This window comes from Mesorhizobium sp. WSM4989 (genome assembly GCF_029625795.1).
Taxonomy (GTDB): Bacteria; Pseudomonadota; Alphaproteobacteria; order Rhizobiales; family Rhizobiaceae; genus Mesorhizobium.
This window is the reverse complement of the sequence record NZ_JARTVN010000005.1, coordinates 57,672-115,342: the sequence shown is the minus strand read 5'-3', so window position 1 is coordinate 115,342 and position 57,671 is coordinate 57,672. Positions and strand designations below refer to the sequence as shown.

The following is a 57,671-nucleotide window of genomic DNA, read 5'->3' as shown; positions in this document are numbered from 1 at the left end:
ACTGGGTGTGCTCCCGTGAGAAAGCCAGTTCGGCTTCGTTCACCGCGGCGGAGAATGCCTCATCCGAGTTGGCGTCCGTAATAAGGTCGGCAGTCAAGCCGATCTCGTGAGCTGTCAACGTGTAAGCCGATGCCAATTCGTTAAATTTCTTGATCTGGGTCCACCCAATAAGGGAGGCGGCGATGACAATTAGCGGCTCGGTCGGCCAGCCTGGCATCGCGGGGTCAGCGATGCGTACTACGATGAACGAGAATCCCAGAGCGTATGCAAAAATACCAAGGCCCATCCAGACTTTCGCGGACCTCTTGTTCGAGCGCGCCTTCTTCTCGTACCACTTCCGTTGGTCGCAGATTCGTCTCTGCAGATATAGGTCTTTTCTTTCTTTTAGCGGGGAGTCCCTTATCGACATCATCTGGTCGGTTGTTTGGGGGGATGCTGAATCGGTGCCGCTCAACGCGCTACCAAGGTGACGATTGCTATCAAGGATACCTTCCATGAGCTTTCGAAAATCAGCTCTGGCGTCAGCGGCGCGCGCGTCATCGAACGGCTGTGCTCGCATCGCGAAGCGCCAAGTCAATGTCTTCACCGACTCTGCCAGAGCTCGAGCCTGATACCAGACCTGCTCGGGCTTTGTGACCGACCGGAAAATGAGGACTCCCATTGAGCAAAGAAATACCGCAGCATAGACACCGAAATAGGCTTTTGATGGCGACAAGTCCAAAGAGAGCACCGACGCTAAAAAAAGAAGAACGTACTCTGCCCGGATCAGGCGCAGAAACGTCGCCTGCTGCTCGTTGGATGCCACGTCGGCGCTATTATAGAGTCCAGGATATTTCATTTTTGAAGCACACCAGTCTATTTTGTGGCGGTAAATTCTTTAAGCCAGGATTTGGCAAACGTGAGGTTAGCAGTCGAGCTTACAGAGCCTATTCTTGAGCGAGGCGCGGTCCCTCTGTTCATAAACAGGAATGCAGGTCCTGTCCCATCAATGTAAGGGTATAGGCCCAAAAATTCTTGCCCGGAGAATGTTTCCGAAGAATTTTTTGCCACGGGCAGAACCGCTACCGCGGTCCGAAACCCATCGAAAAAGCCAAGCTCCCAAGGCATCCATCTGGATCCTGGAGAATTGTTTGAATGCACATAGATTAGCGTCTTTGACTGCCTCATACGGGTCCGCAGCAACTCGGCGGTGGCCGAGGAGACTTTTGTGCGGTCCAGTTGTGAATCTTCGACCCAATCTACGTAAGCAGTGAACCCAAGCTCCTCGAAAATTCGCTTCACACCGAGAACGATCTCTGCGTCCTTGAAAGAATGTGACAGAAAAACGTCGAATGACGATCTGGCTGTAGCTGCGGCCGTCTCTTCCTTTAGAACGATCGATGCGGCTCTATGTCCTCGACTGGCATTCGCAACTCTTTTCAGCTCTGCCTCGGTCAGTAGCACTATTCAAATCCCCCCATGATCTGTTCGCAATCTATGAACTTGACGCCCATTCGATTAAGCGACCCTTGTCTTGTGAAAACTGGCACCATGCTCTCCAGCCGGTAGCGCAACCTCCACCTTCTCAAAGACCACGTCGGGTGGCAGGAGTGACCGGCCTTGTCACCCACCTACGCGATCCCGGCACAGCCATGCTCCTCGCTTAGAAGGCTGCGGAGACCAGCAATGTCAAACAGGACAGACGATCTCCTAATCTCGAACAGCAACGAACTTAGGACGTAAAAACGCGATCTCCGAATGTCCGCAGGCGTCGAGGGCCGGGTTGGTCGCCAAGGCCGAGCGGGCCAGCTTGCACTCCCGCTACCCGTCGGCTTGCCAAACCCTCGCTGTAGATTTCGCCCCCTACACGGATGCGCTGACCGCGACTAAGCTCAATCGCCACTGATCGCCAATCCAGGGCGAAAGTTCCCCCCTTGAAGTAGCGGTAGAGGCATTTTTCGGCACTTCGCATCTTAGATATGGACGCCTCCTCAACCAGGCACGATCCGGTTTGGCTTCTCGCCGTAACCGTGCTGGGCAAGTGCGTCCGATGGCTGCTTCGATCCTCTCCTGGAATAGATCGGTTCCAGATTGCTCAAGCGCATCGTCCTTGCTCGCGATCAACTGGCGGATAGCGCTCGGCCACCTTTTTCCAGCAATTAGTATACCGCAAATGTCCCTTGAGTTTCGTCGGAATGGGTGCCTTTTGCCGACGAATCTACGGGATCCGTGCCAAACGCCGTTGAAACTTAGCTTTTGGGTTACCGTTGCCTCAGGGCGGACAAAGGTATCGGTGAATTGGACTTCACTGGTTTCGTGACGACAAGGCTATAGTATTGATCAATCCCCAAGCCTGCCTGCAGCAGTCCCTCCATGAAATCCTGATAGGCGGCCATAGAACGAGATGCGACCCGCATCAGATAATCCACGCGCCCCCCAATTGCCCAGCAGTCCAGGATTTCCGGAATGTCTTGGATAGCAGTTTCGAAGTGTCGTTGGTCCTCAAGACGATGACGATCCAGCACGACCTCCACCATCACAAAGATCATGCCGCCGATGAGGGCAGGACTCAGCCGCGCATAAAATCCCTCAATAATCCCCGCGGCCTTGAGTGCTCGGAGCCGCTCCGAACAGGCGGACGCCGAAAGATGAACTCGTTTTGCAAGCTCACTTTTTGAAATCCGACCGTCTGCCTGAATTTCGGAGAGGATCCGCAGGTCCCAACTGTCGAGTTGCACGGGATCGGGTTTCGACTTCATAACCTATGCTCTCAGCGATGACATCGCGTTGTGTGCCGATCAATTCTATCATCAATTGAAACGAGCGAATGTAGCAGTGGAAGGCATCCGTTCCAGGCCCGAGATGTGCCAGAATGGGGTACGAAAATCAGCTGAGGGTGAGCGATCCGCTGAGAAAAGCTGCAGAAGTAATTTGGCTATCGCCCCAACGCCCAACGGGGCAATGGTGCAGCTGGAGAGAATAGTCGGCGGCGGCGGAGACCATGATAAATAGATAACCGATTTTCTTGAATCTCGCTGCCGTACTTGATAGACGCGCGACTGCATTCGACCCTCGATCGCATGGACGGCATACTCAATGCAGTATTCACTCGCACATTCAACTATTAGGGTGAATTGAAGGCCTTGCTTGGCCGGCTCGCCGAGGCGCAGGGCACCGCAAATGCCGCTCGTCTTATGGCTTGCCCGATAATTTGGCGCTCGGGTCTGGCCGAAATCGCCCAACCGGAAAGACTCAAACACCGATGTTGCGTGCGATGCTGTCGGCTGCCATACGCTTACGCCACTCAAGAGGCCCGGAATTGTGAATGGAGTTTCCCTCAACATCGACAGCCATGACGACGGGCATGTCCTGCACATCGAATTCATAGATGGCTTCCATGCCCAGGTCTTCAAAGGCGACAATCCGCGCCGCCTTAATCGACTTTGAAATCAGGTACGCAGCGCCACCCACTGCAGCAAGGTATGGCGTTCTGTGTCTTACAATCGACGCGATGGCCGCCGGTCCCCTCTCCGCTTTGCCCACCATCGCGAAAAGGCCGGTTTCGGCGAGCACCTTGTCCGTAAAATCGTCCAAGCGGCTGGAGGTTGTTGGACCGGCGGGTCCAACGACTTCATTCCTCACTGCCCGGACGGGACCGACGTAGTAGATCACGCGGCCCCTCAGATCGACTGGGAGCGGCTTGCCGGCATCAATCAGTTCGACCATTCGTTTGTGGGCAGCGTCACGGCCCGTCAGCATCTTTCCAGAAAGCAGGAGCGTTTCACCGCAGCGCCACGATGCCGTCTCTTCCTTCGTAAGCGTATCTAAATTGACCCGCCGGACGCCGGCTGGGTTCAATTCGTCGGCTCCGATGTCGGGCCATTCGCGCAAATCGGGCGGCTGGAGGCTGATGGGTCCAGAGCCGTCCAAAGTAAACTTCAGGTGCCGGTTGGCGGCGCATTGCGGGATGAGCGCCACAGGCTTGGACGCTGCATGAGTAGGATAGGTCGCAACCTTGACGTCAACGACTGTCGTCAGACCACCAAGGCCTTGGGCGCCGATACCAAGCGCGTTGATCCGCTCATAAAGCTCAATCCGCAGCCCCTCTTCTGCGCTTGACGCCCCCCTTGCGATCAGTTCCGCCATATCTATGGGCTCGTTCATGGCCTCCTTGGCCAGCAGCATCGCCTTTTCAGCGCTACCACCGATGCCGACAGAGATCAGTCCAGGTGGACACCACCCGCTGCCAAGGGTCGAAACGGTATTGACCACCCAGTCGGAAACGGAGGCGGTGGGATTGAGGGTGGTAAAACGTGCCTTGTTCTCCGACCCGCCGCCTTTCGCGGCGATGGTGATCTCAATCTGGTTACCTTGCACCAGGTCGACATGGACAACTGCCGGTGTGTTGTCGCGGGTGTTGACCCGTCTAGCGAGGGGATCCGCAACGATCGATGCCCGAAGGGGATTGTCCGGATCGAGATAGGCTTGACGTACGCCCTCATTCACAAGATCCGCGAAACTGGCTGTTGACTTAATGCGGGCATCCATGCCGACCTTTGCGAAGACAACCACAAGTCCGGTGTCCTGACAAATCGGGCGCCGCCCAAAGGCCGCCATGCGGGAGTTCAGCAGAATCTGACCTATGGCATTCTTCGCCGACGGGCTCTGTTCTCGCGTGTATGCGTGAGAAAGAGACCGGATATAATCTGGAGGATGATAGTACGAGATGTACTGAAGGGCGTCGGCGACGCTCCTTGTGATGTCGCTACCGGCCATGGTCCGTGTTCTGTTTCCCACCGGATTTTATCCAAATGAACCGAGGCCATTGACCATTTTCAGAATCTGGAAGCTTCGCACCCCCTGCTCGCCGCCTTCATATCCATAGCCGCTTTGTTTGACTCCTCCATAAGGGGCATCAGCGGAAACCCCTTTCAGGTAATTCACACTAACAGCGCCCGCAGAAAGACCGCCCACAAGCCTCTGTTGCGTATCGGCCGCGCCAGTAAACAAGTAGGCGGCCAGACCGTACTCCGTGGCGTTGGCTTCATCGATCGCCTCTTCGATCGTATCGAAAGGAGCCACGGTGAGAATTGGTCCGAACGGCTCTTCATGAAGCACTCTCGCTTCCTTCGGTACGCCAGTCAGGATGGTTGGCGGCCAGTAAAACCCCGGTCGGTCAAGGGGGATGCCACCGGTCTCGATTTGGGCGCCGCCCTCTACCGCATCTTTGGTCAGGCGTTGCATGGCCTCGATTCGCCGCGCGTTTGCCATGGGACCCATCTGCGTTGCAGGGTCATCCGGTGGACCGATCCTGATTTTTCGGACCGCCTCCGTCATCCGGAACAGGAATTCCTCATAGCGGGATCGGGCGACAAGAATCCTGCTGGGCGCATTACAACTCTGGCCCGCGCACTCGAATTTGTATTCCGAAATAGCCGGTATCGCCGTTGCCAGGTCGGCATCTTCGCACACAATAACCGGGGAATGTCCACCGAGCTCAAGGATGCAGCGCTGCAGATTATTCGCGGCCAGTGTGGCCAGCTGTTTCCCAACAGCGGTCGACCCCGTGAACGTCAAGACTTTGACAATTGGCGAACTGAGCAGATGCCGTGATATATGCACAGGAACACCGAACACCAGGTTGACCACGCCTTCCGGTATCCCTGCTTGACGCAAAGATTCCACGACATGGACAGCCACGCTTGGCGTCTCTTCGGCCCCTTTGAGGATCACCGGGCAGCCTGCCGCCAGCGCGGGGGCGAGCTTGCGGGCGATGAGAACGGCTGGATAGTTCCACGGCGTAAAGGCAGCGACGACACCGAGGGCCTCCGGGACGATCATCCTGTTCGGACCCAACGGAATCGGGGTCGACAACTCATCGGCATGCCGGCCATTCCATTCCAGCGTTTCGACTGCGCGCGCGTACTCTCCTGTTGCTTCGGCAATCGTCTTTCCCTGTTCGGACGACAGGTCCCTGGCTGCGGCGCCAGCTTTCTCAGCCAGATTGCTGGCGGCAGAGACGAGGATCTCGCCACGCTCTTTGGCGGGGCGTGAGGACCACGCCTTGCGGCTGCGTTCTGCCGAAGCAAGAGCTTCATCCAAGTCTGGAACCGTAGCCGAGGCCACTGAGGCAAATACCTTCTCCGTCGCCGGGTTGATCACCGGCAAAGTGGCTCGGCTACCACCGGCTCGCCATTTGCCATTAATGAAGAGCTCGTAGCTCCTGGCGTGGGACATCGCGGGCTCCACTTGTGATTCTGGCCATGCGAGCGCCGTTTCAATTTTCGAAGCCGCTGAGCTCGCTTGAGCCAGTTTCATCGCGATGGTCGCAGCGGGTCAAATATCGATTAGTGCCTAAATCCATCTGGAATCCAGATCGATCTGTTCCGACAGGAAGGAAGTCATGCCGTTGTTTACAGATCGATGGTTCTCAGGTCGCGTCAGGAGCCGATGCTACCCAGCCCCGGCTCTCAATCAATTCTCTGGCGACCTTCGGAATGAGCTTGCGGACCGCAGAAACGGCCGCAGAACGCTCATCTTTGGGATTTACAGCAAGCACCACGGAGCGGGTAATTACCGGATCGACTATCTTGACCGTCCGGACCAGCCCTTGAGAGGCTTCTTTCTGAACGGCAGACGGGGCGAGAATAGAATGCGCTTTTCCCTCTACGACCATGTTGATGATCGTTGAGAGCGAGTCCACTTCAAACTTGACGTCCATCGCGCAACCGTGTTGTGCGACGACATCAGCCACCGAACGCCTGACATTGTTGTTGCGCATGGGAACCGCCAGGGGGAATGCATGCAGGTCGGCCAGAGATATCGCATCTTCAAACGGTGGCTCGCCGGACGGAACCACCAGACAAAGGTCTTCGCGCGCTAGCACAGTCATTCGCCCCACACTGTCCGCAGTGCGGTACAGAACCGCCAGATTGAAGCGTCCAGCCGCCATCCATTCCTCTAGCGGTCCCGTCATACCCTCGACCATCTTGAGGGACACCTTGGGCAGTTCGTGTCTTACCGTCTCAAGCAGCGGACCGCTCAGGACGCGAGCAGCTCCAGACGGAATGCCAATAGTCACCTCCCCGGCGGGGGAAGCGGCTGTGTTGGTCAATTCCACCTCGGTAATTCGAATTTCTTTGAGAATCGCCCGCGCCCGCTCCAGGAGTTTGGCTCCTGACGCCGTCACGCTCACGCCGGTCCTGTCGCGTATCAGCAGCTGAGTGCCGAAGCCTTCCTCCAATTGGCGCACATGCAGACTCAGCGCACTCTGGGCGACATTCAGAAAGCCAGCGGCCTTCGTGAAACTGCCTGCTTCGACCACGCCAACAAAGTATCTTAACTGCCTGATTTCCACGGGTACTCTTCCGAGGGCGGACTGCAATGATGTAATCTATCTCGAAATGTGATGGCGCGACAGCAATAATTGCAGAGCGACATGACGCCTAACTGTCGTGTCATCTCAGTGTGGTTTGACCAAAACCGTAACCTATGTGTCCAGAATGGACCCAACCCGCCGAGGCTTCAACCGGCCAACTCGGCGCCCTGATCCATGGAGATGATTTCTCGGACCCTTCGAATAACCGGTAGATCGACCATCTTCCCGTCCAATGTGAACGCGCCTTTGCCTTGCGCCGTCGCATCTTTTTCGCCGCGAGGACACGACGGGTCCCTCGAGTTCTTGTGCGCTTGGTGAAAAGCCCCATCGATGTTTAAATGGATCGCCTGCGGCCCCACGAAGTTATCATTGTCTAAGAATCGCCGATGCTTCCTATCGAGCCGAGACTGCCGCATGGGGAACAGAACGGAAAGGTTCGGCGTCAAAAGCAGGTCGAGTTCTGGGGCACCGCCAACAGCTGCACTGAAGTCTTCAGTACCAAGCGCCATTGCAACCAGCGGCGCTAACAAGATGGGAAAGGAGGTCATTGCTATTGCCGCTGGCGGACTTCGGCCGGCCACCCCATTTCCTCTTCCGAGAGGTGAATTGTCCAACCAACCCTGCTGACTAATGACGAGCATGATCGTATCGTCAACGTGTCACAGAATTGCTTGCAAGCTCACGGCCTCAGCTGGGCCAACGAACATTGAACTCCGTGGACGAAGCCTGGACCCGTCGTCATCCAAGTCAATCCGCGCCTCGATGAGGGGACAGATCCTCAATTGGTTCAGCTGGCTTGCAGTATTGCACCTAGCAGTCACGGCGAGGACTGGGATTTGCGAAGAAGGCATTCTCGCAGTGCGGCCGTACGGTACCTCATTCCTGGCACACTGGATTAGATCGCTGGCGACATTAAGATCAGGTGTGACCGAGGTGAAATTTTATGTCGAAAACCTGAAGGCAGGGCGTCAGGCAGGGCGATTACAGAGATCCTATCGGACATGTCATCGCAGTTTCATCCACCATTGCTCGACCGAGGCGACACTCATCGTCCCATCAACCTAATCCATTGGTCGATCACGCCGTTCACGACCCTTGGCGAAGAAGGAATCAGCAGCCCCTAGGCTCAATTGGAAAGCGGGGCGGGGTCCATACGTATCTTCGTTTCCGGGCACCTCATGCTAATGAAGCCGCGACAACAGGTTGGTTATGCACCCAGGTGCTGGCCAATCCGGCTTGACTGGAAAGTTTCATACCCAGGCCTGGCACAGGCGAGCGTGATGCCGCTCTCGCTATGTTGGACCGCAGACGCCGCGACGGCGCATCGACTGGCGCTGGCGAAGCCTAGGACGCGCCAGTCAAGGACCTGCAAAGAGCAAGATCACGCCGCGCGTTGCCTTCAACGCCCATTTGAGCAGAAAGCAACAAGCCTCGCGTATAGCGATCGATGACCGCACGAAGCGCCATCCGGGCTATGATCTCAGTCAGCACTGCCCTAAGGGGTCAGAGGAGGGTTCGGTCAGTCAAGACCTCAGACGGCATGGCCAAGGTCAAGCTGCGAGGATGTGCCACCGCGGGCGCGGCATAACTTGGCGGGCTACAATTTGGTTCGCTTGCCCAGGCTGCTGGCAGCGCCGGTAGTCGGCCGCGCCGGACTGGCACCTACGTCTGGTCCATGAACGGTTGCTTTAGCAAAACCGAAGTCCTCGCCAAAACTCTTCGCCGACGTGCGACGACCGCGCCGGTGCTCGTTCCGGGGTCGGCAAGACGAAGACAGGCCTACTCTGGATTTATGCCCGCGATGACTGATTAGGGAGGGAGCGGACCGCCGGGCGTCTTATGTCTATGCGCCGGACCGAAAAGGCCCAGCGTGCGATCGCTCATCTCGCAGGCTCTCTACCGGAACTTGCAGGTCGACGGCTATAGCGGGCCATCGCTTGCTGGCCGACGAAAAGCGGCTTCACGCTCGCCTTCTGCCATGCCGCGCCCGATCGAGGCGCTAAGAAGGATCCGCGAACTCTAAAAGATCGAGGATGACATCCGTAGCCGAGGCCAACGAGGCCTTGCTGCACGCAGGCAAAAAGTGCTCAACCATCACGGCACTGGACCCAGGGCGGCTAGAGAAGCTCGGCCAAATCAGTCAGAAGACCAAGCTCACAGCGGCGATCCCCTACACGCTCTCGCGCTGGGAAGCGCCTCTCGCGCATCCTGGACGAGGCCATATCAAGATCGACAGCAACGTGGTCGAACGCTCAATCATACGCAACTCTTTTTGCAGCTCCGGCGGTGGCGCTGAGCACTGGTCAGTCATCGTGTCGCTGGGTGATCGCCGGGATTGGCCGGATAGCCTGAAGCTAAGGCCGTCGAGCCAGACCCTCTGACCTGCCACTGAACTTTCAACCAGTGGCGATTAGCCTCGGCCGTTTCTGTTATGGCGCGGTTTGAGCAACGGGCGGAGGCGCGAAGCCTTCATTGAGTGCAGCGTCGGAGCCGGTTGCGGCGAGGGTTCCGGCGAAGACCGCCGGGGTCAAATAGCGAGCGAGGAATGCGGCCTCACGGTGTTGAACAACACCAGGAAAGAACACCCACAGGACCGAGGAACGCAAGTTTCTTTATCCGTGGCATCCTTGGGCCGGGCGTTGTGTTCACGTTCATGAGGTGATCGAGAACGCCGACCGGGAGGTTTTCCGCTGCAGTCTCTCCCGCCACGCCTCCGATCGGTGGCTGGAAGTTCCGGCCTGGATGTTTGATCGCGGTCTGCACCGCGTGGCGCATTGCCCTGCCCCACATATCGATCCCAGAACGCTTGGCGTCTTGGTGACACTGCTGCAGGACCCGACGGCCAATTCCCACACCCCATCGCAATTGGAGGATTCGGGCGCAGCATCGGGTCCTCACGAAGCGAACCGGGGAGAGGTCCATACCGCGCCAGCCTACGACATATCAGTTCGATCTTCTCCAACCCGCACGACGCGCAGACCGCGCAGATGCCGCCATTCGCTCGCGCAGCCGCCGTAAGGCGCGAGATGCTGGCGCTGATTCCGGGTGCACACGAAGGCTACGTCGGCTGGGAAAGGCGGAAGCGATCCGCAAGATGGTGAGCGACCACGTGCCCACGAGCCGGCATCACGGGGCGCCCAAGCATGGCGACGCTCTGCTCGCCGACCTTGTCCGCTGCCGGCGCTGCGGCCGCGAGCTGACGGTCCGCTACACGGGAACCAAGCACAACATTCCGCGCTATTCCTGCTGGCGTGGTCTGCTTGACAATGGCGAGCCGCGTTGCATCGCCTTCGGTGGACTCGCGTCGATCGAAGGCGTTCATCCTCTGCCGGACGGTCCATGGGTCTTCAGCCGATCAACGCTTGACGAACCGGCGGCTCAGCGCATCGTTCATCGCGCGCGGCAAAACCCAAAATACCCCATGGGATCGCATCCAGATCAGCAAAACCTATTCACTCAAATGACATAGACAGATGAGTGTTATGAACAGGATTTAGGTCCTGCCTCCATTCGGCAGTGGCACTGCGGGCGTGGTCGAGGCCGAAGAACAGGCCATCGTTCAACAGCTCGTCTCGCATTCGGCCGTTGAGGGAATCGCGTAGCCATTTTGCATCGGCTTGCCCGGCGCGGTGTAGTGCCATTCGCTCCTGTTCAGCCGCTGATAACAGGCCAGTCAGTTGTTGCCCACAAGAATCAGGATCTCGTGGGCGCGCCGCACCACTGGCGGATCTATCATTTTGCCATTCAACGAGAATGCGGACAGTCCACGCGTGGCGGCATCATTTGCCGCCGCGACAACTTTATGGGCCCACTCGAGCTCCTGGGCGCTTGGCGAGAAAGCCTCATTGAATATGGCCACCTGTGTCGGATGGATCGCCAAAGCTCCGGCAAAGCCAAGCCGCCGCGCCCGCACCGCGGCCTCACGAAGTTTATGCGTGTCCGAGAACTCGCCGATGCTTCCTATGAAGCCCAGCGGGAGCAAGCCGGCCGCGCGGGCGGCAAACAGAACAGAAAGGTTCGGCGTCAAAAGAAGGTCGAATCCTGGGGCGCCGCCAACAGCGGCGCTGAAGTCTTCAGGGCCAAGCGCCATTGCGACCATCCTTGGATGCGCCGACGCAATGGCCGCAAGCCTTTGCAAGGCGCCCGGGGTCTCAATCTGGGCAAGGAACCGGATGCCTCCCTGCGGAAGATTTCTTTCACGTTCTAGTTCCGAAACCGCATTCGCGATCTCTATAACCCACTCTGCCGAATCCGTCTTCGGAAGAACCAGTGCGTCAACACCCGCCATCACGGCTGCATCGAGATCGGCCGCCAAGGCGCGCAGACCATGATTCACGCGGACCAAAACAGATGCGCCTTTCCGGCCCACCTCTGCCACGCATTCAGGAAGCTGCTGCCGTGACTCTCCTTTCCGATCCTGGGGCACGGAATCCTCCAGGTCGAGAATGACGCCATCTGCGCCCCGCTCATGGGCCGTCTCTACAAAGCGCGGAACGTGAACAGGAACGAAGAGCAGGGATCTCCAGCGCGGTACAGACATCGCGCCTTCAACGGCCGCAAAGGTGTCCTTGATCATGGAGACGCCTTTGCGGCCGATTTTAGCGCGGGCGCTGCCAGTGAGCTTTCTAGGCGGCCGGTGCGCTGAAATGATCCGAGGTACACAGGCATTTTGTAAACCGCGAGCAGTCTCACCTTACTGAAACGCGCGCTCACGCTGACGCGGCTCTTTCGCGCAAAAGCGCCCGCACCTCCTCGCGGACAGCCTCGGTATGAGAGCCAAGAGCCGGGACTGGGCGAAGCGAGGGGAGCTCCGAGTTGAAAATCGCCGCCGGCGCTATCGTCTCGACGGCTCCATCGGGTGTTCCAACCTGCACCCTGCGAATGTGTGGATGCTTTGAAACATCCACCACTTCGTTCAGTCGGCCATATGCCAGGCCGGCCGCCTCGAGCTCCTGCATCGCATCGTGGCAGGATAGTTCAAAAAACCGCTGTTCAATGATCTCATCAAGTTGCGCACGATGAGCGAGGCGCTCCATATTGTCAGCAAAACCAGGTGCGCGTGTGAGCCCGGACTGCTTCAGGAATTTCTCGCAGAAATTCACCCATTCGCGGTCATTCTGAACCGAAAAGATGACCTCTTTGCCGTCGGCACAGCGATAGGCACCATACGGCGCGAGCGACGGGTGTTTCACGCCTGCGCGTACCGTCTGGTAGCCGCTGTAATCATTTTGCAAAACCGGCACGTTCATCCAGTCGGCGACGGCATCAAACAGTGACACCTGGATGCTGGTCCCTTCGCCGGTGACCTCGCGGTGGTACAGTGCCTGAAGAATGGCGCTGTGCGCTGTCATGCCCGCCGAGATATCGCAAACCGAGACCCCTACACGCGCAGGCCCCTGTTGGTTGCCGGTGATAGCGCATAGACCTGTTTCGGCCTGGACGATCAGATCGTAGGCCTTCAAATGGGAATACGGCCCTGACTCCCCGAAACCAGAAATGTCGCAGGTGATCAGCCGCGGATATCGTCGACGCAGATCAGCGGACGCGAACCCCAGTTTTTCTATGCTGCCCGGCTTTAGATTCTGGATGAAGACATCAGCACTGGCAATGAGCGTGTCGAGGACGGCGCGATCCGCCTCCAACCTCAGGTCTAGACAGACCGACTCCTTACCCCGGTTGAGCCAGACGAAGTACGCGCTCTGCCCCCGCACCAGCTTGTCGTAGTTTCGGGCAAAGTCCCCTTCGGGCCTTTCGACCTTGATCACCCGGGCGCCTGCGTCAGCAAGGCGAGACGATGCGTAGGGAGCTGCAACGGCCTGTTCGACCGCCACAACCGTGATGTCCTTGAGACTGTTTAGCATCAGGGCGCTTCCTACGCGGCTTTCAGGTTTTGTGCCCGACGCCGATCAAGCATGGCGAGCAACCGATTTTGTTCGTTGCCTACAATGGAAAGACCTTCGTCGATGCCCATGCCAGGCTTCGCGAGCATCATGTCCGCCTGTGTTGCCACCGAAATGTGAACCGTCGCTCGCGCGGAGAGATCCGTCTCGCTGCAGCTGCCTCCCACATAGGCGTCCACGTTGTTCTCTTTGCACAGAAGCACCGCACGGGCGCTGTCGGCGATCGAGCCCACGTCCGGCGTCTTGATCTGCACGAGATGGGTCGCCTTAGCCTCCGCAAACAGACGCACATCCTCTAAGGTGTTGCAGCGTTCATCGACAACGATGCGCGCACGTGACGCGCGCGCATTCAGAATGCCGACGATCTGCCCGTAATTTTCGACCTGCGCCGGCGTAGACCCGAAGTCGGCTGGCGATTCGATATTCACCGTGAACTCCGGAACCGCGTCAGCAACCTTACTGATGAAGTCGGCGATGCGCTGGACGTCGAGCCCGATCTCCATACCGATCCAGCCGTACACATCGAAATGCAGCACCGGAGAATAGTCTGGTTGGCCGATTTGCTTGACGCGGTGCGCCACCCATTTGACGAAATCCAGAAAGGTTTCTCCCCCAACGCCGAATTTGCTACGCGAGTTGATGAGGCCATGCGGGATCACATCCACCCCCTTCAGGATCATTTTATCGACATTGATTTCGCGCGCATCACCGCTCTGGCAATAAATTGGGACACGACGATGCGGCATGGATAGGCAAAATTCCGAACAAACCACCTCCGCCATGGTACGACGCGCAGCATGGGCAGCAGCGCTTAAAAGGGCTTGGCTGACCCCATATTCGATGCATAGTGGGAGTCGTTTCCCAGTATGGAGATCGAAGACACTGGAGCAGGCTGTCAAAAAGCTGGACGCATCAATGTTTAAGAGCCGCGGGACAACAACACGTGACGTGAGATCCATGATGGCTCCGACGTCAAACAGGGGGTCACGCCCGCCAGCCCCTGAGTATTGCACTCCCATCATATCGCCCCAGGCGACCATATCGTCTTCCAGGACAAGCCCGACGCTTAAGCAAGCTGCCGGAACACGGATATCACGGAAGCCGGGCGTCAATGGCTCGCCGACGTAAACAAAACCGTCCTGGCCAACCCCTGCCCTAATGGCAGCTTGATCGTCATAAAAGAAGGCGCCGTTGCCGGGCGTGAGAATGACGTCTTTGATCTGCACTGAATTATACTCGAGTTTGGCCAAGCTATGAGCTGCGGCCGGATTTGCGCGCTCTGTCCTAAGTTATGCCCCGTTCGGAATCGGTTTTGCCAATATAAAGCCCCGAACGTGCCCATCTCGTTTTAAGATACGATAAAGTTGTTTTACGGGCGTCAGCGGGGACGGCACCGTCCGCCTCCCCTCTTGGTCGCGGTGCGCCGGATCGTCGCCCCTGCTTCCATAACAGAAGCTAGGCGATCAATCCGTCCGGCCAGCTCCCATCTCGGACCGCCACTTTCAACCATGGTTAGTATAAACCAAGCGATCAAGGATCAAGCAATCTTTTTGGCATGATTTTGGAAGACAGGATCAGCCGCTGATCGATCCGAGGAGCTGGCCTATAAGCTCCAGTCGAGGCCAGTGCCTTCATACCGGAGTTACTACAGCTGGCCAAGGCGCGGCTAATCTGTACCTCTAGTTATGCAGCGGCCGCGCAAGGATGGCTACCCCTTCATTGCGGTCGACATGCGCGCCCGATCCTATGGCTAGGACGATTGATGGCCCAGGCGCTCGGATGTCAATGGACGGAGCGGAAACAGAATCCATAGAGTGTAGGATACCTATAAGATCTCCCGACCTCACTTCATCCAACACAGAGCAGCGAGGTTCGAAGATACCCTGCGCGGGCGATTTCAACTCGTCTGATATCAGCGTCTCAAGGGTCTGACTGGACCTTTTGTTACGGAAAGACACGTCCTCGACTTTTCCTTCGACGAGTCCAAGCATAACGAGCGCGTTGCGAACTCCAGCTTCATAAATCGCTAGAGCTTCTGCGCTAACCGTACCACCGCCGAATTCCGCGCAAACGAATACCTTCCCTAGGCTATGTGCCCAACTGTCGAACATCCCAGCCGTGTCGTCATGTTGCCAGAGCAATGTTACGGGCAGCTTAAATGCCGCTGCCATTGCGAGCGTCTTAGCCATGAGATCCGCATCAGCAATTGGATGCGTGATGACCGCCGGGGGAAAATCCCACGTTGGGCCGAAGCTGTGCAGATCGAAAACGATGTCGGCATTTGGCAACAATACGCGTGAAACCGCATCCGCGATTCGTTCCGTAACAGACCCGTCGGCACGGCCCGGAAACACGCGGTTCAGATTCAAACCATCAAGCGGAGTATTGCGGCTCCATGCTTGAACTGCCAATGGATTAAGCACTGGCAGCACGATGATCCTACCACTGGTTTGCGCTTGTGGCAGCCACTCGATAAGCCGCCGCGCGACTAATGGCCCCTCCATTTCATTGCCATGATTCCCACCGGTGATAAGAAGGCGCGGTCCATCGCCCTTATTAAGACTAAAAACCGGAAGCGAGAACTCTTCATGGTCGGCGCCTCCCGGCACAACGAGGTGTCCTCTGCTCACGCCATGCGCATCGAGATCAAACGTAAGATGTGGTGCTTCGTTCATTGCTTAACCTATTGCGGGTGATCTGGCGACTTTGACCGGGCATATGGTCTTGTACACGGCTATTTTTTTCGCCTGGAACTATGCACACGCGGTCACCACTTCGCCAATATAATGTCCGAGACGGCACCATCGCGTTTTCAGATGACCAGGGCTCGCTCTGCTGACCTGTCCCTTGGTTCGTCACCTTGATCCCGGTGCACTAAGGGAGGAGGAAGGTCAAAGTCGCGGTGGGTAGCCGATTTCAGAAATCGCGCGATCAGCCGGTTGACGTTGGCTAGCTGTTCGTTGTTCAGACGGGCGAAGGATCTGTGCGATCCGGTCAGCGCCGTTGACCTCGAATTCCATCCTGGCGCGCAGCAAGAGGATCGGCAGGTCTGAGCTTGCTGGCGAGCAAGGCCGGCCGATCCCAGACATAGTCCGAATCCTTGATCCGCATGTGCCAGATGATAATTGCAAGAGCTTTACTGGTTTCCGTTTTGGACCAGGTGGCCATTTTATCCGCCCGTTGAAGCCCCGAACAGATGCTTGTCGCCAGTCCGTAGGAATAGGTCGGACGCATCATCAGGAAGTGGATCTGCCACGCCAGTTAGGCAGCGGCTTCCTGTAATGTTCGCTGCATGCTCGGTCGAGAACGCCACCAGACGGCATAGAGGACAAGCATCCAGATTAAAGGCAGAAGCATCAAAAGAGAAGCGACTGCAGCAATCGTCGGGTCGATTTGGTGGCGGATATTCTCCAGCATCTTCAAGGGCAACGTCCGCACCGACAGACCGCCGACCAAAGACGTTATGACCGCTTCATCGAATGACTGGAGGAATGCGAACATGGCGCCGCCGATCACTCCCGGCCTGATTAACGGCAGTGTTACGCGAAAAAACGTTTGCAGTGGTCCGGCACGCATACTCTTGGCCGCCTGCTCTAACGTCCGATCGAAGTTGGCCAACGTCGCAGAAACGATCACCACCACAATTCCAACAGCGCCGATACTGTGAGCGAGGGCGATACCACCCTTTGTGCCGATTAGACCAATCTGGATGAGACCCAGATAAGTCGCGATACCGACCACGATAACTGGAAAGGTGATAGGCGTGATTATGATCATTGTCAGCACGCCGCGAAGTCTTGCGCTTATTCGGCTCAATCCGAAAGCAGCAAGTGTTCCCAATAGAGTAGAAATAACAGCTACCTCGACACCAATCTCGACGCTGGTCCAAGCTGCTCCGCTCCAAGATGCATCGCCGAAAAACGAGCGATACCATTGAAGCGACAGGCCCGAAGGCGGAAATTGCAAAAATGCCCCGGAACTGAACGACATGATGACAACGATTATCCCTGGGAATAAAAGAAAGGCCATCACCAAAACGATAAAAACGATCGCGACGACTTTAGGCCATCGCCTTTCCGCCCCAGGCACGTAGCGCCGTCCCGTCCACCGTTTGACACGATAGGGACGCAGAATTTCGCTGAAGTTTCGTTTGATAACAAGAACAATGGGTAGTCGGGACATCGAGCCCTTCGGAGCTCGAGTTTGGCTTTGCTCTTGTTTGCCGGAGAGGTCAAGCCCGACCATGGAAAGCACCACAATGGCAAACCCGAGAAGGATGAAGGACGCAGCGGCAATGCGCGGAATATCGAACGAGCTATTCACCTCGGCCGCAATGAAGGTTGAAAGCATGGCATCGCGCAATCCCCCAAGTGCCGCCGGCGTGATATAGAATCCTAGGCAGAACACAAAAACTAGGAGCGAGCCACTCCGTGCGCCTGGAATGCTAAGGGGGAGAAATACACGCCTGAAAGCGGTGAAAGGTCCCGCTCCCATACTGCGTGCAGCAGCCATCAAGGACCGATCGATCCCCATCATCGCACTAACCAAGGGAAGTATCATCATCGGCAGCATGATGTGGACCATGCCAATATAGACCGCGGTTCGGTTATAGATGAGTTGCAGAGGTCGATCGATCAATCCGACGTCCAGCAAGATGTTGTTGATGACCCCGCGATCCCCAAGAATAACAATCCATGCGTAGGTACGCGCCAGCCCACTGGTCAAATAGGGGATGATCACGAGAGCGATGAGCGTCATGCGCAGAGTCTTGGATGCCGTGACGATCAGATACGCGGTTGGATAGCCTACGATTAAGCAGATGGCAGTTGCGACCAGACTTATTTCTATCGTTTGAAAGAGCACCCGCACATTAGCTGGCTGGGCGAAAAACGCTCCGTAGTATTGGAACGAGAAATCGGGGGCATTGACACTGCTTAGGAAAAGCAAGGTTATAGGGGCACCGAAAACCACAAGCAAAAGCGCGAACGCGGGCGCGGTTAACCCAAGTGGCACCTTGGCCATTCTGCGCAAAAGCTTCATGGATATCCCTTATCAATCGCTTATGGCGAAACGAAGCGAATGTCTGACCGCAGCCACGTGAGGCAAACCTCCTCGCCTGGCTGGAAAACAGGTTGGTCTGCCGCGACATGTTCCCGGACGATGAGAACATTGTTGCCAACGCGAACATGGTATTTTCGCAGAGGGCCGGCAAAAATCATATCGTCGACCGCACCGGCAACATATTGCCGCTGGTCCGTTTGAGCCCACTCCGCAGTCTTCGGAAGTACACTGATGCGCTCTGGCCTTATCATCGCAACGGTGCCGATTTGCGGCGCGTTGCCCCCTCTGGCCAGCAACAAGGCATCCTCGAGAATGTTCGCCTCACCCAGAAATTTAGCGACAAAGCACGATGATGGCCGATCATAGAGGGCCTCTGGTGTATCGATTTGCTCGACACGTCCTGCGCGCATTACAACAATCCGGTCTGACAGAGTAAGCGCCTCCTCCTGGTCATGCGTAACGCACACCGTCGTGATACCGAACTCCTTGTGCAAGCTCTTCATCTCGATCTGCATCTGCTCACGCAGGTTACGGTCGAGTGCGCCAAGCGGTTCATCAAGTAATAGGAAGGGTGGATCGGCAATCAGCGCGCGGGCTAGCGCCACGCGCTGCTGCTGACCGCCACTCAATTGGGATGGCATGCGACCGCCGAATTCCCCTAGATGCACGCGCTCAAGCATACGGGCTACCCGAACCTTCCTCTGATCGGGAGCCATGCCCCGCATTTCGAGAGGGAATTCCAGGTTTCGAGCCACTGTGAGATGCGGGAACAGCGCATAGCTCTGGAACACAATTCCTTGATCGCGCCGGTAGGACGGGACCGAAGCCACTGAATGGCCGGCGATCATAATATCACCCGAACTCGGGGCCTCAAAGCCGGCCAAGAGCATCAGGGTAGTGGTCTTACCCGAGCCGCTCGGGCCGAGAATCGTCAAGAACTCGCCGCGACGCACGGTCAGCGACAGATCCCTGACCGCCGGAACACTCCCGTACATCTTGGTAACACTGCTGAACTGAATTTGTGGCACCGATTGGTTCACATCTGCAGCGTCAACTTCCGAACGGGGGGCGGTATTCATTGCGTGCATGTTCACTGTGGCTCCTCCACCATCGCTGGCGTGCATTAGCAGGCATTTGCCGTACCTTCTGCCGTCGTACCCGATGCCGTGAGCGGAGAGGCTAGTGGGCTACCCCGCTCCCCGTCACATTTTCAGCATCAGTTTCGACTTTAGCCCGGTATGGAGTTACCCCGACCGGACTTTCGCACTTCAACCAACCCTACTGCAGGATCCACTCATTCCACCGCTGGATAAGCATCTCAGTGTTGGAAACACCGCTGGGGCCTACCTCATTGTACCATTTGCCGTTGATGGAAACGCTGCTCTTGATGTAATCTGGGTGGGTAGGGAGCTTGCGCGCAACTTTCTCGGGAAGAAGTTTGAACGCATTGCCGTTGCTTGGTCCCTCAGGAAACAATTGGCAAAATGCTGCCTGACGTTCCGCGCGAGTGGCGAATTCGATAAACTTCTGCGCAGCCTTCGCGTTGGGTGAACCCTTTGGAATGACCCAATAATCCCACTGCAGCTTCGCCTGGTTTCGATTGATCTCCGTCGCGGCGCCCTGATCGATCAACAGTAGAGCTCTTCCGTCATACGATTGAGCGATGTCAACGACCTTATCATGCAACATCTGTTGAATCTCTGATCCGCTGCTCCACCACTTACGGATGTGCGGCTTTATTTTGTCCAAACTGGCAAACACCCGGTCGATATCCATCGGGTAGAGCTTATCGGGAGATACACCGTCCGCTAACAGGGCCTCTTCCCAGGGTCCTTCTGAACCAAACTGGCCGGACACCAAGGTGCGAACGCCGGGAAACTTATCAGCATCCCAGAATTCAGCCCAGTTTGTCGGCCGGGGTTTATCAGCTGGGAATACGTCTGTGCTATATACCATATTATATGAGTAAATCAAATTTGCCACGCCAAACGGTTGCTTGGCAAATTCATAAATTCCGTCTAGCTCTTCTTTCCTGAACAAGGAGTAATCAATTTCTTCAAGAATTCCTTTCTTAGCTGCGACCAAGCCGGACCCTTGCGTAAGCGCCCCGACATCTACCGTGACATTGCCCGATTTTACCATCAACTCGACCTGTCCCATACCCATGTCGTCGGTGATTGGGTTGACCTTGATACCGGTCTCAGCTTCAAATGGCTTAGCGTAAGCCTCAATGTTAGCCTTTCCCCAATCGCCGCCGCCTAGCACTACGTTGATCTGGTTGGGTGTTTGGGCCGCAACGCGGCCCGCAATTGAAGACAGAGCGCCAGCCGCCATGGCGGTCGATGTCGCCTGCAGCAATCGTCGGCGATTTATTTCGTATTTCATGTCGTTACCCTCTTCTTGTGATCTCAGCCTTGATTAGCCAAGGTTGTTTTGCTTGGACAATGTCATGGTGCTAGAGCAGCCTCGGCCAAGTTGACCCAGTATCCAATGCCGTATGGCAGTGCTTCATCGTTAAAGTCGTAGGTTGGATTATGGAGAGCAGCAGTCGATCCATTTCCAAGCAGTATACATGCCCCCGGCCGCGCCTCTAGCATGTACGCGAAGTCCTCTGACCCCAAACTAGGTTTGACTTTGGGGTTCACCGATGAATGGCCGACCAGAGCACGCGCCACCTCTGTTGCCCGACGCGTTTGATCGGGATGATTGACAGTGAGGGGCTCCAGGCGGCGATGCTGAAACTCGACCTTCGCCCCGGAAGCGCGTGCAATATTTTCCGCGCACGCCTCAATCTGTTTTTCAGCGAAGTCGCGCAAAATCGGTGACAGTGTCCTGACTGTTCCGGCAATCTCCGCGCGTTCGGGAATGATGTTGTAAGCTTGTCCGGCGTTCAGCTTTGTGACGGAGATCACCAGGGACTCGGTGGGGTCCGTGTTGCGTGAGACTAGTGTCTGCAAGCCTAAAATGATCTGAGCTGCAACAACGACGGGGTCAATTGTCAGATGGGGAGCGGCCGCGTGACCCCCTCTGCCTTTGACCACAATATCGAACTCGTCGAGCGCGGCAAAAATCGAACCTTCGCAAATGCCGAACGCACCAACCTCCATGCCTGGCCAATTGTGCATGCCAAAGACCTGAGATATCCCGAAACGGTCCATGATCCCCTCCTGGACCATTCTTTGGCCGCCGCGGCCATCTTCCTCGGCAGGTTGGAAGATCAGGGCAACGGACCCTTTGAAGTTCCGGGTCGCGGCGAGGTATTTCGCGGCGCCAAGGAGCATTGCAGTATGCCCGTCGTGACCACACGCGTGCATCTGTCCGGACCTTTTCGACGTCCAAGGTTTGCCTGAAGCTTCGAGTATAGGCAGAGCGTCCATGTCGGCCCGCAACCCGATAGTGGGCCCATCTCCGAGTTGACCTTGGATCAACGCAACCACGCCGGTTTCAGCTATCCTGCACTCGATGTGGTTAATCCCGAAGGAAGCCAGCTTTTCCGCCACAAATGCCGCTGTGTCATTCACCCGATAGTCAAGCTCCGGATTCTCGTGCAGGTACCGGCGCCAAGTCATCGCTTCGATCTCGATCTCCTTGAACCTGTCAACGCCAACCATAGGCACGTTCCCGCATTTGAGTAATTTGGATCAGGCGCCGGTGCGTAATTAATGATCGATGCCACCGGTGTTTTCGTCAAATGCAGTTTGGATATCGTAACCATCTAGAACCGAGATAGCCCCGCGTTCAGGCCTCGGTGTTGGCGCCGGCGACTGCGACCCGATAACAAGCCGTTTGCCCTCAAATGGATAAGCTTCGGCCTTAGAGGACCAGCTGCGAAGTGCTGGCAATCATAAACTCTGGCTCTGCTGGCAACGGCCAATGGCAAAGGTCTGAGTAGGAAGAGCTGTCACCATCGCGACACTCCTCCCCCTCCCACGACCTACTTTCCAGGACTGCATGCGCTTTGCCACTCAATCCGCAAACCGCAGACCCTAGGCGGCGTGGACAAATTCGATGTTAGCAGGGTCGCTTTCCTGCGATCGGGTTGTTAGCATTGGGAATGACACTGGAAGAAGAGAGCGAACGAGCTACGTCGATGCTGATTGGCAAGGTTGTTCGCCGTGTCATGCGCCACCGCGATGGAGAGGTGGTGATCGAGTTTGAGGATGGCAGCCGATTTTTCGCGGATAGCGACAGCCCTCTCGAACTGTCCATCACCTTGGCGGAATAGTATATCCGCCTTACGGAATTTCGGACGTCGATGCGATTGACGTAGCCCAAGAGGATTGATTCAAGGCTGCTTTTTGGAGGCAGGTTTGAGCAGGGGCGATCTCACCGAAGCAGAATGGCGTGTTCTCAAGGGCTTGCTGCCCATCGACCCTGACAAACGCGGCCGAGGTAGACCTCCCAAGCAGAATCGTTCGATCATCAACGGCATTCTCTGGCGGCTCCGCTGCGGCGCTCCATGGCGGGATGTCCCGCCCAAATACGGCAGTTGGAACACCATCTATCGTCGGTTCCGACGCTGGAGCGAGGCCGGGGTCTGGGAGACCGTGGCGGTAATGCTCGCCGAGGTCATGGCGGACAGCGGCCACTACAGCATCGACAGCACCACAGTTCGCGCCCATGTCTCGGCAGCGGGCGGAAAAGGGGGACTCGTGCACCGGACGCCTTCCTTGCGGACAAGGGCTACGATGCCGATACCATTCGCGCCGATCTCGCCGAGCGGAAGATTAAACCCGTCATACCCGGCCGATCAAACCGCCGCGTGAAGATCGAGTATGACCGGGCGCTCTACAAGCAGCGGAACCGAATCGAGCGCATGTTCGGCCACCTCAAAATCAACCGGGCCATTGCCACCCGCTACGATCAATTGGCCAATAGCTTCCTCGGAATGGTCTACCTAGCCACCGCCAGATACTGGCTCAAATTTGTCCACGCCGCCTAGCATCACGCCCGATAAAGTGTTGGCGGGATTTCGCTCAGGAGTTCCGCGCCGCGCTCTGTCACGAGCACGTGTGCGCCGGCACCAAATAGGTAGCCACTTTCGCTGCACAAAATGTTTGGCATGTGCAGGGTCATGCCAGCTCGGAGTGGTTCATTTACATCGGGCTCCAGGCTTAGGTCGCCGCGCTCAGTCCAATTGATGCCAGTTTGGTATCCTGTTCGTTGGCGGAAGACGCCCTTGCGTCCAGATCGCTTCAACACCTCGCCCCCAGCAGCGTGAACGTCCGCCGGCGTAGCACCTGGTCGAATCGAGGAGACAAGGGCCGCAATGACCTCTTCAGCCAAGCCGTGCAAAGATTCGGTTTCGGGATGTTTGCCAAGGACTGCGCATCGAACCATTCCCACTGTATACCCGTGTTTCGAAGCCCCTATCTCCAGAAAGGCAGGTTCGTTGTTGCTGAGAGGATGATGGGTCGCTGGCGCATGGGGCAACTTCACTCGCTCTCCAAACAAAATGGTACCCGGCGCAAGCCCGATATCCCCAGCGGCGTTGCTGGGGTCGTTTGTTACCGCCGCAGCTAGGGCCGCTGCCATTTCGATCTCCGTAATGCCGGGACGAAGCGATTGCTGAAAGGTTCGAATTGCCACGTCAGTGAGTCGAACAGCATCGCGCATACACGCCAACTCAAGTTCTCCTTTCACTGCTGACACTGACGAGACCAGTCGGGTGACGTCAGTAATCTTCAGATCCGGGAGCTGGTCTTGGACTGCGCGCACGTCGGCGGGCGCGAGATTCCAGCAGCCAAGCTCGAAACCGACTCGCTTATTGTCCAGTCCGAGTCGACGCAATACATCGGCGCAGACCCTGCCAAAATCAGGCTGATGTGTATAGGTTTCAATTTCCTCGATGCAGCTATATGAACGTACTGCCTGCTCGTCATATTCTCGGACAACAAATATCGGGACCCGACCCGGCATCAGAATAAGAGGGAAAGGCGCGAAATATCCACCGCTCCCATCGTAGCCGCTGAGATACTTCAAGTGGCCGTGCGCCGTTACTACGATTGCGTCCAAGCCTGCCGTAGCAACCGCATCCAGCACATTGTTTTGCCGGCGCTCATACTCTGATATCGGAAACGGTACACCAGTCAGAGGAATTGCGGAGCGTGTCGTCGCCATATCTCACCTCAATCAGTGTGTCGTGGTTTGGTTGCGCAAAACGCGCGATCGCGTCCATGTTCGAAATTGAACAAAAGCTTCGCCGGCTCATGCGGGGTGACAATCCCCTTTCCTGGCGGCTAGCGTCAAATGCTGTTTTTATATCGGCTGCATCTCGCAGCGAGATGCGCATAGTGCCTTCATCGGCCGCTCAATGCAGGCAACGCTGGTCTCCGACAGCTTTGTTCTCGCCAGAGGATCGCCGACAAAGGCGCCGAGTTGCTCGGCAAGCTCGTCAGCCTCGGCCAGAAGAACCATGCTGACGACCTTGAGCTTGGCAGCGAGTCGGCGCGCCTTCGCATTCTTGCCGGCGAAGCCGCCGACGCCGGGGGAACTGTGCCGGCGCCACGCAACAGCATGTTTGCACTGATGTAAGGCCGCTGCGACACCAGCGACGGCTCTCCGCCGCCACCTCCGCATCTCGCTACCAGATGACACTAATACAAAGACTGCATTTGGCGCATCCGACGTGTAAGAGGATCGTGTCGCGCGAAGTGGTTAAGCTTGGCGGAACCGAATCGGTCGGAGCAATGAGCAAAGCGGCGGGCGCAGATGCGGATGTAGTTTCGCCGAAGACGTTTGCGCCGCTCAGGAATACGACATTTCGCTCAATCTGGTTTAGCCTCTCAAGTCTCTTCCCTTGGCTGGCTGATGCAGACCGTTGCTATCAGCTGGCTAATGGCAACGGTTCCGACCTCCGATCTGATGGTTGCGCTCGAGCAGGCTTCGTCTAACCTGCCCGCTTTCATTTTGTCCATTTTCGCTAGGGGTTCTCGCCGACAACTTCAGCCGTCGAAGAGTCATGTTCGCCGGCCGATGCCTAATGGTAATAGCATCCGCGATGCTACGGCTTCAGTGGTGCTGGGCTTTATCGCCCCGTGGATGATCTTCGGCTTCAGCTTCTTGATCGCAAGTGGTGCCGCGCTCAACGATACCGCCTGGCAGGCTTCTGTTGGCGATATTGTGGACCGACGCGAAGTTCCCGCTGCCGTCACCCTCCTCTCCATTGGCTTCAACACTGCACGGACCGTGGGACCGGCGCTCGCGGCATCATGATTGCGTCGTTCGGACTTATGACGGCTTTCGCTATGTTTACACTCACCTATATGATCCCTTTGGTCACCATATGGCGATGCAAATGGAAGGTTCGCTCCTCACTTCTCCCACGTGAGTCAATGAGGACGGCCATCTATGACAGGCTGCGCTTCACAGCGATGTCATCGGAAATCAAGACGGCGATCGCCCGCGGAACCTTCTTTGGCCTGTCGGGCATCGCCATACTCGCACTGCTGCCATTGGTTGTCCGCGATCAGCTGGGCGAAGGACCGCTCGCCTATGGCACCATCATCGCCGGCTTCGGCACAGGCGCCGTCATGGCTGGCGTCGCCAACAGCCTATTAAGACGGAGCTTGTCAGAAGAGCAACTAATGACGCTGGCATGCGTCGCCTGTGCGGCGTGCTCCCTTTTTCTGGCACTGCCTCTTCCATTGCGAGCGGCGTCCTGTTTCCCCTTCGCGAGGGTCGCGAGGCCGAGCCCGACCCTTTGGAGGAATTCGACGCGCCGGCAGTCGCCCTCAGTCTCAAGCCGAGAAGCGGCCCCATCGTGGTCAAAGTCGAGTACCTCATACTCGTGGAAAATCTAGAAGAATTCCTCGCCATGCGCGGGTGCCGGCATGTACAGAGTCGCGTTGGTGCTCGGCACTGGACTCTCCAGCGCAACCTTCAGGAGCCTGTGCTATGGACGGAGACATTCCGTACGCCGACCTGGACCGACTACCTTCGCCTGAATCATCGCCTTACCGAGGCCGACAAGGAACTGGACGAGAGAATCATCCTCCTCCACAAAGGAAAGCATTCTCCACGAATAACATTGTCAATCGAGCGCCCCACGAGTGCTCCACGCAAGCCTGAGTCATCAACGCCTTTTTTCCCCCGCCATTCAACGAAACGGCCAGCGTGCCACCGCAGGCTGAATGAAGATACATAAGAAGGCACGTCAACTGCTAACCACATCGGGCGGGCAACAAGCATCGCCGCCTTCGGGTATATGACAGACAGAATGTAGCGGACTTGAAAAATGAAAGGCGCTCACCCACCGCCAACATTTCTCGGCTGGTTCCCGGCATTCAAGGTCCTGCGGCTATACGCGAAGGCGGCAAGCCGCGTTGAAGTCGTCGATATTCAGTCGCATCGAAGGACAATGACGTGTTGCCCTGATGCCACTCTCTGCGAGGTTAGCTTGTTTCTCGGATGAGGAGACAGACAATGGTCTGCCCCCTGAAAGGTCCTCCCTGAGGTATGTGTCCATTCTTGAACTCGGCTCGACAATGATAGCGAACCCTGTTGACCGTCGCACTGTCAGTCTCGAATCAAGTGCTCTCCTACAGCAGATGCGATTATCGCCAATGCGTACTGGTAGCGCCCGAAGCGCGCGTTATCGGCAGCCGCCGAGGGCCGTGATGCGGCCGCGATCGAGCCTTGTAGTAACAGACGCGCTCTCCGGTGGTCGGGCCAGCACCTTACCCCTCTTCCCTATGGCCCCAAGGCAGAGCAATTGCCAATGCGGGACATCCCGCTTCTAAGTCTCCTGCAACATTATTGGAGGCCGCGACGGCCCTGCTCGTGACGATCAGGGGTGGTCGCCGCACACCAGCGGGATCATTGCCCCACAAGCGCATCCAGATTCCGGCCGGGCGTTCCGCTGTCAATATCAAAGTCGGCCGGCGGGCGCTAAAGTGTCGATCCTCACCTTGCCGCCAGGTGAGTTCGACCGATATGTTCCTGCTACAATGGTAAGCGGCCTATACTGTCGCATCCTCAACAGTCAGCGGGAGACAGGACGACCCTATGTTCGAGCTCCCTCCGTATGGACTCCTCTGAATATAACAAGGGCTTGTATTCGCCCCGTTGCCAATCGTGATTGAGGTCACGATAATGACTTGAGATCGGAACACCCGACTGACCTGGATTGTTAATAAAGAGACTGTCATCCCATGACCCAACGTCCATGATTATCCGCACTGACGGTCCTTCTGAAACAGAGAATTGGCCGCTTCGGTAACTCGAAAAATTGAGCGTTGAGCTACTTCCGCCGAGGGCTATGGCGCCCAACGACCATTGTTCAGACGTCAGTGCCTGCAGAGGGTGGCGCAAATCAAGCTTATGTATACTGCCCCATGCCCATGAGGCAGAATCGTCGCCAAATCGACATATGCATTCACTCCAGGCAGAAGTTAGGGATTCCATTATGGAATGCTTCAACTTTTCACTAGGCTCTGCCTGTTCGAGCCAAGAGGCTATGGCCGAAGGCTGTAAAGGCACGAGCAGTGCCAACACTTCATCGTCAGCGCTTTCTAAGCGAGCTACTGTCGGGCCAAGGTGTTTGCTAAGCCAAATCTCAAAGAACGCGGCGGCTGGCGAACTCGCATCCAAATGCCGGTCCCAGTTAGAAAATAAGTGCAACGCAGGCATGTTTGCAACCGAACCGAGAAGAGTGTCTAGTTTCGCAAGAATACGAACTGCTATCGGCGAATACACCGAACATTGCAGCGACATGCAGTCCCGCAACGAGATCTTCTCTGATCGTGAGAGAGTTGTATGAAGGGTATCATGTCTGCTGCTGTCAGACCACTCGTAGCCAAAAGCAGGATGCGATCTACTCCATTCCTCCGGAACATTCATTGCGTTGGCAGTGGCGACAAAACCTTTGGCGGGGTTCATCTCGAACGGCCCATCGTCCGGTGACAAATACCCTTCCCATTCGAACCGACCGTCTCCTGGAACCGGAAGCAGGCCGTCCCAATTTCTTCGGACCGGAGCCGCACCTGACGGTTTCCACGCAATTACATTCGACGTGTCCGCATAGATGTGATTAACTGAAGGACAACCCCAGTTTGCTAGACTGGAGGTGTATTCTGAAAATGTCTTAGAGCGCATTACGGCCAAGCTGGCCATGTAAGGTGCCATGCCGGGATCCATCCATACGGTTCTCAGTGCGAAGGCGCGGTCTTTTTCAGCATTTTGGTTTAAAATGGGTCCATGGCGTGTGAACTGAAGCTTTACCTCCTGGTCGGTGTGGGCGCGAACTGGAATTTTCTCGTGTATAGTCTTCACCTGCTCCCAGGCCCCTTTATATAAGTATTTATTTCCCTCACTCTTGGTTTCGTAAACATAAATATCTTCTTGGTCAGCGCCGAAAATAGTCAGACCAAAGGCGGCTGTCCCGTTGTGACCCATGGAGATTCCTGGGATCATAGGCTCTCCAGCGCCAATTACATCGAGCCCGGGCATACTCAGGTGTACAAGATACCTGATGGACGGAAGGACGTGCTTGCGATGCGGGTCTAGAGCAAGGATTGGTCGCTCCGTTGTGGTTTTTGTTGCGGATATGGCCCAGTTGTTTGAGCCCTCTTGGAACACCGTCTGCATGATCTCATCACTCGGTGTTACGCGGGTCCAACGGTCAGCTTCCTGAAGACTTGCTGCAAGTCTTTCCCTCGAGAATGAGACGGGACAGATTGCCAAGCGAAAATCCTGCAGTACTCGATCTGTCATAAAGGCGAGGTCAAGGCCCTCCGCTGGTCGTGGCGCTATCGGAGGTGACAATTCTTGTCTCAACCTGTCGAGGCGGGTACCTCGTTCCACACCTGCCAATGCCATCACCCTGCAGCGCAGAAGCTCCGAAATCGCATTTCGGGTTAGTGAGTGCGTTCGCACGCGAACGACGTCTTCGGGTTTCCAATAGTCGGGAGTGTGACCGAGGAGGCCAAACTCGGGTGGCAAGGCAATCAAACCGTCATGGCAACTGTCTACGTAGGAATTGATCCCCTCGGCAAACGCTGAGCATATCTCTTCGGAATCCGGGCCGTACGCCTGCCATTCTGCACTCATGGCTCCGCGAAATAAAAAGAGACGCGCCGCCCGATCCTGCTCCAAATATCCGGGGCCAAAGTCTCGTGACAGGAGACCGAGACCTCGTTTGCGCGCAATATCAATTTGCCAGAGGCGGTCTCGAGCTGCATTCCAACCCTGCGCGAAAAATAGGTCGTGCAAGTTCTGAGCCTTGATATGAGGAACCCCCCATTTATCAATGTCGATCGTGACCTCACTCTTAAGCTTGTCGGAGCTGTGGCGGTCGAAGGTTATGTTCTTTAACATGTGTTGATCCGTTTGGTTCACCCAAAGATGGTCGGGAATCTGCCAGAGGACGACGTCTGCAGATTGTGGTCGGTTGCGGGCAGAGGGTTGAGGCCGCACTCTTGCAACCTGATCATGTGTGGCGAGCCAATCCTCAGCGCGCCTGGACGCGAACTGGCACGGTGGGCTGCGCACAAGCTCAGCGGGATCCTACTCTCGCGCTTCCGGGAACGAGGCGCTTGCCGAGAACGCTCTGATGTATGTCAGCCAATACGTACGAATACAATATCCGCACATGTTGTCTCGCTGGCCTGAGGCAACGCATTCGATACACAGTAACTCGGTCGAACGGCCTCGTTGAAGGATGGCTCCCTCAATGCGACAAGATCTGGCTGAGAAACAATTTCGTTCTTTCGTGCTGCGGGTTTCTGAAGAAGTCGTGCGGTGTACCCTCTTCGACGATCTCACCTCGATCCATGAAGATTACTCGATCGGCCACGGCGCGCGCAAAGCCCATCTCGTGGGTGACGCATACCATGGTCATGCCGTCGCGTGCGAGTCCGGTCACAGTCTCGAGCACTTCAGCGACCATCTCTGGATCGAGCGAGGAGGTCGGCTCATCGAAGAGCATGACTGCAGGCTCCATACAGAGGGACCGGGCAATTGCGACGCGCTGCTGCTGTCCCCCGGAGAGCTGAGCCGGATATTTGTTCGCCTGTTCGGGAATGCGCACGCGCTCTAGGAATTTAAGCGCGATCTTTCTAGCCTCACCCTCTGGAACGCCCTTTATCCACATCGGCGCCGCCATACAGTTCATCAGCACGGTCATGTGCGGGAAAAGATTAAAGTGCTGAAAAACCATGCCGACGCTTTTGCGAACTTCAGCTACGTTGCGCATTTTGTTATGTAACCTAATCCCAGTGACGGTAATCTCGCCATCCTGGTGCGCTTCGAGCCGATTGACGCAACGGATCAGCGTCGACTTTCCCGAGCCTGAGGGCCCACAGATGACGATACGTTCGCCCTTGCGGACGGTTAGGTTGATGTCAGTTAGTGCTCTGAAGGCACCATACCATTTGGATACATTCTTAGCTTCGATGACTTCGTCGCTCAATATTGCATCTCTCTTGTTCATTGGCGCATCTGTAAGTGCCTTGAAAATGGCCGAACCAACTTAGACGTCTTTTTTAGCTTGACCAATGAATTCACGATCATCGCTTCTTACTTCTGGCAAAATGGTCCTCGATCCGGGATTGGACCAGTTCCAGGCAGGCGGATAAAATCCAATAAATCATTGCCGCTGTTACTAGCATCTCCATAGTATGGAAGGTTGGCTGGCCGAGTGAGTGAGCTAGATACGTCAGCTCCCAAACGCCAAGAACCGAAACGAGAGAGCTGTCTTTGAGCATTGAGATGAACGTGTTTCCCATCGGGGGAATGATAACCGGAAGCGCTTGCGGCAGAATGATTCTGCGCATTGTGAGCGCAAAGCCGAAACCTAATGACCGGGATGCCTCCCACTGGCCGCGATCGATGCTGGCTATGCCCGAACGGAAGATCTCCGTCATGTAGGCACCACTGCATAGCGAAAGCGCCAACACGCCTGCAGGCACGGCATTAATAACGTAACCTACCTGGGGCAAGCCCATGTAGATCAGATAAACCTGCATGAGAAGCGGCAGACCCCGGAAGCATGAAGTGTAGAAGCTGACTATCGCGTAAGCCATGCCGTTGCTTGACAGTTTCGCAATCGCGCCGATTATTGCGATAGCCGACGCAAATAGCAGTGACATCGCTGATACGTAAACTGTAGTAACTACCCCCTGCGTAATTAGAAATGGCAGGTTTGCCCAAATAAATGGCATGCTTAAGTCAAATGCCGCGAAGAGCGAAAGGAACAGTAGCACCAACTCAAACCATACGATCCCGATTTGGATTTTGAGCGGGACAAAACCAATCAGCACGAGGTTGAGGCAGAACATTGCGGCAATTACAAAAGCGATCGCAATGCGACTGTAAAACTTCACTTGTGCGTGATCGCCAATCACGGGCCGTAGGAGTTCGCCCATCGTGGTGCCCGCTACGTTGAAGATAAGAAAAACCGCGAGCACAATTGCAAATATGCAGCCGATAAACCATGGCTTGTGGACGAGCACCTCAGATTCAACTGTATCGTGGTAAAGCATAAGCATTTTCTTCCTAAGAAGAGGCGCCCCCGGGAAGGGGACGCCCACGATTGTGTCATGTTATTTATCGACGCTGAAATCCCCCCCGAACCACTTGACCGAGAGTTTAGCAAGAGTGCCGTCATCCTTCATCTTCTTGACCGCGGCAGCGACCTTGTCGATAAACTCCTTATCGCCACGCTCGATTGTGACAGCGCCCGGGGCGTAGAATAAGGGATCGCCAATAACCTTCAATGGATAGCCAGATTTGATTGCCGCAGCCGCCGTCGTTCCTTCAGTAATGACGCCATCGAGACGAACACCATCGCCGAGGCGCAGGTCGTCAAGCGTAAGAGAGTTAGCACTTGGATAAGCCTTCACTTGGCCCGCTGTAAATTGATATTGTATTGGCTTAGCGCCGATCCATGCCGGTGTGAGCTTGTGATTGGCATACAAATCGCCAAGAGTTCCCGCTCGGACGCCGACGATCTTGCCCTCCAGGTCGGAAGGCTTCGTCGCTTTGCTATCCTTGTGAACGACAGCGACTTCGCCTTCGTAGAAGTACATGGCCGGGAAGGCGAATTTTTTGGCGCGATCGTTGGTCGGCGTCATTTGACCCATGGCCATGTCCCAACGCCCCCCCCACTGGCCTGCCTGAATGATATCCCAGCCCGGGGTCACGAATTTGATCTTCACGCCCAAGTAGTCCGCAATGCCCTTCGCGACCTCTACATCATCACCGTCGAGTTCATGTTGGTCGTTCAAGTGAGACAAGGCTCCCCAGTCGGACCCGACCGCTACCGTCAATGTCTGTGCCGCGAGCACACGATCAAGGACTTCGCCGGCGCAAGCCTTGGCTGACAAAGACATCGACGCAACCGCCATGGAGACTGCAACTACGACCGTCGTTACATGATTGTTCATCTATAGTTCCCTTTTTTCTCGTTCTTATTTTCTTGAAAGCTACCTTCGTCGCCACCGAGAGGAGTGTCTTAGCGGTGCGCCATTGCTCCCTGCTGATTGGACCCATCCCGGTCCGTCATTTAACGAACGACACCTTATCGCTCTGCATTGTTGGCATTCAGCGAAATCGAGTTCGATGATGCAGGTTTCCTGCGAACTACCCTTGGCTTTCGCCGGATCGCTCTGGCGATTTCACAAAGCACGGATACCCTGGCCTCAGAGAGGTCGGCGAACTCGCCAACTCGCTGGACTCCGAAGGCTGCAGATTGCATCGCCACAAGACGTCTTGTTTGGAAGGATCTAAACTGGACTGGCGCGTTGAATTACACCTTGCAGGGCTGACTCTGGTCACGTGGGAACTGCGGTCCAAGCCCCTCTCTCTCCCTAATCTCGACCTCCCTAATCTCGACCTCCCTAATCTCGACGACCTCTTCGCCGGCCGTGTGCGCACCCGCTACTCAACCGTCGGGGCGCTCGAGGAAGAATGCTTCTCTGCCGACATCGTGGTCGGGGCCGTGCTGATCGCCGGTGCTGCCGCGCCAAAGCTCGTCACCCGCGAAATGATGTCCGGCATGAAGAAGGGCTCGGAGCTGGTCGACGTCGCTATTGACCAGGGCGGTTGCTTCGAGACGTCGCATGCGACGACTCAAGCCGAGCCCACCTACGAAGGCGACGGCGTTATCCACTATCGCGTCGCCAACATGCAGAGTCGCCCATGCCATTTCGCGATTTCTTGCCTTGCGAGTTCGCACGTATCCCTCTGGGTCAACATCGTTGATAGACCAGAGAATTTTTGACTCATCGTAGCTCGGACAGCGGAGACGCGTTACAATTGTCAACCCGTTCGGACCCGGTTTAATCGAGATGTACTCGGCATACTGCGCATGATGGCTCATGCCTCTTGTAGCTGGAAGCGTTCGGCAAGTTAGGTCCTACTTGCCACGCGAGAGCGGGGCCGCAAGTATGCGCCGGCCGCAATACAACGCTGATTTGCTGCGTTGTCGAGGACATTTCGCATAGAATGCGCGCCTGCCGCTGCTATGATCATAACATGTTGTGATTTAGTCCAGTCCGAACTCCCGAGGTTGGGTCGCAACTCTCGATAGCCAGCTGGCGCCGGGGGCGCCTAGGCATGAAATTGGATCCCATGTATGACAGAATTCAAACAACGGCAAACCGTCGGTAACGCGTCGGAGAGCGTACTCGAATTCGACGGACAGCAATACCTGGACGGCCGTGCATCGGATCCTCGCGAATTTGGCTGGATGCGCGGTGCGCCGCCGCCGCCAGACAAGCGTGTAACATTCGAGAATGAAACTGTTTGGACCTTTCCTCAGCTTCGCTGGTCGCTATCGCATATGCGTGAGCTGCGGCCCACAGTCCAAGTGTGGCGAGGGCGGGGCGGACCGTCGCAGCTTGAGTGCAGCAACAGGTCTACCGAAATCGATGGGCTCACGTTCGTCGACATGGACGACCGCACCAACCGGTTCGAGGAGGCGCTATTCGACACCTACACCGACGGCATTTTGGTCCTGCATCGGGGGCGGATCATATACGAACGATACTTCGGCGCACTCGCGCCGCACGTACAACATTCGTGTCAGTCAATCACCAAATCGTATGCGGGCACCCTAGCCGCGGCGTTGGTGCATGAGGGCATTCTCGACGACAGGAAGACAATATCGCAGTTTGTGCCGGAATTACGAGGTACAGGGTGGGAAGATGCAACGCTCCGCCAAGTCATGGACATGCAAACTAACGTTGCTTTTACTGAAGATTACACAAGTGTAGACAAGTCATATAGATGCGAATACCTGCGTACCATACGAAAGGAAGGGGCGCACGGCAAATTTGTCTACAAAGGCGTCGATACCAATGTTATGGCTTGGGTTATGTCGCGCGCAACGGGCCGGTCGTTCGCACAACTGTTGGAGGAGCGCTTATGGTTGCCACTGGGCTGCGAAGAAGACGCCTATGTCGAGATCGACCCGACAAACGGTATGCCGAGGGCGCATAGCGGACTCAATGTGACGTTGCGCGACTTGGCGCGTTTCGGCGAGCTGATGCGATGTGAAGGCTCGTGTAATGGCAAGCAACTGGTTCCCGCGAGTGTTGTCTACGACCTTCAAGATCTCGACCACCCCGCCAAGCCGGACCTCCCATTCGGCTATACATACCGAAGCCAATGGTGGGTATCACACGACGAGCTTGATGCTATTGAAGGTCGGGGCCTTTACGGCCAGAACCTGTACATAGCGCCAAAGGCGGAGATGGTGATTGCGCGCTTCGGGTCGCACCCCGCTTGCGACCACATTGATCGGATTAGAAGGCCGCAGATGCAGGCATTGGGGAGGATGCTCCGCGCGTAACTTGATGCACTAGACGGTCACCGCGCTTGTTTAGGAATTTCCTGCAAATTCGCGGTTGAAGAACTGGGGCGCCTACGCCGAATTCCTGCGTTCGGCTAGGGGGCAATTGGCGCAAAAGGCCTGTAGACGCTGCTACGCTTATGAAGTAAATACCAGAAGCCTCGCTTCCCATATGCATAATGCAGACCGATCTGGCTCGCTTTTGCTGAGGAAACAATGATCACCGAACATTGCATATTGATTGGGGCCGTCGCGACTTTGTATTGCGAGAATGGAACCGGTGGACCTATTGTATTCTTGCATGGTGCCGCTTTCGGGCTTATCCGTCAGCTTGACCTGAAACAAAACCCAACCCAAACATCAACGAGACCCAGGATCAGACCGAAAAATGGCCGCCTTCAAATCGGAATGCTGGCCGGAATGAAATCGGAATGACTGGCCGGCTTCAAATCGGAATCGGTGGCCGGCTTCATCGGAATACGCAGGCAATGGTATCGGCATCAGTGGCAGCGCTCTTGCGCTGCTTCTGGACGGTGAGATCGGCGGTTACCTGGGAAAGCCGGGCGACCAGCGCCTTGAGCCGCTGCTGGGCCGCGCTCGGCGGCAGCGTCGGCTGCAGCCGTTTGACCTCGCTATAGCGGGCGATGACGGCGGCGTCGATCCTGTCGGTCTTCTCCAGGAAGCCCATCGCCTCGGCGAATCAGCGTACGCTCCTCGCATTGGCCATGCCGCAGGCTACTCCCAACTCCCACGACAGCAGGAAGGGAAGCCGTTCGTAGCCGCCACTGGCCTCCATGACGACGAGCTCGACACCATTGACCTAACACCAGGCAGCAAGCTCGGCTATGCCTGCCGCATCGTTGCGAAAGCGGCCCGCCGCTCCGCTCGGCACGACATGGGTATCGAGCCAGTCTTTCGAAACATCCACTCCACAGATAGTCTTGTTCACGGTAACCTGCCTTGTGCGTGCGATTGGAGCCAAGCGACTATTCGGTCGTACGTGACGAAGGCGAAGATCCCAGGCTCACCCACGGTTGTGGCCGGAGGGGTGTCGGGCGACTTCGCCTTGCTTCGAACCGGATGGCCATCCGGTTCGAGGCTCAGTCGCTTCCATCGCACAAAGTCCTCTGCGTGCAGATACAAGGGGTTAACCTCGAAGAGTCAGTGTCGGAGAAAATAACGTGCTGATTCATCGGACTTTAGGGCCGAGCTTGTTGGTCGCTCGATAAAAAGCATGATTTTAGGCGGAAGCTGTCCTGCATGCAATTTCAGCACTTGTTTACCCAATTCCTTGTCTGCTTCCGTGAGACGATGGTTCAGGCGAAGGTAGTCGGTCCAGGTCGGCGTGCGGAATGTCTCTATCCATTGCATAGGCTCCTGAAGGTTGCGCTGGAGAGTCCAATGACGAGCGCCGACGCGACTGTGCACATGCCGGCGCGCCCGCATGAGTTCCAGGAATGCTTCGCGATTTTCCTCGGGCACTAGGTACTCGACTTTGACCACGATGGGACCGCTTCTTGGCTTGAGATTGAGGGCGACTGCCGGTGCGTCGAAGTCCTCCAAAGCATCTGGATCGGATTCGCGGCGCTCGCGAAGGGGAAACAGGAGGCCCGTGGCGGCGACCAGCAGAAGGGCTCCAGCGGAGCCCTCCAGTGCCAAGGTCAGTGAATGGTTCTGGGCCACCGTGCCCCACACCCAACTGCCCGCTGCGATGCCGCCATCGATCAATGCATAGTAAATCGAGATGGTGCGCCCCACGACCCAGCGCGGGCTTGCCAGTTGCACGGTCACGCCGACCCCGGACCAGGCGGTGACCCAGCCCGCGCCACCCATGGCGAGTGCAATTGCCGCCACTGCAATCGAAGAAGTCAGCGCAAGCGAAAGGGAGCATGCCGCGCAGGCGACGCATGCGAGCGTCATCAGCCGCTCTTGTGACAAGCTCCGTCTGAACACGCTGTTCGAGATGCCGGCGAAGACGGCGCCTGTCCCGAATCCGGCCATGAGCGTGCCATAGGCGAGCGGTCCGCCTCCCAGCTGGTCGCGGACAACCAGCGGCAGCAGCGCGAGAATGGCGATGCTCGCCAGACCAAAGAGGGTTCCGCGAGTGATCGCCGTCTTAATCTCCGACGACATCGCCGTGAAGCGTAGCCCGTCATAGATCGCCGTCCTCATCGACTCACGTGGGAGAGGTGATGAGCGAACCATCCACTTGCAGCGCCATATGGTTACCAAAGGGACCAGATAGGTAAGACTGGTTACGGCGAAAGCCGTCATCAGCCCAAAAGAGGCAACTACTATGCCACCGAGCGCCGGGCCTACGGTCCGAACAGTGTTGAAGCCAACGGAGAGGAGCGTGACGGCGGCGGGAACGTCGCGTCGGTTCACCATATCGCCAACCGAGGCCTGCCAGGCTGGATCGTGGAGAGCGCCGCCGCATGCGATCAAGAAGCTGAAGCCGAGGATCATCCACGGATCGACAAAGCCCAGCACCACAAAAGCCGTCAGCATCGCAGATGCCAATACCATAAGGCACCGGCCGGCGAACATGACCCGGCGCCGGCTGAAATTATCAGCCAAGGCCCCGGCGAAGACGGATAAGATGAACGCTGGCAGGTTTGAAGAAGCCTGAACCAGCGCGACCATCAGATCGGAAGTCGAAATCGTAGCCATCAGCCAGCTGATGGCAACAGTCTGCATCAACCAGCCGAGCGAGCTGACCTGCGTGGCGAACCAGATTGAACGAAAGCTCGGATTTCTGAGGGGCGCAAATGCTCCTGGCGAATTTGGATCGGCGACTTGGTCCGCAAGACTGCTCATCAATCTAACTCTTGCCTATGAGCCAGTTTTACATTGCTCCGACAGCCAGCAGCCGCCCAACCCGTTGAAGGTCCGAATCGGCCAATGTGCGCAAATAGTTACAACGCCCGGCAGGAGATTGAACTCGCTGCCGGGCCGATGCGCCTTGGGAGGAGGCGTAGTTGGAACCTTTGTGAAGACTTGGAACCAGCCGCATCAGGCCAGCCTACACTTACAATATGAGGATCAGACCACTCCAGGATTTTAGTGCATTGAATGGGTACTCTTCCAGCAATCCTCGCCAACAAATGCAGGAGATCGGCGTCGAGCTCCTAAATCTGCATAATATCGGTGATTCGCGGGCGAGCAGTGCAGTGGGCACATTCTCCAAGCTAAACGCTGAACGGGCTTTTTGCTTCTCAAATCGCCATAACAGGGAGAGATGGGCAAATACTACTTCAATATGCTCCCAAGGACGCTGAGTTGACTGCAGCCTCAGCAGAGCTCTCCGCGTGCCTTTTTGCGGCTCCCCGCGGTGCTCGCGCCCGCCGCGCCTGCAAAGGCTTTCCTCAACAGTCGTTCAGTTCGAGCAGCCTTTGCCAACTCTGACTCAAAAGCTGCCCGACTGGATTGACGGCCTCAGCTTCTTCGGCGGGTCACTGAGGCGATCCGTCTGCTACAACCTGGTGTGGCCAAGGCGCTGTGGTTCGCGCCGACGCTGAACGCGACCGTTGCGACAATGACCGAGCAGTACGACACTGCCATATTGATCGCTGGGAAGCGCGCGAAGGGTAAATTCAACTTGCCCACCACCGCGATCAAATGTGCGCCGGGTAATGGCGCCGCTAACAGGATCGACCACCGGAACCGGTTACCGGCAGAGTCGGTCTGCATCCGGGAATTGCAGGGCCATCCTGTGTATAGGCTTAAATTGCGCTATTCTTCTCTACTGTGACAGGCGGGAGCCGCCGTCGACGGGGATCACTGCGCCCGAGACGTAGAACGCGTCGTCCGAAGCAGGAAGGCGATCACCGCCGCCTGCTCCTCCGGCGAGGAGACGCGCTCGAGCGGATTGGCGCGACCATCAGGCGTTGGTAGCTGCGTACGTGCAGCGCTCGAGTCATGTCGGTGGGGACCACGCCGGGCGCCACCGCATTCACGGTTATACCCTACAGGCCCTGCTCGCCGGCCTGCTGGAGCGTGAGATACGCGATCCCGGCCTTGGCCACCGAATAGCCTACCGTTCCGGGATAGCCCGTAAGCCCGAGGATCGAGCTGACATTAATGATCCGCCCGCCCGGCTGGCGCATCCGCGGCCGCAACTCGCGGGTCAGGCTGATGACTGCACGCAAGTTGATATCGATCAGCGGGAACAAAAGGCATCGTCAGTATCGGCGAGCGACTTCGAACCGCCAATGCCGGCATTGTTCACGAGGACGTCGAGCGTCTCGATCCTTGCGGCATCCAAGGCGGCCAGAACCCGCCCTGCGGCGTCGGGCATGGCCAGATCGCAGACGAGCGCCGTCTGGCCAAGGCCCGCAGCTGTGTCGTGCACTTTATCCAGAACATCCACTAGCAACACCCACGCCTCTTCCGAGCCAAGCCACGCCGCTGTTGCGGCACCGATCCCGCGCGCCGCGCCGGTGACGACGACAGTGTTTCTGACCGGAGCTTAGGCAAGGCTGCCTCCGTCGACCGTAAGCGCGGCGCCGATGGTGAAGCCCGCCGCATCGTCCAGCAGATAGCCGACAGCTGTCGCCACCTCGGACGGCAACCCCATTCGGCCCATCGGATGCGCAGCGATGATCTTCGTCCGGCGCTCGACCTGTGCCGCTTCTCCCCGGGCGAAGGCGACGCCGGCCTCGGCCAACGGCTGGCGATGGTTCCGGGGCAGACACAGTTTGCGCGGATATTTCTGCCGCGTGGTTCAGCGCCAGCGTGCGAGTCATCATCACAACCGCCGCCTTGGTCACCGAATAGATCGGCACGTCCTTCGAGGCCTGCAGACCAGCAGTCGAGCTGAAGAGCACCACCGATCCGCGGCCAAGCTCGCGCATCTGCGGGATGCAGCTTGCAGATTCGCCAAATGGCCCCGACGTTGAAGCTGAACATGGCTTCGTACCCTTCACGTCTATCAGCCGCTTCATCGCACCGTAATGCCAGCGGCCGCGACCAAGCCCTCAACCGGCCGGCCAAAGCTCTCGCGGGCGAGGTCGACCAGCCCTTCCAGCATCGCCGGATCGGTCACGTCGCAGACAACTCAACGGGCACCAGGACAGGCGGCCAGAGTTTGGTCCAGAGCCTCTTGCGACAGGTCAGCCAACACCAAATCCGCTCCACCCGCCGCCAGCAGTTTGGCACTGGCCGGGCCAAGCGCGCCACCCGCCGGTAATCAGCACCGTTTTTCCGGCAAAGGTCGTGTCAATCAAGATTGTAGTCCTCCTCCAAGATAAGAACTCCCACTGTACCCGCTCTGAAAGCGAATACCGGACAGCGGATGATCCGCGTCATTCCAAATCCATTGGTGACCGCCGCAACGGTCGAGGCGCAGGACGGCTTGCGCCGCCCCAAGAACACCGCACTCTACCGGCGTTCCTGTCTGAGAGTTTTCAGAGACATGAGGACGCACGCTCGGCGACCTGATGATGTGTGGCGAACCAAACGTCACCCTTTGCTTTGGCGCGTCGAATTAATTCTTCTACGATCCAGATCCGTGAGCGATATCCAATGACGTGTGGATGCAGAGTCAGCTGAAATAAATCGGCATCTTGATAGGCCCCTTCGAACTCCCGAATAAATACAGAAAGCACGTCGTCGACTGATAAATCTGGCCGTGAAGACCCATCGGGACTCATCCAAAGATAAGTGGCATCGTCTCGAATCCATTCGACCGGTATTTCAATCACTCCCGTGGGTTCCTCGTCTTCCAGCAGCTCATAGCAACTATCATCGGCCATAAGGGATGAGTCGTATGTCAATCCGGTTTCACGTATGATCCGTAGAGTTGCGTCGGAAAAATCCCAGGAAGGCGTTCGAATTCCCGTCGGGCGTTTGGAAGTGATTTTTTCAAGAGTGTCGGCACTCCTCATCATTAAAGAGCGCTCGCTCTCTGCGCTCAGTTCCGAGTTTAGCTCGTGTATCCAGCCGTGCATGCCAATTTCATGGCCTTCATCGACAACTGCGCGTTGCTCGTCTGGATACAACTGAGCGATCACAGCGGGAACGAAAAAACTCGCCGGAACGTCGTACTTTCTCAAGAGTTCCAAAGCCCGAGGCATCCCTCGTCGGCTCCCGTACTGACCCCAGGATAATCTGCTTAGCGATCGCCCTCCCCTGCGCAATTCGTTCGACTCATGATCGACGTCGAACGAGATGGCGAAGGCACAGCGTTTACCGCCGGGCCACATTGGTCTTAGTGCCTTGCCCGCTCTGACTTTGTTGATGCGCCGCCGCCAATGGCTTTCAGGCCATTCCCAGGGATTGAGTGCGGTCGAATTGGCCACCAGTTCCTCCTGAGCAGTGTCTGCATTGAATTCCGCCGAAAACTCAATGAGCGGAACGCGGCACCAGCTCAGCTGGCAGCCCCGCAAGCCGATCAGGCCGTCGCTTGAGTTTGCGCCTTGATTACGACAAGATGGCCCAACTCATTCAGATTTTCTCACTCTCGCGAACAAGCTCATCCATAACCGAGCGCACGGCGCTTTCTGCGATTGCAACAATCTCCTCCGCCTCAGCTTTGGTTGTAACCAGCGGCGGAGCAAAGCCCAAAATGTCCCCGTGCGGCATGGCCCGAGCGATAAGACCACGGTCACGGGCGGCCTTCGAGATTCGCGCACCTACCTTGAGCGCCGGATCGAAACGCTTCCGATTGTCGCGATCGGCAACGAACTCGATTGCGCCCATAAGACCGACGCCCCGCACTTCGCCGACGATCGGCAACTGCGCGAACCTCTCCTGCAACTGCGCCTGGAAAAACGCGCCGACGTCACGCGCATTGCCGGGGAGGTCTTCTTTCTCGACAATATCGAGGACCGCGTTGGCCGCGGCGGCGCCGATCGGATGACCAGAGTAGGTGTAGCCGTGCGAGAATGCCCCGACCTTGTCGGCTCCATCCTCCAGGACTTTATACACCTTCTCACCGACGATTGCCGCTGAAAGCGGGAAGTAGGCCGACGTCAAACCTTTAGCGATCGTGATGAGGTCTGGCTCGATGCCATAGTGCTGTGAGCCGAACATGGAACCGGTGCGGCCGAACCCTGTGATCACTTCATCGGCAATCAGCAGCACATCATGTTTTTTGAGGACCGTCTGTACCGCTTCCCAATAGCCTTCCGGCGGAGGCGTGATACCACCTGTGCCGAGGACGGGCTCGCCAATGAAGGCGCCGACGTTGTCCGGGCCGAGCCGCTCGATCAACTGATCAAGCTCGGCGGCGCGGCGAGCGGAGAATTCGCGCTCGGTTTCGCCCGGGGTTGCGCCCCAGTAATGATGTGGAACACCCGTGTGAACAATCTGCGGAAGTGGCAGGTCCATGTGGTCGTGATAAAAGCTCATGCCCGTCATCGAGCCCGACACGACGCTGCAGCCGTGATAGCCGCGTTCACGGGAGATGATCTTCTTTTTGGTCGGCTTGCCACGCAGGTTGTTGTAGTACCAAACAAGCTTGGCCTGGGTCTCGTTCGCATCCGAGCCGGACATGCCATAGAACACCTTGCTCATCTTGCCCGGCGCCATCTTCACAAGGCGATCGGAGAGGATCGCAAGCTCGTCGGTCGTGTGCGCCGCATAGGAGTGGTAATACGCCAAGCGATAGGCCTGACGCGAGATCGCATCGGCGACTTCCGTGCGGCCATACCCGACATTGACGCAGTATAGGCCGGCAAAGCCATCGATAAATTGGTTGCCATGCGCGTCCTGGATGCGGATCCCCTTCCCTGTCACCACGATCGTTGGGTCGCCGAGCTTGCCAGTGGCGAAATCTTTAAGCTGAGTGAAAGGATGCAAGACCGAGTTGCGGTCCTTTTCGGTGATCTCTTTGATGTTGATGGTCATTGAATGCTTCCTTTCAGGCCGCGATGTTGCCGATGCAGAGGTATTTGGGTTCGAGATATTCGATAAGACCGTGCCTTGAGCCCTCGCGACCAAGGCCGGATTGTTTCCAGCCGCCGAACGGAATGCCCGGCCCCGTAAATTTTGGAGTATTCACGGCAACCATGCCATATTCGAGCCGGTCGGAGAGCCGCATGGCTCGGTTGAGATCTTGGGTATAGACGTAGGCCGCAAGTCCCATCTCGGAATTGTTGGCTCGCGCGACCACCTCCCGTTCGTCGTCGAAGGGCAGGATTGCAGCGACAGGTCCAAACGTTTCGTCCTTCGCAATCACCATGTCATCGGTCACATTAGCAAGCACGGCCGGCGTGACGAAGTTCCCGCCAAGCGAATTGTGCTGTGCGCCTGCTACCATTCGAGCCCCGGCTGCTAGAGCCTCAGAAACCTGGTGCCTGCATTTGTCAGCACCAGACGTCTTTGTCATCGGACCGATGTCGACACCTGGCTCCAATCCGTGCCCGACCTTTAGTTTACTGGTGGCCTCGGCAAATTTTTCCGTAAAATGCTCGTAAATCTCTCGCTGCACATAAATCCGGTTTGCCGCGAGACAGTCCTGACCGGATGTCGCGAACTTGGCTGCCATGCAACCGGCGACCGCAGCGTTGATCGGCGCATCGCCGAAAAGGATGAAAGGAGCATTGCCGCCAAGTTCGAGCGAGACTTTCTTCACTGTCTTCGCGGATTGCTCGAGAAGGATTCTGCCGACCTCGGTGGAGCCCGTAAAAGAGAACGCACGCACGTGGGTATGCAACAACAGCCGTTTGGCAAGTGGCGGAGCTTCGCCCGTGATCACCTGAAACACGCCGGGCGGAATGCCAGCATCCCCGGCAAGGCGGGCAAGCGCGAGGGCCGACAGTGGCGTTTCGGGTGCCGGCTTTACAATCATTGTGCAGCCAGCGGCCAGTGCAGCTCCAGCCTTTCTGGTGATCATTGCCGCTGGGAAGTTCCATGGCGTAATGGCGACAGTCACCCCGATCGGCTGCAAATGCACGGCCAGCCTGCTTGCGGGGAGATGGCTGGGAATCGTTTCGCCGTAAGCCCGCTCCCCTTCCCCTGCAAACCAATCTAAAAAGCCGGCAGCGTATGAAACTTCGCCGCGGGCTTCAGCAATCGGTTTTCCTTGCTCGGCCGTTATGATGACAGCCAGGTCTTCGGCGCTCTCCCGCATGCCTGCCGCCCATTTCCGCAGATATGCACCACGCTGTAACGGAAGCATGTCGCGCCACTTGAGGAACGCTGCTCTTGCGCAATGGACCGCGTCGTCAACGTCGGCGTCTGCGCAAGCCGCAACTTGAGCGATCTCGTCACCGCTGGCAGGATCAAACACGGCAAGAGTATCTGATTTGGAGAGCCAGGCGCCGTTCAGATACGCATCACCACGCAAAAGGTCTGGCCGTTTGAGCCTGCGTAATGCCGTGATTGACGTACCCCTCATCTAAGACTCCAATGGTATGCTGATGCCTTTAGGTTATTGCTGCCACAGCGCCGATCGGCAGCGCAGTTGATGCCCCTTTAGCTGCATTCCTGCAAACAGCAGCCAATTCGCGTAGAATTGGACACGGCTCACAACTTCACTTGCCAGGAGGCTTAGCGACCGCGAGCGAAGGTCGCGCTGGTCGCCGGCGGCGCGGAAAGTAGTTGGTTCCAGCGCCGATCTCCCGATCCCGAGTTCCCGATCTGGCCTCGTGGCATTAAGTTCTCGACCGACACCGATCAGGCGCACTGACGCAGGCGCAACCGCCTCGAATCTTAGACGGAACTCGCCGCAAGGCTACTTTCGTCCGGCACTGTGCAGGGTGACCGCGACCGCTTCAGACACGATGGCATCGCGGACGACTTCATTCGGAAGGAGGTCTTGGGGTCCCGAAATTGAGGTCCCCGCGATAACCCAGACATTCACTTGGTGAAGTGGTGAAGTCGCACGAAACAGCAGAAAAGGATGAAGCGAGCCCCGGGCAAAAGGCGAGCTTCGCTGCCGAGCCATCTATCGGGAACAACGTGTGCTGATGTCGCGACGTGTTGCACGGACGGGGCGGACCATACTCGCGTTCCCACCGGCGCGCAGGGTTGGCAAGAGCCCGCTTCAGGCGCGCGTAAACTCGTCCTCAATGCTCCTCAAAAGCTAAGTCCTCTTGCGTCATCCGCGCATTTGTAGAATGGGGCAACGTTCACGCCGCGCTCGCGTCACAGGTGGCTCATTTCGGCCTACGGATCTTAATCTCCGCTGATGCAGAGAACTCATGTGCTAGGCGAGATTCTCCTGTCCCAGAGGTTGGGCATGCCGCACCTCTCAGACAGCGCCGTCCTTAAGCTAGATCCGTTCATCCGCTCGCCGCAGAAACAAATTTCAACCGGCTTCGAACGGACCCAGTGAGATCGCAAAACGATTTGGGTCACATCCAAATCACCTAGTCCACGACGATCAAGCGGCGATCAACATCTGCCAATCGCTCACCGCCCCTTTCGGTTACAATAAATGATTCAGAGATGGCGGCGCCGAACCCTTCGAGCCTAACCCCCGACTGAAAATGGAAGCACATTCCTGGTTGTAGGATGGTCTTGTCGCCCGCGCGAATACTAACCGTGCGTTCGCCCCATTCCGGCGGGAAGTTGAGTCCGATTGAATAGCCGGAGCGGCCTATCTTGATATACCCGTTCCGCTTGAGGATATCTTGCCACACCGCATTAAGCTCCTCAACGACGGTACCAGGCTTTGCCATCTCGAGCACAGCATCCCCGCCTTCCACTATAACCTCAGCAAGACGCGAGACCTCTGCGGGTGGCTTTCCGATGTGGACGGTGCGGCACAGCGGCGCACAGTAGCGGCGTCGGGTGGCGCCGAACTCCATGAGAACCAGGCCAGAGGTCGGCAAGGGCTCCTCGGTCCAACTGAGGTGCGGAGCGTTCGTTTGTTCGCTAGTCTGGATAAGAGGAGGACCGCTAGAGTCGCCATATTTACCGTCCACCCCTCGTGTCTGGGCCCGGTACACCTCCGCGACGACCTCATGTTGCGGCACTCCAGGCCTTAGGTTAGCGATTGCCGTCTGCATCGTATGCGTTGCAAGGTGGCCCGCTTCTCTCATGTAGACTAGTTCAAGGTCAGATTTTATAAGCCGTGCCCAATTGACTAATTCGCGGCTATCAGAGAATTTTGCATTCGGAAGGCCTTTGACGAGATGTTGATGTGCTCGGGCAGTATAGAAGTGGGCGTTAAGCTCGACACCGATTCGATCAGATCCCCAGCCGCGCGAATTGATAAGCTCGCAAAGATCGTCAAATGGATGTAATTCTGGATGTTGAAGTCTATGATCGGAAAATGAGCTTATATTTTCTCTAGGCAGATCCGTCGTTATATAAGCGGAATTTACATCGACGAAACGTCCGAACCAGAGGGGCATGTCCGACTGGAGATGCACTAAGACCACCTGAGGCACGTAGAACGAATAGCCGTCAAAGCCGGTAAGCCAATACATATTCGCGGGATCCTGGCAGATCAGCAAGTCCAGCCCCGCTCGCTCCATCCGCTGCTTCACGTCATGAACACGACGCCGAAACTCCTCGGGCGGAAATGGCTTCTCATATTTCATCTCGTCGAGTCCTTCAAAACAGGCATTCCTCGAACGGATCAGGCATTCGTCCTGTCCGCATACTTTCTCTTCGTATCACGTCACAAGAGGCTGTTTTCCCCGAGGATTTCTTCTTGTCGCGGAAAATCTGCATTTCCTAGGCACTTGCCGTACGTTATCCGCATATGAGCGCCAAATTTTCGGTGGCTCTGCGTCTCCGGTGGAAGATCATGCCCTCCCTATGGTGAAGACGCACTCTGCCTGTCGCAACAGAATTTCAAGCACGGGCGGCAAGATCTACGTGGGAAGCGCCGACGAGACCAGCGAAGATCGGGACGTTGCGGCCGCCACGCTCATGCAGCATCCGGGGCGTCCGCGGCCCAATGGACGGGGTTTGAGCACCCCCATCAGGCCGGCCACTCCTAATATGTGAGCATGATTCTCTGGTACAAATCAGCAGCCTTGGTCAGTTGATCGATTTCAACGAACTCGTTGTTCGTATGGGCTTGGGCAGTACGCCCGGGTCCGATAATCACACACGGGATCCCAGCCAATGACAGCTGATTTGCATCCGAGCCGCCGGTGGCTCCCTTCTGCTCTCCGGTCCCCGCGACGTGGGCACAAGCCGCTCCTGCGACTGCTGCAATTTTGCTCGACCCGGAACTGATTGGAGGCGGGTCTTCCAATGCGGGAAGCAATGACCGAACATTGATCTTGTCTTCGCCCTGGCGAAGGCCTTCCAGTATGCTTTCTACCTCCGCCAACGCGTCCTGCGGCCGCTCCCCGGGTATGAGACGCCGATCGACCCAGATACGGCATACCGGCGGTACAGTGGTAAGTTCCAAACCTCCTTCGATGAGGCTCACGGTCAGCTGTGATGACCCTACCAATGGGTGCTGCGCCCGAGACACAAGGGATCGATGGTGCTCATCAAGTGCCAATACCACCTTGGCCATGCCCGTGATCGCGTTCACTCCGAGATGAGGCTTCGACGTATGAGCCGGTACACCCTGAACCTCGATTTGCCAGCGGACAGAACCCATGTGAGCTACAACGAGCTCTAATTCGGTGGGTTCACCGACTACCGCACCCTCATAAGCGACACCGGAATCGGCTATAGCGCGGGCGCCAAGTTTGCGGTACTCTTCGTCAATGCTGGCTGCCACAACAACCGTGGCCCGGGGCTGCCGTTCACCAAGTGAGCTAAGCGCAATCAACATAGCTGCAAGTGAGCCTTTTGTGTCGCAGCTACCTCGCCCATATATTCGCCCGTCCCGTTGCTCACCCGAGAATGGATCTGATTCCCACCTATCGATAGGAACGGTATCCATATGAGCAATGAATAGAATACGCCTATCGGGTTCTTTCCCAGGTACCCAGGTCAGGAAATTCGAGCGACCATCGGCCACCTCCTGTATCCCGTAAGCCAGCTTCCGCTCCTTGCAAAAACCCTCGAGGAACTTGGCTACACCTTGCTCTCCACTACCTTTTGGCGACAGCGATGGATTGATGCTCTCGATCTTTATAAGATCTTGGAGAAGTCCGATAGTCTCGGCGCTCTGGGTCGACATGTACTCTCCTGTGTGCATGAACTAGCCGTGTCGCTCTTACTTCGACCAGCTCTTGGCCAGATTGATTACGCGATCGACTTCATCGGCGGTGTTGTAAAGATGCAGGGAAAACCGGAGCATGCCTCTGCGTATTGAGACGATTACCCCGTTCTTCGTGAAATGCTCGTGAAGCGACCGAATGCGGGCGTCGACTGGGCGCCCTTCAACAAGATCGCTGGAATCGCCAACGGCTACGATACTTCCAGTGTGAGCGCCTGGTGGCCCGCCGCAGACCGGAAGCCCGATATCTAAGAGACCAGTGGCCATACGTTTTGCGAGTGAGGTAACGCTCTGGTCGATCGCCTCGGTTCCGATATCAAGTAGCTGGCCCATTGATGCATATGCAGCCAACATGCCAGGGAAGTTGTAATGCCCGATATCAAAGCGGGGCGCGCCAGAGCGCAACTTTACAAAACTAGGTACCGGAGCTGATTCTGGCGCGTTTCCGAAATCTACGCTGAAGCGCGCAAGATAGGCCGGGCTCAGCCGATCGGCCCATTCTTTACGGCAATATAAAAAACCCGATCCATAAAGACCCATCAAACCCTTCACAGTGGACACTGCTACACCGTCTACGCCAAGTCGATTGACGTCGGTGTGGAGTATCCCAACAGATTGCGTCGCGTCCGCCAAAAGAAATGCACCGTAGTGCCTACAGGCTTCGGATATCTGCTCCATGACGGTCCGAAACCCCGGAACCATCGTCACCGTCGCCAAGGCAACAACGCGGGTATGAGAATCAATCGCCTTTACGAATGCATCAGGGGGAATTGAGCCGTTATCCGGCTCTACGACTCGCAACTCGACATTGTAGCGGTCTCTGATCTGAATCCATGGCAAGATATTATTTGCGTGTTCCAATTTTGGGCATAGAACGACGTTGTCTCCATCTCTCCAATCGATCGCATTAGCGATGATGTTGATGCCTTCCGATGCATTCTTGGTAATTGCAATTTCATCGTGATCTGAATTGATAAATTGTGCGAACCTAGCGCGAGTACGCTCGACGTGTTCGAGCATTCTTTCTTCGTCGTTTAGGCCATGCAGCCGATTGTTCAAATGAGGCTCGATTGAAGCCAATGTTGTGCTTGATATGAGGCCCTGGTTCGCGACATCCATGTAGATGGCGTTTGCTGTGGCTGGAAACTCCTTTCGGAGGATGTCCAAGGGAAGCATATGGCTTTCTCTCCTGGGAGTGCGGACGGCGGTTGAGCTACCTTGTTCAGGCGATCGTTCCGGCAAGGGTAAGAATGCCGCCAGACTGGTCTGCGCTGACCTGCCCATTTTACACGGTGCTCGTGCCGACTTTGGTCTAACATTCGGTCTCCCACGCCGCATTCCTGCGCCAAACCGCGATTCACGCAGAGATCGCGAGCCATTCTCGCGGATCACTGAAGCGTCTCGACGGAATGCAGCTGCAACAACTGCCTCACGAGAGATCAATTTGGGTAATTCTCAGACCGCGGATAGGGCTTCTTACCAGTGCTTGGAGCGACGTTAGCCTGACTGAGCCGACGACCTTCTCCTCCAGCCCCACACCCATGCGGATCATAGTTCACTCGCGGCCGACGCGCGAGGGCCGTAAGGCATCCGAAAGCCGGGGCCGGTTCATAGCCTGACTCTCATGGTCTCCGATTTATGCTGCAACGCCGACACCCTTGGTGATGTCGCTCCCTAACACGCTTGCCTCGAACTGATGCGAGCGTGCTGCAACTCATGTTTTCTGCGCCTGAGCAACGAGATCGGTAGGATCTTTTCGACCGGGGATCGCCCCCACCCGATCGAATCTGCCGTTCTTGCGCTGGCCCGCAACTGCTCACCAGCAACGCCCATCGATTCAGCGGCACCCCTCAGATAGTTATACTATGCCGGTATTGTGCGCAGATGGCGAAAGAAACGCCGATTTTCTGCGACTTGGACCGACTTTAGCGCCGAGAGGGCGTTTGGCACTTGCTACATTTTGGACGTACGGACTGGCGGCCTTGGCATTGGCCGATATCATCATGAGCAGAGATTGTGAATGGATCTGGATCGAATTGACCGGAAGATTCTCAACGTCGTGCAGCGCAACAATCGCCTTACGACAGAGGAATTGGGCGAACTTGCCGGACTATCGGCTACCGCTTGTCAGCGGAGATTAAAGCGACTTCGAGACGCTGGCGTCATCGAAGCGGACGTTGCCATAGTTTCACCGGAAGCCGTCGGTCGGCCCCTGCTCCTGCTGGTATCCATCACTCTCGAGCGCGATCGCGCCGATATCATCGATCGTTTCAAGCAGGCAATTCGGCGGACGCCTGAGATCATGAACGCTTACTACGTTACGGGTGAAGCGGATTTTATTATTACGGTCTCTGCTCAGGACATGGCCGAGTACGAGGCGTTTACCCGTCGTTTTTTTTACGAACATCTTGAAGTAAAGGGGTTCAAGACAATCGTTGTAATGGATCGGATCAAGGCGTCGTTTGCTCTGCCAATTGCTGAAGAGTAGCCTTCAAAAGAGCCCGCCCAGGCAACCACCACGCGCCTTCCGCGGGTCGCAGTTGTCCCGCACTTCTGAATGTCGGCTGTCCTATTTTGAATGGTCCCGCATATATACCAGGGCACCTCCTCTCAGCCTGCAGGTGTTATGCGCCAATGACCAAAAAACGATGATATTCTGCGGGACCAAGGCGCCCTTCGCGCAACCAAGCTCTTTGGCACTTGCTACATTCTGGGCGGAGCGGAATTCAGGATTGTCGGTCCCCGGCTAATTGGAGCGGCTTCAGTCGGCGGAATAGCTGGGGTGCCTACGTCGCACAGAGGATGCTGTGCTCCCGGCAGCGCGGAAACGGGTCTCCCGGCTCTCGCAAGGACAAAGCGTGAAATTCGCCTGCAACCGGCAAGAAAGGAAAGTCCCCGTGGCAATTCTCAATAGCGTCGCAGAGTTTCTCCCCGAGATAGTGGCTTGGCGCCGGGACATCCATGCACATCCCGAACTGGGCTTCGACATCCCCCGTACTTCGGCATTTGTCGCCGAGCGCCTGCGCGAATTCGGCTGCGACGCCGTCGCGACCGGCATCGGCAAAACCGGCGTCGTTGGCGTCATCAAGGGCAACGGCGTCGTGAGCGACGGTAACCCAAAGGTTATCGGATTGCGCGCTGACATGGATGCGCTGCCGATCAACGAAGCGACCGATCTGCCCTATGCGTCCAAGAACAAGGGCTTGATGCATGCGTGTGGGCATGACGGCCACACCGCGATGCTGTTGGGTGCCGCGCGCTATCTTGCCGATACTCGGAATTTCGCTGGAACGGCGGTCATGATCTTCCAACCTGCCGAGGAGATCGGTACCGGCGCCGTTGCCATGCTAGATGACGGTTTGATGGAGCGGTTCGGCATCGAGCACATCTACGGAATGCACAATCGTCCGGGCTTGCCGGTAGGTGTCTTCGGAATCCGGCAAGGTCCAGTGATGGCGGCAACTGATAGCATAGAAATTAGCATTGAAGGGCGAGGGGGGCACCCTGGAAGGCCTCATGAATGCATCGATCCGATTCTGGTCGGCGCTCAGCTTGTGACGGCCCTGCAGCATATCCTGGCTCAGAACATTGACCCTGTCGACTCGGCAGGAATTTCGTTCCACCAGTTCCAGTCCGGGCAGAGACTAGTCCCCGTCGTTCCGCAAACAGCGGAGTTGGTGGGCACCATGCGGACGCTAAAGCCGGAGGTGCGCAAGTTCGTGAAGGAGCGGGTGGGCGAAGTGGTCGCCGGCATCGCCCAGATAACCGGCGCGAAGATAGATATTAAATTTCAGAGCTTCGACGCAATTCTCTTCAATGAGGTCCAGCAGACCGACCTTGCGAGAAGCGCGGCCAAGGGCGTGGCCGGTGAAAACAATGTGCTCGAGACGCCACCGGTAATGGGGGGGGAAGATTTCTCCTTCCTGGCGCAGGCGCGGCCGGGTGCTTTCGTCTGGTGCGGGAACGGTGACAGCGCCGGCCTGCATCACCCTGCCTACAATTTCAACGACGAGGCGATTCCTTATGGAACATCGTACTGGATCAAGCTCGTAGAGAACACGTTGGGATCCCGTCCGACGTCTTGATGATCGGTCTGACAAGGGCCGCAGAACGAATGAATAACTGCCGTCTTATGCCAGGCTTGAATGTAGCGGACCTCGTAAAATGAAAACTCGTTCATCCGTGCCAACATCTCTTGAGGGTCTGTCGGCGTGCGAATGCCTGGAACTCTACCGAAGGCGGCAGCTCTCGCCTGTTGAAGTCGTCGATGACTGTCTCAGCCGCATCGACGCCAACAACCCGGCGCTGAACGCATTTTGCCTCGTCGACCACGAAGGGGCCAGGTCTGCTGCCCGGGCCTCGGAGGGTCGATGGATGAAGGGGGAACCAGCCGGAGTACTAGATGGCATTCCGGCCACCATCAAAGACCTCACCTTGACACGAGGCTGGCCGACAAGACGTGGCTCATTGTCCGGCAGCACCGAGGGACCCTGGACTGAAGACGCCCCTGTTCCAGCCCGTATCCGTGAGACCGGTGGCGTTATCCTGGGCAAGACAACCACTCCAGAATTTGGCTGGAAAGGGGTAACAGACAGCCCGGTCTACGGGATCACCCGCAATCCCTGGAATCCTGACCTGACACCAGGCGGGTCGTCGGGAGGGGCGGCAGTTGCGGCTGCGCTCAACCTTGGCTTTCTTCATCAGGGTAGCGACGGCGGGGGATCAATCCGGATACCGGCGAGCTTCACGGGGACCTTCGGCTTCAAGCCAACCTTCGGCATCGTTCCGCAATGGCCAGCTAGCGCCATGACAACGCTGTCTCATTTGGGGCCGGTGACCCGCACCGTTGCGGATGCGATCCTGATGATGAATGTGATTGCACGAAAGGACGCTCGCGATGGCTATGCGGGTCCGGCGTACCTAGGTCTCGACCCCGATCCAGCAAAGACCACCATCAGGGGCCTGCGGATCGGCTACAGTCGGAACCTCGGCTATGTCAAGGTGGCGCGAGATATCCAAAACGTTACCGATAATGCGATCGACCAGCTTCGAGCTCTTGGGGCCGAGGTGGCCGAAGTCAATCCGGGATTTGCGGATCCGGTGGAGGTGTTTTCTACATTCTGGTTCGCTGGCGCCGCCCGTATTGTGTCACGAATGAACAAACAGCAAAGACAATTACTAGATCCTGGCTTTCTGGAAGGTGCCGAACGCGGGCTGAAGATCACCCTTACCGAATTTCAGGAAGCTGAGGCGATGCGGTTCGAGCTCTCCGCTCTGATGGCGAAGTTCCACGAAAATTACGATCTCTTGGTCACACCGACGATGCCTATCGCGCCGTTCCCCGTCGGGCGAAATGTGCCGGATGATAGTTACAAGGGGTGGGTGGACTGGACGCCCTTCACCTACCCTTTCAACTTGACCCAGCAACCAGCAGCATCGATTCCATCGGGCCTGGATGATCAAGGGCTGCCCGTCGGGCTACAACTGGTCGGCGCGCGCTATTCCGACACCTCCGTCCTAGCCGCGGCATATACGATCGAAAGTCGCCTGGGGCTTCCTTCTTTCGCGAGGAGCAGATTCCACGCTGCCACCCCTTAAAACTTGAGACTGCCGCGCTCAAGCACCTGACGGCCTCCAAGCGGTCAAGCCACGGACGCGAATGTCATTCGATAAAGGGGCGCGGCGTCATAGATGGGCAGTCCTGTCCTACGACGGATTGCTGACGTCACCATCGGGGACAATGTACATTCAAATAGGAGTGCGTCAATCTTGGGATGTGCGGCGCGAAGTCGCGACACAGACTGCAACCCGGGGACTCCATTTCGGTAACACTAGCCGGCCGCGTATTACCTTCGATGCCGCCGATGGCTACTCTTGCCCCTGCGGATGAATCCATGCCCAGCAGCTCTTCGCCGCAGTGTCTTGAGTCTGCGGCCAGACGGCGAGCTTTGCGCCGGCCGGAAGCTGCCGGAGGAGCGTGGGCGCCAGTAGCAGGCTCGACATGGCCACGGGAAGTTTGACAGACGTGGCCAGTGCAGCCTGGCACCAGATACTGAAGCCGCAGTCCCTGGTTATCGCGACGGCTCCGCGCTCAACCAACCGCCTGGCAGCTGCAATGTAGGCCGGCTCGAGAGAGGCATCGCCAGGACTGACCCTCTCCGCCAAAGCCCCGGCCGCGGTCTCTATTATAATTGGGAAGTCGAAGTTGCCGGGTTGAAGACCGACCCCGATGCGGTGGCGGAAATTCACCAGGGCGCAAGTCCGATCTCCAGCCTGTGATTTTTGCAACACTGGCCATCCAATGAGGATCCAACTGCCGTCTGATCGTGACAATTCAGCTGCGTCAAATGCCTTTGCCGCCAAGATGGCGCGTATCGTCAGGTTGTGCTGACCAAGCTGGGACGCTCTACGAGCGCAGGAATCCTGCATTCGCCTGACGCTTCCGGCTCGGTTGCAAGGCTCGGGAATAGTAATGACGAAACAGTGGATCAGCACGCCGTAAGCCCAGTGCAAAAAATGCGGGCTTCGTGCCGAACCTTTTTTTGGAACGGCGGGCGCGGATCTCATCATTGAGATTACCGGAAAGCCTGTCCGGACTTTTCCGAAGCCGCACTGTTATCCTGTTCGAGAGCGACGCATCGATGGTTCCTTTCCCCGCCTCATCGACAAGCTCACCCGTGTCCACTTGGCTCATCCACGACGACTTCGGCAACCATGCTCTCTCCGATCAGCAGCGCTTCCACCTCTTCGAAAATCGTCGAGGAGCGCTATCAGAGAAAATCCACCCTGATCACCGCCCAGGTCCCCGTGGCAAGCTGGCACGACCTTATTAACGACAGCACGGTCGCCGACGCTATACACGACCGCTCGTGCACAATGCACACCGCATCGCCCTTCAGGGCGAGAGCATCCGAAGAAAAAAGCCTCGGCCCTCTTGACCGACTCCGAGAACACCGAAATCAATCAGCCCTACAGCAACCAGGCTGCCGAGGACCAACCTCGACGAACTGTCGGACTTTTGTGAAAACGCTGTCCGGGAATTAGCGGAATCGCTGTCCAGCTTTTGAAGCGCGCAATAACACTATGGCCGTCATCGAAATGAGCAAGGCGAAGTGCTGATTGCCGCGTTTGTTCCGGGATTAAGCGCCAGCCTCTCAAGAAGATTTATGCCGACTCGCCATCATTGTTGAAACTGCTGCAGCGCTCGCACGTTGAAGCCGGCCAGGCCGGGCATACGATTATGCGGATCGCCTTCGCCCAACTTCAATTCTGGACGCCAGGGCTCGATGTAAGGGACCGGCGAGCGTCAAAAGACTGCGGATGGGTCGCCGCTCGTCCCCTGGGATACGATCTCTGTCGGATTTTGTCGCGCCTGCGACATAGTGGTTGTGCGGGCCAGTTTAGTACCTGATATGACCGTAAGTTTGATATCAAACTCAAAGCACTGGCCGACGTGCATTTTGCGAGGTTGGCACGGTTTTTGAAGCGATCATTTCGCGTCGGAGCGCTCTCATCCGCCGGTTATCATCTGTTTTGGCATAAACCCTGCATAAGGCTTTATTGATGGTACCGCAACCCAACTCGCCGTCTTTCGAGCTACTTGGGCAAAAAGAGCACCGCCAGCGGAAAGGGTCGGGAACCGGAGAGGGAACCGGGTGGTGGACCTATGTTTGTGGAGGGGGTTGTGAAAAGGGTCAGCCATGGTGCTTCGAGCCTCTTGTACTCGTGCAGGTCGTCAATGTTGATATAGCGGTTGGCCTCCATCCAGTTTTCATTGGTTTCGTGACAGCAGACAAACGTCAAAGGAGATAGCTCATGCGAGTAGCCATCGTAACGAACAGTGATTTCAACGGTGTGATTAACCGGTTCGGTCAGCCTTGTCCGCAGCCGCCGCAGCCTTGGCCGCATAGCGGCACGTTGGAAGATGTGGTGGCGGCACTTCAAGAGGGCGGCCACGAGACGGTAGTGTGTGAAGGCGATAAAGGACTGCTCGCCAGTCTCGAGCGGTTCATGCCACCTGATCCGCAAGGTCGCCCCTCGGGAATGGTCTTCAACTTGGCGGAGGGAATTCAGGGCGAAAAGCGTTACACTCATGTTCCTGCCATGCTTGAGATGGCCGGTGTTCCATACACTGGATGTAGCCCCTTCGGGATTGGGCTGACGGGAGACAAAGTCATTACCAAAATGCTCATCCGCGATCAGGGCGTGCCGACTCCGAACTTTCGCGTGATGCGTCGCGGCACCGAGAACACCGGCGACCTGAGATTCCCAGTGGTAGTGAAGCCGCGGGAGGAGGACTGCAGCTTCGGATTGCAGATCATACATGAACACTCTAAGTTGCGGCAGGCCGTCGAAGTGATCGTCACGCAGCATGCTCAGGATGCGCTAGTGGAGGAATACATCGAGGGGCGGGAAATCTGCGTTGCGTTGCTCGGAAACGGGGAGCCCGAAGTTTTGCCTCTAGTGGAGCAGGACTTCGGTGACCGCGAAACGCGTGTTATGAATTGGGATGCGAAGTACGTGGCGGCCGCAGCGGTGCCCAAGATTTGCCCGGCGAAAATCGAGAGCGGGCTTGAGACGATGTTACGGGATATTTCGGTTGCGACCTTCCGTGCCTGCCACTGCCGGGACTATGCCCGCGTCGATTTCCGGATCGATCGCTCAGGCCAACCGTTTGTCCTAGAGATGAACTCGGTGCCGGCCCTTGGTATACACTCCAGTTATGGCACAGCTGCAACGGCCGGCGGACACAGCTTCGTAAGCTTGATCAATCGCATCCTCAATGTCGCCCACACCCGCTATTTCGGAATCGGCGTCTCATAGTGGATTGATCGGATCAAAAGAGTCCGATTTCGGGATTCCGTTTTGCGGTTTGGCGTGCGAGTTAGATGCATGCGCAATAGCATCCCCCTTCACCGTTTTGGCCAGCGACCGTCAGCGCCTGCAAGCGCTCGTCGCGGCGCCAGGAAGCCCGCAAGCACGTTCGGGGGCCGCATCGTCGCGCTGTGCTTCGAACCACGAAGCCAAAGCATACTTGGACCACCGGCTAGGTCGAGCGAATGAACCGCACCATCAAGGACGCGACGGGCAAGCGTTTCCACTACGACGATCATGACCAACTGCGTCGGCATCTTGCCGACTTTGTTGCGGCCTACAAATTTCGGCCGCAGGCTGAAGGCCCTCAAAGGTCTCACCCTACGAGTTCATCTGCAAGGCATGGGCTTCCCAGCCCGAGCGCTTCACTCTCAATCCGCTCCACCAAATGCCTGGACTTGTCTATTCGGCGTGTTGAAGTCAATCCCATTCAAGCTTCCTAGGCTGACCTGCCGACGCGATTATCCTAGCCTGATTGATGTAACCGCGGCGTCAAACCGAGATACGGCCCCACGTCCTTCGAATTCCTGAAGGGGGCAGGAATATCGACCGTGGCGTTGAAACCCAGTGCAACGATAGGGCCGACGCCCAGCACGGTCATCAACC

The 57,671-nt window shown here is 56.8% G+C and carries 41 protein-coding genes and 9 pseudogenes (1 of these 50 only partly in view); 15 read left to right on the top strand and 35 right to left on the bottom strand.

Features of this window, described 5'->3' with window-relative positions; genetic code table 11:
* From P9217_RS28875 to P9217_RS28850, 6 genes are all read right to left on the bottom strand, one after another.
* On the bottom strand, positions 1-838 hold the 5' portion of the coding sequence (locus tag P9217_RS28875; protein ID WP_063169305.1) for a DUF4231 domain-containing protein. The gene continues 23 nt to the left of window position 1, outside the view; 838 of the gene's 861 nt are visible here — the first part of the coding sequence; its start codon is at positions 836-838; the stop codon falls past the left edge of the window.
* A gap of 1,402 nt (positions 839-2,240) precedes the next feature.
* Positions 2,241-2,738, bottom strand: a complete 498-nt coding sequence (locus P9217_RS28870) for an Lrp/AsnC family transcriptional regulator (protein WP_063169306.1) — start codon at positions 2,736-2,738, stop codon at positions 2,241-2,243.
* Positions 2,739-3,231: 493 nt separating this feature from the next.
* Entirely contained in the window at positions 3,232-4,755 is a 1,524-nt protein-coding gene (locus P9217_RS28865; protein ID WP_063169307.1) for a fumarate hydratase, read from the bottom strand.
* Between the two features lie 27 nt (positions 4,756-4,782).
* Positions 4,783-6,216 (bottom strand): NAD-dependent succinate-semialdehyde dehydrogenase, encoded by a 1,434-nt coding sequence (locus tag P9217_RS28860; protein ID WP_063170369.1) that lies wholly within the window; start codon positions 6,214-6,216, stop codon positions 4,783-4,785.
* A gap of 193 nt (positions 6,217-6,409) precedes the next feature.
* Positions 6,410-7,336, bottom strand: a complete 927-nt coding sequence (locus tag P9217_RS28855; protein ID WP_063169308.1) for a LysR family transcriptional regulator — start codon at positions 7,334-7,336, stop codon at positions 6,410-6,412.
* Between the two features lie 167 nt (positions 7,337-7,503).
* Positions 7,504-7,905: a hypothetical protein gene (locus tag P9217_RS28850; RefSeq protein WP_063169309.1), complete on the bottom strand. Its 402-nt coding sequence runs from the start codon at positions 7,903-7,905 to the stop codon at positions 7,504-7,506.
* Positions 7,906-9,390: 1,485 nt separating this feature from the next.
* Between P9217_RS28850 and P9217_RS28845 the strand changes: the two genes are divergently transcribed.
* Positions 9,391-9,738, top strand: a complete 348-nt coding sequence (locus P9217_RS28845) for a transposase (protein WP_063169310.1) — start codon at positions 9,391-9,393, stop codon at positions 9,736-9,738.
* Positions 9,739-9,786: 48 nt separating this feature from the next.
* On the opposite strand, the pseudogene P9217_RS28840 reads toward P9217_RS28845, so the two are convergent.
* Positions 9,787-9,923, bottom strand: a pseudogene (locus tag P9217_RS28840) (IS3 family transposase); the annotation flags it as partial.
* A gap of 528 nt (positions 9,924-10,451) precedes the next feature.
* Between P9217_RS28840 and P9217_RS28835 the strand changes: the two are divergent.
* Positions 10,452-10,826, top strand: coding sequence for a zinc ribbon domain-containing protein (locus P9217_RS28835; protein WP_063169311.1), 375 nt, complete (start codon positions 10,452-10,454; stop codon positions 10,824-10,826).
* 55 nt (positions 10,827-10,881) lie between these two features.
* Here P9217_RS28835 and P9217_RS28830 read toward each other — a convergent pair.
* The 10 genes and pseudogenes from P9217_RS28830 to P9217_RS28785 form a co-directional block, all read right to left on the bottom strand.
* A pseudogene (locus tag P9217_RS28830) lies at positions 10,882-11,006 on the bottom strand (integrase core domain-containing protein); the annotation flags it as partial.
* A gap of 24 nt (positions 11,007-11,030) precedes the next feature.
* Positions 11,031-11,933 (bottom strand): CoA ester lyase, encoded by a 903-nt coding sequence (locus P9217_RS28825; RefSeq protein ID WP_210326668.1) that lies wholly within the window; start codon positions 11,931-11,933, stop codon positions 11,031-11,033.
* A gap of 133 nt (positions 11,934-12,066) precedes the next feature.
* On the bottom strand, positions 12,067-13,218 hold the full coding sequence (locus tag P9217_RS28820) for a CaiB/BaiF CoA-transferase family protein (protein WP_063169312.1): 1,152 nt from the start codon (positions 13,216-13,218) through the stop codon (positions 12,067-12,069).
* An 11-nt stretch (positions 13,219-13,229) separates the two neighbouring features.
* Positions 13,230-14,483 carry a methylaspartate ammonia-lyase gene (locus P9217_RS28815; protein ID WP_063170371.1) on the bottom strand — a complete coding sequence of 418 codons (1,254 nt, stop codon included), beginning with the start codon at positions 14,481-14,483 and terminating at the stop codon, positions 13,230-13,232.
* A 453-nt stretch (positions 14,484-14,936) separates the two neighbouring features.
* Entirely contained in the window at positions 14,937-15,932 is a 996-nt protein-coding gene (locus P9217_RS28810; protein WP_063169313.1) for a succinylglutamate desuccinylase/aspartoacylase family protein, read from the bottom strand.
* 319 nt (positions 15,933-16,251) lie between these two features.
* The gene (locus P9217_RS28805) at positions 16,252-16,494 is read right to left on the bottom strand and encodes a hypothetical protein (protein WP_127273917.1); all 243 of its coding nucleotides are present in this window, start codon (positions 16,492-16,494) and stop codon (positions 16,252-16,254) included.
* Between the two features lie 24 nt (positions 16,495-16,518).
* Positions 16,519-18,297, bottom strand: a complete 1,779-nt coding sequence (locus P9217_RS28800) for an ABC transporter permease subunit (protein WP_063169314.1) — start codon at positions 18,295-18,297, stop codon at positions 16,519-16,521.
* Between the two features lie 20 nt (positions 18,298-18,317).
* On the bottom strand, positions 18,318-19,406 hold the full coding sequence (locus P9217_RS28795) for an ABC transporter ATP-binding protein (RefSeq protein ID WP_224570037.1): 1,089 nt from the start codon (positions 19,404-19,406) through the stop codon (positions 18,318-18,320).
* A gap of 190 nt (positions 19,407-19,596) precedes the next feature.
* Positions 19,597-20,703, bottom strand: coding sequence for an ABC transporter substrate-binding protein (locus tag P9217_RS28790; protein ID WP_063169315.1), 1,107 nt, complete (start codon positions 20,701-20,703; stop codon positions 19,597-19,599).
* Positions 20,704-20,765: 62 nt separating this feature from the next.
* Positions 20,766-21,929 (bottom strand): M20 aminoacylase family protein, encoded by a 1,164-nt coding sequence (locus P9217_RS28785; RefSeq protein WP_063169316.1) that lies wholly within the window; start codon positions 21,927-21,929, stop codon positions 20,766-20,768.
* 443 nt (positions 21,930-22,372) lie between these two features.
* On the opposite strand from P9217_RS28785, the gene P9217_RS28780 reads away from it, so the two are divergent.
* Together P9217_RS28780 and P9217_RS28775 are read left to right on the top strand one after the other, a co-directional pair.
* Positions 22,373-22,543, top strand: a complete 171-nt coding sequence (locus P9217_RS28780; protein WP_164548526.1) for a hypothetical protein — start codon at positions 22,373-22,375, stop codon at positions 22,541-22,543.
* Positions 22,544-22,628: 85 nt separating this feature from the next.
* Positions 22,629-23,260 (top strand): annotated as a pseudogene (locus P9217_RS28775) (IS5 family transposase).
* Positions 23,261-23,262: 2 nt separating this feature from the next.
* On the opposite strand, the gene P9217_RS28770 reads toward P9217_RS28775, so the two are convergent.
* Positions 23,263-24,438 carry a Xaa-Pro peptidase family protein gene (locus P9217_RS28770; RefSeq protein ID WP_063169317.1) on the bottom strand — a complete coding sequence of 392 codons (1,176 nt, stop codon included), beginning with the start codon at positions 24,436-24,438 and terminating at the stop codon, positions 23,263-23,265.
* 258 nt (positions 24,439-24,696) lie between these two features.
* On the opposite strand from P9217_RS28770, the gene P9217_RS28765 reads away from it, so the two are divergent.
* Entirely contained in the window at positions 24,697-24,852 is a 156-nt protein-coding gene (locus P9217_RS28765; RefSeq protein ID WP_164548527.1) for a hypothetical protein, read from the top strand.
* Positions 24,853-25,007: 155 nt separating this feature from the next.
* A pseudogene (locus P9217_RS28760) lies at positions 25,008-26,464 on the top strand (MFS transporter).
* Positions 26,465-27,294: 830 nt separating this feature from the next.
* On the opposite strand, the gene P9217_RS28755 reads toward P9217_RS28760, so the two are convergent.
* The 4 genes from P9217_RS28755 to P9217_RS28740 form a co-directional block, all read right to left on the bottom strand.
* Complete coding sequence (locus P9217_RS28755) at positions 27,295-29,634, bottom strand: penicillin acylase family protein (protein WP_063170375.1); 2,340 nt, start codon at positions 29,632-29,634, stop codon at positions 27,295-27,297.
* Between the two features lie 352 nt (positions 29,635-29,986).
* A complete protein-coding gene (locus P9217_RS28750) occupies positions 29,987-30,730 on the bottom strand; it encodes an amino acid ABC transporter ATP-binding protein (protein WP_135921822.1) in 744 nt (247 codons plus the stop codon).
* Between the two features lie 94 nt (positions 30,731-30,824).
* Positions 30,825-31,799, bottom strand: a complete 975-nt coding sequence (locus P9217_RS28745; protein ID WP_063170377.1) for an amino acid ABC transporter permease — start codon at positions 31,797-31,799, stop codon at positions 30,825-30,827.
* Positions 31,800-31,859: 60 nt separating this feature from the next.
* Entirely contained in the window at positions 31,860-32,702 is an 843-nt protein-coding gene (locus tag P9217_RS28740) for a transporter substrate-binding domain-containing protein (protein ID WP_063169318.1), read from the bottom strand.
* Positions 32,703-33,160: 458 nt separating this feature from the next.
* Here P9217_RS28740 and P9217_RS28735 point away from each other — a divergent pair.
* Both P9217_RS28735 and P9217_RS28730 read left to right on the top strand, forming a co-directional pair.
* Positions 33,161-33,538, top strand: a pseudogene (locus tag P9217_RS28735) (alanine dehydrogenase); the annotation flags it as partial.
* A 354-nt stretch (positions 33,539-33,892) separates the two neighbouring features.
* Positions 33,893-35,110 (top strand): serine hydrolase, encoded by a 1,218-nt coding sequence (locus P9217_RS28730; protein WP_063169320.1) that lies wholly within the window; start codon positions 33,893-33,895, stop codon positions 35,108-35,110.
* Positions 35,111-35,615: 505 nt separating this feature from the next.
* Here the strand turns inward: P9217_RS28730 and P9217_RS28725 are convergent.
* A pseudogene (locus P9217_RS28725) lies at positions 35,616-36,002 on the bottom strand (transposase); the annotation flags it as partial.
* 269 nt (positions 36,003-36,271) lie between these two features.
* Positions 36,272-37,927, bottom strand: coding sequence for an MFS transporter (locus tag P9217_RS28720; protein WP_063169321.1), 1,656 nt, complete (start codon positions 37,925-37,927; stop codon positions 36,272-36,274).
* 581 nt (positions 37,928-38,508) lie between these two features.
* On the opposite strand from P9217_RS28720, the pseudogene P9217_RS28715 reads away from it, so the two are divergent.
* Positions 38,509-38,675: pseudogene (locus P9217_RS28715) on the top strand (IS21 family transposase); the annotation flags it as partial.
* A 400-nt stretch (positions 38,676-39,075) separates the two neighbouring features.
* On the opposite strand, the gene P9217_RS28710 reads toward P9217_RS28715, so the two are convergent.
* The 9 genes and pseudogenes from P9217_RS28710 to P9217_RS28670 all read right to left on the bottom strand — a co-directional run bounded on the left by P9217_RS28710 (position 39,076) and on the right by P9217_RS28670 (position 49,367).
* Entirely contained in the window at positions 39,076-39,282 is a 207-nt protein-coding gene (locus P9217_RS28710) for an SDR family oxidoreductase (RefSeq protein WP_199489648.1), read from the bottom strand.
* Positions 39,270-39,551: pseudogene (locus P9217_RS28705) on the bottom strand (SDR family NAD(P)-dependent oxidoreductase); the annotation flags it as partial. The gene P9217_RS28710 and the pseudogene P9217_RS28705, both read right to left, overlap by 13 nt.
* A gap of 27 nt (positions 39,552-39,578) precedes the next feature.
* Positions 39,579-39,776, bottom strand: a complete 198-nt coding sequence (locus P9217_RS28700; RefSeq protein WP_063169323.1) for an SDR family oxidoreductase — start codon at positions 39,774-39,776, stop codon at positions 39,579-39,581.
* Positions 39,777-40,515: 739 nt separating this feature from the next.
* Positions 40,516-41,409 (bottom strand): polysaccharide deacetylase, encoded by an 894-nt coding sequence (locus P9217_RS28695; protein ID WP_224570030.1) that lies wholly within the window; start codon positions 41,407-41,409, stop codon positions 40,516-40,518.
* Between the two features lie 145 nt (positions 41,410-41,554).
* Entirely contained in the window at positions 41,555-42,958 is a 1,404-nt protein-coding gene (locus P9217_RS28690; RefSeq protein WP_063169325.1) for an aspartate aminotransferase family protein, read from the bottom strand.
* 13 nt (positions 42,959-42,971) lie between these two features.
* Entirely contained in the window at positions 42,972-44,450 is a 1,479-nt protein-coding gene (locus P9217_RS28685; RefSeq protein ID WP_063169326.1) for an NAD-dependent succinate-semialdehyde dehydrogenase, read from the bottom strand.
* A gap of 973 nt (positions 44,451-45,423) precedes the next feature.
* The gene (locus tag P9217_RS28680; RefSeq protein WP_063169327.1) at positions 45,424-46,602 is read right to left on the bottom strand and encodes a Xaa-Pro peptidase family protein; all 1,179 of its coding nucleotides are present in this window, start codon (positions 46,600-46,602) and stop codon (positions 45,424-45,426) included.
* 401 nt (positions 46,603-47,003) lie between these two features.
* Entirely contained in the window at positions 47,004-48,152 is a 1,149-nt protein-coding gene (locus P9217_RS28675) for a M20 family metallopeptidase (protein WP_063169328.1), read from the bottom strand.
* A 36-nt stretch (positions 48,153-48,188) separates the two neighbouring features.
* A complete protein-coding gene (locus tag P9217_RS28670; protein ID WP_063169329.1) occupies positions 48,189-49,367 on the bottom strand; it encodes an aminotransferase class V-fold PLP-dependent enzyme in 1,179 nt (392 codons plus the stop codon).
* 844 nt (positions 49,368-50,211) lie between these two features.
* Here P9217_RS28670 and P9217_RS28665 point away from each other — a divergent pair.
* The 3 genes from P9217_RS28665 to P9217_RS28655 all read left to right on the top strand — a co-directional run bounded on the left by P9217_RS28665 (position 50,212) and on the right by P9217_RS28655 (position 53,789).
* Positions 50,212-50,679, top strand: coding sequence for an Lrp/AsnC family transcriptional regulator (locus tag P9217_RS28665; protein ID WP_063169330.1), 468 nt, complete (start codon positions 50,212-50,214; stop codon positions 50,677-50,679).
* A 409-nt stretch (positions 50,680-51,088) separates the two neighbouring features.
* Positions 51,089-52,276 carry a M20 aminoacylase family protein gene (locus P9217_RS28660; RefSeq protein ID WP_063169331.1) on the top strand — a complete coding sequence of 396 codons (1,188 nt, stop codon included), beginning with the start codon at positions 51,089-51,091 and terminating at the stop codon, positions 52,274-52,276.
* Between the two features lie 79 nt (positions 52,277-52,355).
* Positions 52,356-53,789 carry an amidase gene (locus P9217_RS28655; protein WP_063169332.1) on the top strand — a complete coding sequence of 478 codons (1,434 nt, stop codon included), beginning with the start codon at positions 52,356-52,358 and terminating at the stop codon, positions 53,787-53,789.
* A gap of 808 nt (positions 53,790-54,597) precedes the next feature.
* On the opposite strand, the gene P9217_RS28650 is transcribed toward P9217_RS28655, so the two are convergent.
* A complete protein-coding gene (locus tag P9217_RS28650) occupies positions 54,598-54,903 on the bottom strand; it encodes a hypothetical protein (protein ID WP_164548505.1) in 306 nt (101 codons plus the stop codon).
* Between the two features lie 2 nt (positions 54,904-54,905).
* On the opposite strand from P9217_RS28650, the gene P9217_RS28645 reads away from it, so the two are divergent.
* From P9217_RS28645 to P9217_RS28635, 3 genes and pseudogenes are all read left to right on the top strand, one after another.
* On the top strand, positions 54,906-55,235 hold the full coding sequence (locus tag P9217_RS28645) for an ATP-binding protein (RefSeq protein ID WP_272482847.1): 330 nt from the start codon (positions 54,906-54,908) through the stop codon (positions 55,233-55,235).
* A gap of 771 nt (positions 55,236-56,006) precedes the next feature.
* On the top strand, positions 56,007-57,014 hold the full coding sequence (locus P9217_RS28640) for an ATP-grasp domain-containing protein (RefSeq protein WP_063169333.1): 1,008 nt from the start codon (positions 56,007-56,009) through the stop codon (positions 57,012-57,014).
* A gap of 188 nt (positions 57,015-57,202) precedes the next feature.
* A pseudogene (locus tag P9217_RS28635) lies at positions 57,203-57,483 on the top strand (integrase core domain-containing protein); the annotation flags it as partial.
* Between the two features lie 48 nt (positions 57,484-57,531).
* Here the strand turns inward: P9217_RS28635 and P9217_RS28630 are convergent.
* Positions 57,532-57,666, bottom strand: a complete 135-nt coding sequence (locus P9217_RS28630) for an IS110 family transposase (protein ID WP_224570036.1) — start codon at positions 57,664-57,666, stop codon at positions 57,532-57,534.
* Positions 57,667-57,671: the final 5 nt, after the last annotated feature.

Excerpts from the sequence above, each read along its gene's own strand:
- P9217_RS28675 (WP_063169328.1), bottom strand. The coding sequence starts at position 48,152 with ATGTCGACCCAGAGCGCCGAGACTATCGGACTTCTCCAAGATCTTATA.
- P9217_RS28655 (WP_063169332.1), top strand. The coding sequence starts at position 52,356 with ATGAAAACTCGTTCATCCGTGCCAACATCTCTTGAGGGTCTGTCGGCG.
- P9217_RS28670 (WP_063169329.1), bottom strand. The coding sequence starts at position 49,367 with ATGCTTCCCTTGGACATCCTCCGAAAGGAGTTTCCAGCCACAGCAAAC.
- P9217_RS28680 (WP_063169327.1), bottom strand. The coding sequence starts at position 46,602 with ATGAAATATGAGAAGCCATTTCCGCCCGAGGAGTTTCGGCGTCGTGTT.
- P9217_RS28825 (WP_210326668.1), bottom strand. The coding sequence starts at position 11,933 with ATGATCAAGGACACCTTTGCGGCCGTTGAAGGCGCGATGTCTGTACCG.
- P9217_RS28740 (WP_063169318.1), bottom strand. The coding sequence starts at position 32,702 with ATGAACAATCATGTAACGACGGTCGTAGTTGCAGTCTCCATGGCGGTT.
- P9217_RS28805 (WP_127273917.1), bottom strand. The coding sequence starts at position 16,494 with ATGATGCGTCCGACCTATTCCTACGGACTGGCGACAAGCATCTGTTCG.
- P9217_RS28810 (WP_063169313.1), bottom strand. The coding sequence starts at position 15,932 with ATGAACGAAGCACCACATCTTACGTTTGATCTCGATGCGCATGGCGTG.
- P9217_RS28845 (WP_063169310.1), top strand. The coding sequence starts at position 9,391 with ATGACATCCGTAGCCGAGGCCAACGAGGCCTTGCTGCACGCAGGCAAA.
- P9217_RS28850 (WP_063169309.1), bottom strand. The coding sequence starts at position 7,905 with ATGACCTCCTTTCCCATCTTGTTAGCGCCGCTGGTTGCAATGGCGCTT.
- P9217_RS28820 (WP_063169312.1), bottom strand. The coding sequence starts at position 13,218 with ATGCTAAACAGTCTCAAGGACATCACGGTTGTGGCGGTCGAACAGGCC.
- P9217_RS28755 (WP_063170375.1), bottom strand. The coding sequence starts at position 29,634 with ATGTTAAAGAACATAACCTTCGACCGCCACAGCTCCGACAAGCTTAAG.
- P9217_RS28795 (WP_224570037.1), bottom strand. The coding sequence starts at position 19,406 with ATGCACGCAATGAATACCGCCCCCCGTTCGGAAGTTGACGCTGCAGAT.
- P9217_RS28865 (WP_063169307.1), bottom strand. The coding sequence starts at position 4,755 with ATGGCCGGTAGCGACATCACAAGGAGCGTCGCCGACGCCCTTCAGTAC.
- P9217_RS28665 (WP_063169330.1), top strand. The coding sequence starts at position 50,212 with ATGGATCTGGATCGAATTGACCGGAAGATTCTCAACGTCGTGCAGCGC.
- P9217_RS28770 (WP_063169317.1), bottom strand. The coding sequence starts at position 24,438 with ATGGCGACGACACGCTCCGCAATTCCTCTGACTGGTGTACCGTTTCCG.
- P9217_RS28785 (WP_063169316.1), bottom strand. The coding sequence starts at position 21,929 with ATGGTTGGCGTTGACAGGTTCAAGGAGATCGAGATCGAAGCGATGACT.
- P9217_RS28790 (WP_063169315.1), bottom strand. The coding sequence starts at position 20,703 with ATGAAATACGAAATAAATCGCCGACGATTGCTGCAGGCGACATCGACC.
- P9217_RS28860 (WP_063170369.1), bottom strand. The coding sequence starts at position 6,216 with ATGTCCCACGCCAGGAGCTACGAGCTCTTCATTAATGGCAAATGGCGA.
- P9217_RS28690 (WP_063169325.1), bottom strand. The coding sequence starts at position 42,958 with ATGACCATCAACATCAAAGAGATCACCGAAAAGGACCGCAACTCGGTC.
- P9217_RS28630 (WP_224570036.1), bottom strand. The coding sequence starts at position 57,666 with ATGACCGTGCTGGGCGTCGGCCCTATCGTTGCACTGGGTTTCAACGCC.
- P9217_RS28730 (WP_063169320.1), top strand. The coding sequence starts at position 33,893 with ATGACAGAATTCAAACAACGGCAAACCGTCGGTAACGCGTCGGAGAGC.
- P9217_RS28720 (WP_063169321.1), bottom strand. The coding sequence starts at position 37,927 with ATGAGCAGTCTTGCGGACCAAGTCGCCGATCCAAATTCGCCAGGAGCA.
- P9217_RS28800 (WP_063169314.1), bottom strand. The coding sequence starts at position 18,297 with ATGAAGCTTTTGCGCAGAATGGCCAAGGTGCCACTTGGGTTAACCGCG.
- P9217_RS28780 (WP_164548526.1), top strand. The coding sequence starts at position 22,373 with ATGACACTGGAAGAAGAGAGCGAACGAGCTACGTCGATGCTGATTGGC.
- P9217_RS28685 (WP_063169326.1), bottom strand. The coding sequence starts at position 44,450 with ATGAGGGGTACGTCAATCACGGCATTACGCAGGCTCAAACGGCCAGAC.
- P9217_RS28640 (WP_063169333.1), top strand. The coding sequence starts at position 56,007 with ATGCGAGTAGCCATCGTAACGAACAGTGATTTCAACGGTGTGATTAAC.
- P9217_RS28645 (WP_272482847.1), top strand. The coding sequence starts at position 54,906 with ATGCTCTCTCCGATCAGCAGCGCTTCCACCTCTTCGAAAATCGTCGAG.
- P9217_RS28745 (WP_063170377.1), bottom strand. The coding sequence starts at position 31,799 with ATGCTTTACCACGATACAGTTGAATCTGAGGTGCTCGTCCACAAGCCA.
- P9217_RS28870 (WP_063169306.1), bottom strand. The coding sequence starts at position 2,738 with ATGAAGTCGAAACCCGATCCCGTGCAACTCGACAGTTGGGACCTGCGG.
- P9217_RS28835 (WP_063169311.1), top strand. The coding sequence starts at position 10,452 with ATGGTGAGCGACCACGTGCCCACGAGCCGGCATCACGGGGCGCCCAAG.